Raw genomic sequence first — 55,913 nt, forward strand, 5'->3', positions numbered from 1 at the left:
GCTGTCTAAAGTCCGGCCAGCGACCTATCTGGGCGGCGGGGCCGTGGAGCGGCTGGCCGGAACGGTCAAGGGGCTTGAGGTTGATGTCGTCATTGTCGATGCCTCGCTCTCTCCGGTGCAGCAGCGTAATCTCGAAAAAGAGCTGGAATGCAAGGTCATCGACCGCACGGCTCTGATCCTTGAGATCTTTGGCGCTAGGGCCCGAACCCATGAAGGCCGTCTCCAGGTTGAGCTGGCGGCTCTGACCTTCCAGCGCAGTCGGCTGGTCCGGTCCTGGACGCACCTTGAGCGCCAGCGCGGTGGCTTTGGTTTCGTTGGCGGGCCAGGCGAAAGTCAGCTGGAAATCGACAGACGCCTGATCCTAGAGCGCATTTCCCGGATACGGAATGAGCTGGAGGACGTGAAGCGAACGCGCGAACTGCATCGTGAGTCCCGGCGTAAGGTGCCGTACCCGATTGTCGCGCTGGTCGGCTATACCAACGCCGGAAAATCGACACTTTTCAATCGGCTGACCGAATCAGAGGTGTTTGCGAAGGATCTGCTTTTCGCCACTCTGGACCCGACCATGCGACGGGTGGAGCTGCCATCGGGACGAACGGTGATCCTTTCCGATACGGTCGGTTTCATTTCAGACCTGCCAACTCATTTGGTAGCTGCTTTCCGGGCCACGCTTGAGGAAGTCCGCGAGGCGGATATTCTCCTGCATGTCCGAGATTTCTCTCACCCTGACAGTGATGCTCAGCGGGATGATGTTTTGTCCGTCTTGCGGGATCTGGGGCTTGAAGAGCAGAAACTCGAAGACCAGACGATAGAGGTTCTGAACAAGATCGACCTGATGGAAGATCCGGGCAGTCTCGACCTTTCTGCTGGAAAAAGCCGACGGATCGCGGTTTCCGCGCTGACCGGAGCCGGCTGCGAAAACGTTCTCGTCCAGCTTGATGAGATGATCGGCGCGGGTGACATCACCCGGACCTTTGAGCTCGATGTTACAGATGGGGCGGCACTTGCTTGGCTGTACCAGCATGGCCGTGTCATCGAGCGGGAAGACCGGGAAACAGATATCGAGGTGAAGGTGCGTCTGGCCCCAGTGGACGCGGAACGTTTTGATGCGAGATTCAATGTCTAAACCGGATATGCTCTAAAGTGCGTAAACTCACTTTAAGGAAGAGGTTTTTCCGGGTAATTCTGTAGACCCGCCCCGCATCATCCGATGCGCAATATCAAAGGATCGTATGATCAGTTTTCCAGATCCCGCCGCTGTCATCAGCATCATGCGTGAAACGGCCGATGCCGTTATCCTTCCCCGCTTTCGGTCTCTTGGAAGCGGAGAAATTCAGGAAAAGACCGGACCTGACGATCTGGTCACCATAGCCGATATTGAATCCGAGCGGCGCATGACGCCGTTACTTCGGGATCTACTGCCAGGCTCGAGCGTGGTCGGTGAGGAAGCCGTATCGGCCGATGTCTCGGTTCTCGATAATCTCACGGCGGACGCTCCAGCCTGGATTATCGATCCTGTAGATGGGACGCGGAACTTCACCAAGGGCAATCATAAATTCTGCGTCATGGTCGGGCTCGTGCGAAAACGTCAGCCTGTCATGGGCTTCATTCTTGATCCTCTTGGAGAGCGCTGTGCCTTTGCCGTGCGGGGTGAGGGAGCCTGGATGTGTGGCTATGACGGGCGGGAGGAGCGTCTTTCGGTTCTTGCCCCGGCTGCCAGCGTTGAGATGCGTGGCGCCCTGAATTTCCGATTTCTGCCGACACCTTTGAAGGAAGAAATGAAGGAACGGGCGAAAACTGAAGTAGGCGAACATTTTCGCTTCGGTTGTGCCGGTCATGAATACCTGAGCCTGCTGACCGGTGAGGCCCATTTCGCCATGTACCCGAAGAACATGCCTTGGGATCACGTTGCGGGCTCACTGCTTCATCAGGAAGCGGGCGGTTTTCACGCCCGCTTCAACAAGCGTCCCTACTATCCGGATCAGCTCGACGGCGGCCTGCTGATGGCCCCGGACGAAGCATCCTGGGACGAACTCAGGGAAAAGCTCTGGCCGTAACCGGTGACGCGGCTCAGGCCGCGCGCTTGTACGAGAGCCCGAGGCCTTCTTCCAGACCCAGCATCAGGTTCATGTTCTGAACCGCCGCGCCTGATGCGCCCTTACCCAGATTGTCGAGCGTCGCCGCCAACACGCATTGTCCGTTCTTTTCGTTCGCGAAAACGTAGAAACGGATCGTGTTGGTATCGTTCTGCTCTTCCGGGTCGAGGCGCGGAAGAGAGGCGGACTCTTCCAGAGGGGCCACTTCGGTGAAGAGATGGCCGCTATAGTGATCGCTGAGGCATTCGTGAATACGCGCCGCGCCGACGCCGCCCTTGAGGGCCCAGAGATGCAAGGGGACATAGACCGCCATGCCCTTGTAATACCGTCCGACACTGGGCTGAAAGACCGGAGCATGCTCAAGCATGGAATATTGCTGCATCTCCGGCAGGTGCTTGTGCTGCAGGTTGAGACCGTAGGCGAACACGTTCGCGGAGAGGTGATCCGCGGCTGCAGTGTCTTCCATGGACTGGATCAGTGCTTTGCCGCCGCCGGAATAACCGGAGATGGCATTGACCGTGACCGGATAGTCCGCCGGTAATAGAGCATTCTCCACCAACGGCCGGATCAGACCGATGGCGCCGGTCGGATAACAGCCGGGATTGCTGACAAAGCGTGCATGGCGCACTGCCTCTTCCTGGCCGGCGCTGAGTTCAGGAAAACCGTAGACCCAGTCATTATCCACCCTGTGAGCGGTAGAGGCGTCAATCACCTTGGCATCCGGGTTCTCAATCAGGGATACGGCCTCAAGCGCTGCCGCGTCCGGCAGGCAGAGGATGGAGAGATCCGCTTCATTCAGCGCGCGGCGACGGGCTTCGGTGTCCTTGCGTTCTTCCGCGCCGAGGCTGATCAGGGAGACGTCGTCCCGTCCTGTCAGCCGTTCGCGGATCTGCAGGCCCGTGGTCCCGGCTTCACCGTCGATGAAAATGCTTACCGCCATAGCGGATCTCCTCAATGCGCGAACCCGTCGCCGCGCTTACTTCCGCACAATATTGAATGGCGAGAAGGCTTGGCAAGCCGCCATCATCTCAATGCGATTAATATTCACGTTTGCCGGGCGCGTTGCGGCCTGGAAAATCGCTTCAGCGATGTCGTCGGCTTTCAAGGGTTCGTCCGCCGTCACTTGATGCTGGTCAGGTCTTGTCGAATTGTTTCGCGCGTTGCCAGAGCGCTTCAAGTTCATCCAGCTCTGACTTCTCCATGGAGCGTCCGGTTTCATCCTGAAGCATCGTCTCCACGGCGCGGAACCGGGTCTCGAATTTCCGGTTGCAGCGTCGGAGCGCGCTCTCCGGATCGACATCAAGCTTGCGGGCGAGGTTGACGCAAACAAACAGCAGATCGCCGATCTCATCCTCTATCCGGTCGGGATCGCGTTCTTTCGGATCGTCCTTCAACTCGGCCTGGATTTCCGCGACTTCTTCTTCCAGCTTGTCGAAGACCTGATCCACCTCTGGCCAATCGAAGCCGACGCGGCCGGCACGCTTCTGTAATTTAACGGCACGCATCAGGGCGGGGAAGGCTGAGGACACTCCGTCGAGGGCGCTTTCCCTGACGTCGTTTTCAGCTGCCTTGCGCGCCCGCTCCTCGGCCTTCTGAGCCTCCCAGTTCCTGGTCTGGGTTTCAGTGTCCGTTACATTGTCCGAGCCGAAAACATGCGGGTGCCGACGGATCATCTTTTCGGTAATGCCGTGGGCAACGCTGTCGAAATCGAAATGCCCGGATTCTTGTCCGATTTGTGTGTAGTACATGACCTGAAGCAGCAGATCGCCGAGCTCTTCCTCAAGATGCGGCATATCGCCTTCGGTGATCGCGTCGGCTACTTCGTAGGCTTCTTCGATCGTATAGGGCGCGATCGTCTCGTATGTCTGCTCGATGTCCCAGGGACATCCGCCATCCGGATCACGCAGGCTCGCCATAACCAATCGGAGCCGCTCAATCGGCGGCAGATTTGCCGACGGGATCTGTTTCATCGCTGATTTTTTGGTCTGTGTTGTCATGATGGCGCCACAGTACAGATTGGTATGGTGGCCCCGGAGGGACTCGAACCCTCACGTCCTAAGACTCGCGATTTTAAGTCGCGTGCGTCTACCAGTTCCGCCACGGGGCCGGTCGGTTACCAGATGCGGGATACCTACATTAAGGTGAACGCCGCGCCAAGCCGTTCCTGACGCGGCGGTATGGATGTAAGGCCGATTACTCGGCGGCCTTGGCGGCGCGGCCTGCATAGACGGGCAGGCGCCATTCGGGATGACTTTCGATCTTGCCTTCGCAGACATCGAAATAGGTCTGTTGCAGGCCCTTGGTGATCGGGCCGATAGCACCGTTGCCGACGGGCAGACGGTCGATCGAGAGAACCGGCGTTACTTCCCAGGCGGTGCCGCAGAAGAAGGCCTCGTCGGCGGCGGCGAGCTCGCTGCGGTCGATGTCTCGTTCGACCGTTTCGTAGCCGGCCTCGCGGGCGAGTTGCAGCGCGGTTTCCCGGGTTATGCTTTCCAATACGTCGCTTGAAGTATGCGGGGTGATGACCTGATTGCCGCGCACCATGAAGAAGCACATGCCGGGGCCTTCAGAGACTTTGCCGCGGCTGTTCAGGAAGAGGGCGGTGTCGTAGCCGTCGACCGTCGCCTGCACCGTGGCCAGCCGGCCGTTATTATAGTTGGCGTTGCACTTTACCCGCATCGGCATCGCGTTGTCCGGCACACGCATCCAGGAGCTAACCTGCACGTTCACGCCATTCAGTACGTTGGCAGAGCGTGGGCGCTCCAGCGCGGTGATGGCGAGGCCGACCGGGCCGCAGGCACCGGGGCCGCCCATGCCGGCGACATAGCAGGAGGTCATGATGTGCAGGTTAGTGCCCTTGAACCCGTTCGCATGGATTAGCTCGAGCGTCTTCTCGGTCACCAGCTTTGCCGGGATGGCATCCTCGAACCGCATGAAGCGCTGGGAGAAGTCCAGCCGGTCCATATGCTCGGCCATACGGAACAGGTAGAAATCCTCGTCCTCCGCATTCCAGTAGGCGCGCAGGCCCTCGAAGACAGTGGTGCCGAATTTGAAAGCGGCCGAGGCGACATGCACGGTCGCATTTTCCCAAGCCACGATTTCGCCATCGATGACGGCATATTTCGGCGTCGACATAGCCGGTTCCTTTCATCTTACCTTGAGGTGGGAAGCCGGTCTGCCAAGAGGCGCCGCACGCCTATTGGTAGTCTGCTCCCATGAATTGTTCTGGTGACAATCCGGCGTTTGTCGTGACATTCGCCCGATGTCATATTTCGAGCCTAGAGCGTAGCCGGGCAGGCCACAAGCGCCCACAGCTCCTTCGGTAAAAAGGGAATAGGCGAATGTCGGGTGCCAGCGAAAGCCAGGATTACAACATGCGGCTTGCCTATGTTGCGCTGCTTTGCGGCGGCATTATCGGCGCGCTTTCCTTCGGTATCCGGTCTGGTTTCGGTGTCTTCCTTCCGCCGATCACGGCGGAACTCGGAGTCGGCCGTGAGGTCTTTGCCTTTTCGCTGGCCATTCAAAATCTGATCTGGGGTGCGACCCAGCCTTTCGCGGGCGCTATCGCGGATCGCTATGGGCCGTTTCGGGCTATCTGCGGCGGCGCGCTGGTCTATGCCGCCGGTACCATTATGGTCGCCTTTTCCGCAACGCCGTCGATGCTGCATTTGAGTGCCGGCATGCTGGTCGGCGCAGGCCTCGCCGGCACCTCCTTTGGTATTATTCTGGGAGCGGTCGGTCAGCTCTTCCCGCCGGAGCGGCGATCCTGGGCCCTTGGTGTAACGGGTGCGTCCGGGTCTCTCGGTCAGTTCCTGCTGGTTCCGGTTGCGGGTAGTCTCGTCGCCAGCTTCGGCTGGCAGGACGCGGCACTGTTCATGGGACTCGGATCGCTGGTGATGGTGCCGTTGGCTATTGCCTTCTGGCCGGTGAAGGGAACCAAGGCGAATCCGCTTCCTTCGGGCCAGAGCCTCGGTCAGGCGCTGCGCGAGGCATTTGGCTATAAAAGCTTCTGGCTGCTGACGAGCGGTTTCTTTGTCTGCGGTTTCCAGGTCGCTTTTATTGCCGTTCACCTCCCGGCCTATGTGACCGATCTCGGAATGCCTGTCACGATCGGAGCCAGTGCGCTGGCGCTGGTCGGGCTGTTCAATGTTATAGGGTCCTACAGTGCAGGCGTGCTGGGCGGCAAGTTCTCGAAGAAGTACCTGTTGAACATGCTTTATCTCGGCCGGGCCGTGGTGATTGTGTTCTTGCTGCTGATGCCGCCGAGCGAGTTGATGATCTATGTCTTCGCGTCGGCCATGGGCCTGCTCTGGCTCAGCACCGTACCTCTGACGTCTGGGCTGGTAGGGCAGATTTTCGGGATGCGCTACATGAGCATGTTGTTCGGCATCGTCTTCTTCAGCCACCAGATCGGCTCATTTCTTGGAGTCTGGCTGGGCGGAATCGTATTCGACACGACCGGGTCCTACGATTTGATCTGGTATATCTCTATTGGTCTTGCGCTGTTCGCCGGCTTTATCCACTGGCCGATCCGTGAAGAAGCAATTGAGCGGGCTCCGGCGCCTGCGGAGTGAGGCTCCGGTCCTAATAATCCTGCAGCAGCTGTTCGCCTTCGAGGCGGAGCCGGTTCGCGATTTCGGGACCTAGCAACAGTTCAGTGACCCGGACCTGAGTGAACAGCTGGCGCTCTGCTTCTTCCGGGGAGAGGGCGGCAGAGTCCCGTTTTTTGAGCGCCACGAGTAGTTTCTTCGATTGTTCGGCAACGCTTTCCTCAAGTTCGGCAAGACGTCGGTTAACGTCCCGGTCGAGGCCCAGTTCGATTGCAAACCGGCTGGCGATCCGAAGTGAGATGATCCGGTCTTCAATGCCTTTCTGAGCGGCGCGCTGATCTCTGGCGCTGCCGTTGCCGCCGAGGCTATCCATGTTGGTGGCGGTAAGATTGTCTTGCGCTTCCAGCATTTCGCGACGGACGAGATCTGCCATCTCGGATTTTGTCCGAGCGAGCTGCCGGCTTTGCATGCGGGACCCGGTATTGCCGATAGCACTGGCGGCACCGACAACCTCTTTCACAGAGGCTTCGGCCTGAAGAGCCATATTCCTGCAGCTGGTCGACGAGTGAATCTTTTCCCCGAGGGTCCTGATTTTCTCTTCTGTCTGGCTGACGATCGCCTCGTTCGCGATATTGGTCACGGACGAGACATCCGCCAGCGTGCCTGCTTCCTCCACACGCTGCATGATCTCGACAATCATGGCCGGGTTTCGCAATCGGGCGAGAAGCACGAATACAACGAATTCGGCATTGGCCGGCCTCTGCCGGTGCACATTGTCCAGCGCAGTACGGATACTCTCGAGATTGGCGTTGGTGACATGGCTCATGCCGGTTGCCGGCAGAGCCTTGCGCAGTTGCATGACCGGAACGGCGACTTCCAGAACGCCCACGATCTCCAAGAGCGCGGAATAGAGGAACGGATCGCCAAGCTTTGCGATCAGTGCCTGTTTGGCTGTCTTGTTCTTTTCCGCCTCAACGACAACGCGGCGCAGCTGTCCTGACGCGTAGCGCCAGAAACCGGTGCCGAGTTCCATCATGGCCTTGTCACTATCCGCCTCGATCGCATTGAGATCTTGTTGGTAACGCTGAATGCGAGATGGTTCGGAGTTTTCCTGCAGAAGCTTATAGCAGGGGACGATGGCGGTGCGCGGTATCCGGCCGACCGGTTTGCGAGGCTCGCCCGTGGTGTAGAGCAGATCCGCAAAGGGTTCGGCAAAGAACCGGACCAGCGTGGCCTGTCGCTGTGGCTTCAGAATGGCAAGCCTGGGGCGCAACTGGTCCAGGATTTTGCCCACGGCCGGAGCTTTGGCCGGATCCTGGGCGCGGCGCTCCAGTTTGGCCACCAGTTCGGTCAAATCCTCTTCCGGAATCTTGAAGAGCTGGCCCTCGAGGTTGCCGAGGGGAATGTCGTTGGAATTAGTACTCATGCGCGGCTAACCAAGGCTCCGGGCGAGGACCTGTTCCTGCCGCAGCATACTTTCGAGACCGATATCGCTTTGGCTCCTCTGTTCGTTCCGCGCGGCGAGCAGACTCAGCCGTTTGGCGAATTCCATCCAGTGCGAACGGCGATCCGGCGCGACCTCATCGCGAGGCATAAGCGGTAATCCGGACAGTATCGTAGCGACGGTTTCGAGACGTTGATCGTGATCCCCATGCAACGCATTTTCCCACATTGCGAAGATGACAGGCCAGCCATCTTCCAACCAGGGAATGCGAACGCTCAATGCTTCCAGAGCGCCCTTTGCCTTATCCCAATCCTTAAGCGTGGACCGGGGATCATGCGCATATTCATCGGCTTCCTGGAACGCGTCATTCCAATTGCGGAGCGTTTCGGTGAGAACGTCAGGAATAAGAGTGGCCGGGTGATCGTCGCCAATTTCTCCGGTGCGCGTCCAATCTGCAAAAGATGTGAGGAAGTGCGACGCTTCGTCCAGTATCCGGCGATATCTGCCGCGCGGCCGGTGCCCTAGGACACCGAGCGCTTCAAGCAGATCACCCCATTCTGTCAGCACACGAGAGAGTGTCTGAGGGTCGATATTCTCCTTGCGGGCAATCCGGCCGAGCATGTTCTGAACCTGCTGTTGGCCGGAGGAGCTGGCGAGTTCTGCCAGGCCGATGTCCAGGGTATCCTCAAGGAAGGATTCCACCAGATGCTGTGTAAGGGCGAGGCTGATCCGGATCTGGTCTTCCGTGATCTTGCTGCTCGACTCAATAGCCGCCTCGGCAGCGTCCTCTCCAGCCAGCCCGGTCGCTGTGGCGTGAAGAACAGCTTCGCGCACCGTGTCGGGCGTGACGATCTCGATTCCGTTGATATATTGGTGCAGAACTCTATCAAAAACCGTCAGTTTGAAGGTTTCGGGGACAGCACTCCAGCCGATAACATAAACGCCGCGCCCGCCGGACAGGCCTGAAATCACCAACTCCAGCCGTCCGCGTTCGTCATTGCGAACCCGTGCCATCGCGACGCTGGGAGTCGTGAACGGAACGGCAACGCCACGCTCTTTGAAACTGGTGGGCCAGAAATGGGTCGCTGTTGTCGAGCCGTTCGTCATGCCTGTTTGTGGTTCCGTGCTCAGCCCCACCAATCGCACCCAAGATTGTGCGAATGTTACTTGTGGCCGATACTGTGAGGATTTTCAATGGAATTTCTTTGTTTTTTGAATAAAACCAAGACTCTATAAGTCATTAGCTCCTTGAGACTTGCTACTCACCGTAGAATCAATATTCGTCAGCATATCGTTCAGTTGCTCAAACCTGAGGGTGCCCCGGGTGCTTTGCGATAGACAGCGCTCGAAGATATTCCGCGTGTGCATCAATGCTGTACAGCAATAACCAAGTAGCCAGTATCGGTAGTGCGACGTAATCAGAAAATTACGAAATGCAATTGGATCTCCATCACTGATAAATTTTGTGTAGCATGTATCGAAATCTTTAAATATTTGATTAATATTAGCGAGCACGTTCAGTGTTTTTTTCAGGACCTGTTGCTTGAACATTTCCTGTTGTGGAAGAAAGGCGCGGTGTTCCCGGTGATCAATCGGAGTGGATTTTTCCGATTTTAGCCAACGGATTACTTCGGCAATCTTGGGTTTGTTGATTTCAAACTGATACTGGTAAAATGAAACTCCCTTCCAGGCGCTGAAGACATTCGCGACCTCCTTGCTGTCTATCTTGAAAGCCTGGATGAAAAGAGCGGCTTCCGGAATGGTCGGGTCCCAGATCGCGTCAATGAAACGCTGCGTCTTGGTCGTTTCGTTCGCATCGGCGCCGAGCGCCTTGTTGACGATAGGGCGTACCTTGTCGCGGATGACGGACTTGATGTTGTCTTCTTCCCCATCTCCCATCAACAGATAGGCCGGATTGCACACCACCTTGTGGCGCTCGAATGCGGTTTTCAGCAGGAACGGGTCCAGGGATGGAAGGTCATCGATCATTTGCAGAAAAGAGAAGTCCCGCTTCATCTCATCCGTCATGCCATTCTGGGCAATGCCGACATACCGTTGCAGGAGTTCCTCGGCATCTTTCTGCCGGAGATAGACCGCATACCCGCCTTCATGGGGCAGCTCTTCGTCATTCGGGATGTAGAGCGCTGTTTCGACCGGCCGGTCGTCCGACAGTGAGGCGGCCTTGTTCGAAAAATTGGTCGACGCGGCATCCGATACCTCGACCTTGAAGTTCGGATACTTGAAAATAATGATGCGGTTGAGACTGGGGATCTTGAAAAACGGATCTCCGGCTTCCCGTTTCCGGGTCAATTCATGGATGTTCCAGGTGACGCTGGGCGGGCCATAAATAATTTGATCCAGAATTGGCGATAGCTTGCGCTTTTTCTGCGGCTTTTCGTTTTTCTGTTCCTGCAACAGCATCTCGTACCCCTGAGAAATCCGGGATTCTTCCGCGACTTCATTTGCCCGTTTCGATTGTGCCGGAACGCGCATTCCGAATCCAGCGCGGGTGGTTGACTGATGAGCTGAGTTTGCCTCGTGAGCCGCCTAGCTACTGGGGCCACCCAGAATACGGAACCGCTTGATATAGGCTTGTTTTGCGGCCGTTGGCGAGATCGGTTCAATCACAACATCGAGCCCGGTTTTCGGTTTTCCGAAAATCTTATTCGCTTCCGGTAGAGAAAATCCGGCGAGCTGTGTTGCTTCAAGGTATGCCGCGATTTTATCGGCGCGTTTGATATTCTTGACGATGTCGGCGGGCAGGGCCGCTGGCAGGCCGAAGCGGAGATGGACCGCTTCTTCGAGCCGTTTTTCGACGCTTTTGTAATCGGGCCCGATGATTGCCTTGAACGGCGTGATCATATCGCCGATCACATATTCGGCGGCATCGTGCAGCAGGGCCGCGAGGCGCCATTTCAGAGCGAGATCCGGATAGAGCCTGTGCACGAGATTTTCCACCAGGACGGAATGCTCGGCAACGGAATAGGGCCAACGGCCATCGGTTTGTCCGTTCCAGCGCGCGACCCGGGAGAGGCCGTGGGCGATGTCCTCTATTTCAATATCCAGAGGGGACGGGTCGAGAAGGTCGAGCCTGCGTCCGCTGAGCATGCGCTGCCATGCCCGTGCCGGCGGCTTAGATTTAATGGATTTCACGAAGAACGCCCCTTTCCCGCTGATCGGTCTCGAGACCGGCGGCGTCTCAGATAGACGAGAAGCCCCAACCCGATCAAGGGCGGGGTGGTGCAGGCAAGCACCCGGTTGGCGGTCATGATGCTGCGGGACTGAAAATGCTCAAGCTCCATGATCAGAAGGCAGCGATCCTGTGCGTCCTGCTCTCGGTAACTGGCTTTGCATGTCTGCGTTCGAAGCAAATACGTTCGGTCCACCGGTGCCAGATCCCGATCCCAACGGTTCAGGAAGAAAATAGCGAGTGGGACAATCCAGATCAGGGAAGCCAGGGCCCAGATGAGTGAAAATCGGCTGAATATTGAGGGTATGTGCGGCATTTTCAAAATTCAGATAAATTAAAAACTATGAAAATCAAGATTTTGAAGGATTTTGTTCAGCTTTTGCTTTCTGTTCTGGTATTGTTGCTACCGAAAGAAAGTAGCACAATAAAAATGGAGATTTTACTGTGCATTTTAAGCCTTTTGCTAAAATCGCCTGTGTTGCTGTCGTTATGGTCACATGCGTCTCCGTTTTATCGGATGCAGCGCGTGCCTATGATCCCAGGGCGATGACCGGACCGGGTTTTCTCGCTCTGGCATCGGGCCGCATGATTTCCGGTTGGCTGAGCAACGGGAACCGTGCCTTTTACCTCAAGGTGGAGAAGGGCAAGGTCTACTCGATGCAGGTGCCTGCCCAGAACGGCTTCCCCGAAGTGCATGAGACCGGGACGGTCCGGCCGACCAAGGAGCATTATTGTCTGACACCCTATGGCGGTGCCAAAGAGCGGTGCCTGCGGGTCCGCTTGCTGGAAGACAATGAGTTCGAAAGCACCGACGATTCAGGGAACCGGATCGCCCGCTGGTGGTTGGCACAACAGTAATCCCGTTTCGGACGAGAGGGCGCGCTTGACCTCTCGTCCCGTCAGTTCCAGTTTGCAGATACTCATCAGTCTTTCCGCCTGGAACTTTAAATGACCGCCGAAACGCATGCTGCGCCGCCGGAAGGCGGGTCACTCGCCGATTTCAAGGTAATCGGCCTGATTGGCGTTGCGCATTTTTTCAGTCATCTCTTTATTCTTCTTCTGCCGCCGCTGTTTCTGACGCTCCGCGAGGAGTTCAGCGTCAGCTTTCTTGAGCTTGGGCTGATCATGACCGTGTTCAGCGGCGCCACGGCGAGCACGCAGCTTCCGTTCGGCTATCTGGTGGATAAGTTCGGAGCCCGCTGGATTCTGATCGGCGGCCTCGCGGCTGAATCTCTTGCCTTTATGATGATCGGGTTCGGGGACGGTTTCTGGGGCTTGCTTGCAATGATGGCGATCGCTGGCGTTGCCAACGGTGTCTATCACCCGGCTGATTACGCGATCCTGTCGGCCTCTGTTTCAGGGCCGCGCATGGGTCGGGCCTTCAGCCTGCATACCTTTGCCGGTTTCGCCGGTTTCGCTGTCGCACCGCCGCTGATCATCTTTTTGAGTGATGTCGCCGGTTGGCGTATGGCCCTTGTCGGCGTTGGCCTTGCCGGTCTTGCAACTGCCGCTGTTCTGTTGGTGTTCGCCGGCAGTTTGCACAACAAGCAGAAACCAGCGGCAGAGCAGGCTAAACCGGCCGATTCTTCCAGCCGGTCGCTGCTGTTCTCGTTCCCGATTCTGATGTGTCTCGGTTTCTACATCATGACGGCGCTTGGCTCTGGCGGACTCAACAACTTCCTGGTTTCCGCGCTCAACCTGTTACACGGCACGGCCCTTCCGGTCGCAACCGGGGCGCTGACAGGCTATCTCGTCGGTACCACTGTCGGGATCCTCTTCGGCGGGTATCTGGCGGACAAGACTTCCAATCACAATGTGATCGCGGCCTTCTGCTTCCTGGCGACGGCGGTGATGATTTCCATTGTCGCGCTTGTCGACATGGCCGAGCCGCTGCTGCTGGCATCGCTAACCCTGCAGGGCATTCTGCACGGCATGATCATGCCATCGCGCGACATGATCGTGCGCTCGGTCACGCCCGACGGGCAGTACGGCAAGGTTTTCGGCTTCGTCACCACCGGTTTCAGCATCGGCGGGATCATTGCGCCGATGATCTTCGGTTTCATTCTCGACAATGATCAGCCGGCACTTGTGTTCTATGCCATCGCCGGGTTCATGTTCCTGTCGATGTTCACCGTGTTCACGTCGGCTCGCTGGCGGGGACTTCGCTCGGCGTAGCCTGACGGATCCGGGTTTCCCTCAACCAGATATAGAGACCGGCGCCGATAATCAGGGCGGCGCCGACGCTGGTCCAGACATCGGGCAGGCTGTCGAATACGACCCAGCCCAGCAGCGTGGCCCAGAGCATCTGGATATATTGGAACGGTGCCAGCAGGGACGCGGCGGCGCAGCGGTAGCCATGCACCAGGCAAAACTCGGCCAGAAGGGCGAGAAGGCCGATCAGGACCAGGATCCCCCAGCTTGAGCCGGAGACGGCTGGCCATGTGCCGGCGAAGGGCAACAGCGTGGCGGAGCCGATGACGCCGGTAACGGCTGTCAGAAACAGGGTGGCGAGGGCCGGTGTCTCTTTCCCGGCATGCCGGGTCATCAGAGAGAAGGCCGAGAAACCAAATGCCGTACCGAGAACCATGAGATGTGCGGTGGTCAGCTCTTGCAGGCCGGGCCTCAGAATGATCAGCACGCCGACAAAGCCAGCCGCAACCGCGCTCCAGCGCCGGATGCCGACGCTTTCTTTCAGGATCAGTGCGGAGAGCCCGACGGTCAGCACCGGCGCCATGAAGCTGATAGCGGCGGCTTCTGCGAGCGGCAGGCTGGCGATGGCGCCAAAGAACAGGATGGTCGAGATAAACAGGAAACATCCGCGAATAGCCAGAAAGCTCAGTTTCGAGCCGCCGAGGAAGGTTCGGAAGCCGAAAAACGGGACAAGAACCAGCAGGAATGCCAGATGCGCGGCATAGCGGATGAAAGTGATGTGCTCGATCGCGAAAGTCTCGGCGCTCTGTTTCACCAGCGCATCCATGCAGGAAAACACGGTGAACCCGGCAATGATCAGGCAGATGCCGAGGGCAGGGCGGTGATGTTGAGCGCCTGACATGGTCTTTTCCGTCTTCTGTACGTTGGGAGTTTAGTGTTGTGCCGGGTGCTTGGGTTTGATCTGCCGTTCGCGGATCCAGACATAGAGACCGGCGGTCACGATCAGGGCTGCACCTGCAAAGGTCCAGACCTCAGGCACGTCGCCGAAAATGAAGTACCCGTATACCGTCGCCCAGATAATGACGGTGTAGTGGAACGGCGCCAGCAGTGAGGCGCTTGCGTACCGGAAGCCGAAGATCAGGATCTGGTGAGAGACGCCGCCTATGATGCCGATCACGATCAAAAAAGCCCACTCGCGGAGTGTCGGCGTTTCCCAATAAAAAGCAACCAGAATGCCGGTTCCGATAAAGCCGACCAGCGCAGTGTGGAACTGCATGGCGACAGGGTCTTCGGTACGATTGAGCGACCGCGTCATAAGGCCGAAAATGCTGAACATCGTCGCCATGGCAAGGACCAGGAAATAAGCCCAGTGGATTTCGTTAAACCCTGGCCGCAGTACGATCAGAACGCCGACAAAACCGATCCCGACGGCGGCCCAGCGCCGGATGCCGACCTTCTCCCTTAGGACAAAGGCGGATAGCGCGACGGTGATCAGCGGTGCCACGAAAGCGATGGCATTCGCGTCCGTCAGCGGTATCAGCGATATCGCTGTAAAGAAGCACATCGTGCAGCCGAGCAGCAGAAGCCCGCGGATGGTGACCTTGACCGGGCTTTTAACGTGGAATGTGCGGCGGACGCCGAGCAGCGGGAGCACCAGAACCATGCCGGCGAAATGGAAGAAATACCGGCCCCAGATGACCATTTCGACCCGGATTGTCTCGGAGGTGTATTTCGCCATCGCTTCCATCGTCGCAAACATGGATACCGCGACGACGATCAGCCCGATGGCGCGGGCCGGATTGCTGAGCCCGTCATTCTCGACGGCTGCGGGACTGTTTTCAGTTTTCATTGAGAGGACCCGCATGGAGAGACGCCGACCGCGCACTCGATGCTTATCCCGTCCAGTGAGGCCGTGCAATCATTCCCGGTGCGTGCCCGGCTGGGGTATACGCGAGACTTAGCGCGCGATCCTGACGGCCTGACAGAACTGGCGTTTGGCTTTCATGGCGCTACAGGCCTTCAGTGCGTCCGCCCGAGTCTTGAAAGCGGCGCCGACCAGCCGGACGAACGTGCCACGTCCGTCACCTGCATCGAATTCAACAGTCTTGAAACTGAGATCCTTCAGTTCGTTCGGATACCGCTTTTCAAGGGCGGACCAGCCGCGCCGGGCGCCTTGCATGGTCCTGTAGGATTCCAGATGGATACCGTATTTGCCGTCCGGGCTTGCTGTTGCCAGGGAGGTTTTCTGGTCGCCTTGATCGTCCGTTTTAGAGGCGGATTTCATTTCCGCCTCTGCCTTCGGAGGCATCATCTTGCCTTCGGACATGGTTTCCAGCTTGCCGACCACGGCCTCGAGCCGGGAGATCAGCATCAGCAGCCTGGCGTCTTCCGCCCCCTCATGCATCTTCCCGGGCTCTTTGGGCGCCCCCATCATTGCGTCCGGCTTCGCCATTTCTGCGTGGGTGCTGGAGGCAGGGGCGACCATATCGGTCAATTTGGCGGGCTGGTCGACGGTCACGGGCATTTCCGCCGTCCGGTTGTCGGCCAGGGAGACAGACATCAACTCCTTGCGTGAGCGTGAGTTCGCGAAGGTCCGCTCCCTCAGCACGTAATTTTGCGCCACCGGGGCGTAAAAGAGGCTGGTGTCGACGTTCTTGCGCTTGCAGTCGATCCGGTAGGTGGTGAAAGTTCCGGCCGGAACAGTGACGTCTTCCTGACCGGCAACGACGCAACGTACTTCATCGTCCCACCCGGTCGGCACTTTTTCGCTGCTGCCACGAATGCCGTAGGCGACGATATTGCCTTCCTGCAGCGGGAAGAGGGTGCCCGGATTACCGATGATATTTTGCCGACCGCGCCCCAGTTCGGGGTGAGAGGACCAGGACAGTTGCGGTGTGATGAGCTCGTTCGTCGTGGTCCAGATCAAACCGGAATCGTTGGTCCAGGTCACCCGGTCCGGCGTGACGCCGACCACTTGTTCCTGCACCACGTTTCCGTCGTCATTGAACACGTAGGTATCGCCGGGCTGGTACAGCGGCTGCGGAGCCGGCGGCAACTGCGCGAGCGGAGCCTTGGCGGGAAGAGTGTCGCTGTCACTGAATTCCGGCACCTCGAACGAGCAGGCAGACAGCGCCCCGACCAGAATTACAGGAACAAAGCGTCGGAACAGATGCCGCATCGCAATAAAATCGCCGCCGAAAAGGGGGAGTTAACCCCGGGTCAATAACTGGAAAAATATCCAATATCTTGGCGTTAGTGTCAACTGAACCCCAATATGATGTTGCTGTTTTCGGGTTGAGGAGAGCGTACTGACGGGGCGTTGACAGACCGTGTCTTCATCCGCAATCTTGACATCCCTCCCGGCAGGCTCCCCGCATCTCCTCAGGGTTCGAGCTGGCCAGCACCGAAAGGAATTGCGACATGGCGACGGCGAAAGCTGATCTGGTATTGCGTGGCGGCAAGGTGTTTCTCGGCCTGGGTGCCGGGTTCACCGAATCGGTCGCGATCTGGGGCGGTCGCGTCATCGCACATGGCAGCGATAGTGAGCTTGAAGGACTGATCGGTGCCGACACGCGCGTGATCGAATTGAACGGCCGTTTGGCTGCGCCGGGGCTGAACGATGCGCACCAGCATCTGATGATGGTCGGGCTCGGGCTCTCGGAGGTTGATTGCAAGACCGACACGAAGCTCCAGGCGATGCTGGCCAAGATCAAGGCGCGCGCCGACAAGGCCAAGCCGGGTGAGTGGATCTTCGGTCGTGGGTACGACCATTTCGAGCTCGATGCCAAGCGTCACCCGTTTCGCGAAGAGCTGGACATCGTTGCACCGAACAACCCGGTCTACGTCAAGCGCACCTGCGGCCATATGGGCGTCGCCAACAGCGCGGCGCTGAAGCTCGCAGGGATTGACGAGAGCACAGCGCAGCCGGATGGCGGCCATATCGAGAGCCAGAACGGCAAGCTCACAGGACTGCTGCAGGAACGGGCACAGGAAAAGATCACGGCCGTTCTCAGCGATTACAGTATCGATGCCCTAGCGGAGGGCGTCCGCATGGGCCAACAACACAACCTTTCGCTTGGCTTCACCAGTGTTACCGATCCGGGGGTCGGCCTGCGCCAGGGCTATGACGAGTGGCTGGCCTATCAGCAGCTCAAGCGCGAAGGCGGGTTTGGTCTGCGCATGCATCTGATGATGCTGGCGGGCGCCAGCGGCTGGCCGGACCGGGCCATCGATCTCGGCCTGATGACGGGTGACGGCGACGAGTGGCTCCGTGTCGGCCCGATGAAGCTTTTCACCGACGGCAGCGCTGGCGGCAAGACGGCGGCGATGTTCGATCCCTATCTCGGCGAACCTGAAAATCGCGGCATCATGATCTATGAAGATCAGCAGCTCTTCGACTATGTCCGCGACTATCATGACCGCGGCTACCAGGTCGCGACCCACGCCATAGGCGATCGCGCCATCGAGCAGATTCTGACCGCCTATGAATTGGCAATCGGAAACGATGTCGAGGCTCAGGGCAACCGCCGCCACCGGATTGAGCACTGCGGCTTCCTCAATGCCGACCAGCTTGCCCGCATGCAGCACATCGGCGTTTTGCCAGCCCCGCAATCTATCTTCATGTATGAGTTTGGCGATCTCTATGTGAACGTGCTGGGCGAGGAGTTGTCAGCCAAGGCCTATCCGTTCCGCTCTTTCCTCGATGCCGGTCTTCATCCGTCGGCCAGCTCCGACGCACCGGTGTCCAGTACCAATCCGTTCCAGAACATCTATTCGATGATTACCCGCAAGACCAAGCGCGGCACCCTTCTGGGCGGCAACGAGACGCTCACACTTGAAGAGGCACTGCATTGCTACAGCTATTGCGGCGCCTACGGGTCCTTCGAGGAAGAGATCAAGGGCACTTTGAAGCAGGGCCAGCTCGGCGATATCACGGTGTTCGACCGGGATCTGTTTGCCATCGAGCCCGAGGAAATTCTGGAAGCGTCGACGGATCTCGCCATCGTCGGCGGGGAAATCATGTTTGACCGGCAGGCCGAAGCCGCCTGACACGAAAGACGGGGCCGGGAAGGCCCGCGAAGGGGAACAGGGATATGTCGAAAACGACGCTCATTAAAAACGCCTCCTGGGTAATCGGCTGGGAAAAGGGCAAGAACGGCAGCGATGCCGGGCATCGCTTCTTCCGAAATGCCGACGTCGCCTTCAAGGACGGCATTCTGATCCATGTCGGTCCGGGTTATTCAGGCACGGCGGACGAGACCATCGACGGCAGCCGCATGATGGTGATGCCGGGCTTTATCAGCATCCATAATCACCCGACCTCCGAGCCTGGTAACAAGGGCCTGAACGAAGAGCTGGGTAGCCCTAAACTGGGGCAGAGCGGGCTTTACGAATATATGCCGGTCTTCCGGATCATGCCTGAAGCGGCGCCCTATACCAGTCGCTATGCTATTCACGAGATGCTGAAAAGTGGCGTGACCACCTATGCAGATCTGTCCGGCGCCCGGGAGAACTGGGTCGACGAGGTTGCCGAAACCGGCATTCGCGGCGTGCTTTGCCCGATGTATCGCTCTGCCGCATGGTCCACGAAAAACGGCCATTCGGTCGTCTATGACTGGGACCCTGAAGCTGGAGAGCGCGGCATGGAGCGCGCCATCGAGATTGTCGAGGAAGCGGATCGTCATCCGTCGGGCCGGATGTCCGGCATGATGGGGCCGTCCCAGATCGATACCTGCACGCCGGAGCTGATCCAGGCCTCCCATGCGGAAGCCAAGAAGCGCGGTATCAAGATGCAGATCCACGCGGCCCAGAGCGTGGTCGAGTTTAACGAGATGACCCAGCGCCACGGCCTGACGCCGCTTGAGTGGCTGGACAGCATCGGCGTGCTCGATGAAGACACCATCATCGGCCACTGCATCTTCCTGAACGATCACCCCTGGCTGCACTGGCCGCAGGCGGATGATTTCAATCTGCTGGTGAAATCCGGCACATCTGTCGCCCATTGCCCGACGGTCTTCTGGCGACGCGGTATCGCCATGAACAATGTCGGCCGCTATGTGAAGGCGGGTATTCCTCTTGGGCTTGGCACCGACACCTTCCCGCATAATTTCATCCACGAGATGGAAGTCGCGATGATCGTCGGCCGGATCATGTCCGGGGACTTTACCAACGCTTCGACGGAAGAGATCTTCGACGCTGGGACCATCGGCGCCGCCAAGACGCTTGGCCGCACCGATATCGGTCGGCTCGAAGTCGGTTGCAAGGCGGACATGGTGCTGGTGGATCTCGACCATGCCTACATGCAGCCGGTCCGCGACCCTCTGCGCAGCCTGCTCTATTCCGCTGGTGACCGGGCGGTGAAGCATGTCTATGTCGACGGCACTCAGGTGGTGCGTGACGGCGAGGTAATCACCATCGACGTTGCCGAGGCGGCGGCCAAGATGACCGAATACCAGCAGGTCACCATGTCCAGCGTGCGCCAGCGGGACTGGGCACAGCGCCCGGTCGAGGAGCTGTCGCCGCTGAGTTATCCGGAAGCGGCGAATTGAGGAACGGGCCTATGAGTGAATTTGATCTGGTTATTCGCGGCGGCACGGTCGTCAATGCCTCAGATACGGTGAAGGCCGATGTAGGTGTTCGGGACGGGCGGATCGTTGCCCTGGGCGAAACACTGGGCGCGGGCACGAAGGAGCTGGATGCATCCGGTAAGCTCGTCATGCCCGGAGGCGTCGACAGCCATTGCCATATCGACCAGCCCTCCAGCACCGGCGGCCGGAATGCGGAGACCTTCGAGACCGCGACCCGGTCGGCGGCCTGTGGCGGCACCACCTCCGTGGTTTGTTTTGCTCCGCAGCAGAAGGGCGTCGGTCTGGCCGAGGGCGTTGCCGCCTATCACGAGCGCGCCAAGTCAGCTTGCATCGATTACAGCTTCCATATCGTTATCAACGATCCGAACGATGAGGTTGTCGGCAAGGACCTGCCGAAGCTGATCGGGGAGGGACACCGGTCGATCAAGCTGTTCATGACCTATGCCAGCAACAGGGTCGATGACGGGCAGATCCTGCGCATTCTGGAAGTGGCGCGGCGGAACGAGGCGCTGGTCTGCGTGCATGCCGAGAACCATGACGCCATCATGTTCATGACCCAGAAGCTGCTGGCGGCAGGGCATAATGGGACGAAGTATCACGCCTGGTGCAAGCCGCCGCTGGTCGAGCGCGAGGCGACCTACCGGATGATCGCTCTGGCCGAACTGATGGATCAGCCGATCCAGATCTTCCACGTCACCTGCGGTGAGGCAGCGGAGGAAATTCGCCGGGCCCAGCAGCGCGGCCTGAAAATCTTCGCCGAAACCTGCCCGCAATATTTCGTCCTGACTGAGGAGGATCTCGACCGGGACGCGCGGGAAGGGGCGAAATATCTCTGCTCCCCGGCACCGCGCACCAAGGCGGAGCAGGAAGCGCTCTGGGATTACGTGAAGTCCGGCACGCTCGGCAATGTCACCTCGGACCACGCGCCCTATAATATCGGCGATCCGGACGGTAAGTTCTGGGCTGGAGACAATGCGCCTTTCAGCTCCATCGCCAATGGCGTGCCGGGCCTGGAAACGCGGATGCCGATCCTGTTCCACGAAGGCGTGGTGAAAGGCCGGATCGACCTGCAGGAATTCGTCGCCATTACCTCGACCAACGCCGCCAAACTGTTCGGCCTGCACCCGCAGAAAGGCACGGTCTCGATTGGTGCCGACGCGGATATCGTGGTCTGGGACGCGGAGAAGAAAACCACCATCAGCCAGGACATCCTGCATCACGCCACGGACTACACGCCCTACGAAGGTATGCAAGTCACCGGTTGGCCAGCGGCCACGGTCGCACGCGGGTCCGTTGTCTGGAAAGACGGCGAGGATTTCTGCGAGCCGGGCTTCGGCAAGTTCCTCGCACGCGCGCCCTACGACTACATCAAGCCACGCGGCATCTTCCCGACACCGTTCAATCCCGTGGCGGATTGAAATTTGATATAGTCCGAATAAAACCCAAGGAACTTGAACAGGAGAATCCCCGTGTCCCGCATCGTTACCATTGGCGCCGCCCAGCTCGGCCCGATCGCGCCGGATGAATCCCGCGCCAGTGCCGTCAACCGGATGATCGAGCTGCTGAAGCAGGCGGGCGACCGCGGCTGTAATTTTGTCGTCTTTCCCGAACTTGCCCTGACCACCTTCTTCCCGCGCTACTACGAGGAAGACATCTCGAAAATGGATCACCATTACGAGCGGGAAATGCCGAGTGCGGAAACGCGGCCGTTGTTCGAGGCGGCGGCGGAGCGGGGGATCGGGTTTTATCTCGGCTATGCGGAGCTGACGCCGGATGGGCATCGTTACAACACGGCGATCCTGGTGGACGAAACCGGCAAGATCACGGGCAAGTACCGAAAAGTCCATCTGCCGGGGCACTCCGAATACGATCCGAACCGGCCGTGGCAGCATCTGGAAAAACGGTATTTCGAGCCGGGCGATCTCGGTTTCGGGGTCTGGCGTCAGCATGGCGGCATCATTGGCATGGCGATCTGCAACGATCGGCGTTGGCCGGAAACCTACCGGGTAATGAGCCTGAAGGGCGCTGAGGTTATCGTGCTTGGCTACAATACGCCGGACGTGAACACGTCGGCCTTTGAGCCGAACCATCTCCGCATGTTCCACAATCATCTGACCATGCAGGCCAATGCCTATATGAACTCCGCCTTCGTGGTCGGCGTGGCGAAAGCCGGGATGGAAGATGGCTGCATGCTGATCGGCGGGTCCTGCATCATCCAGCCCTCGGGCGAGATCGTTAGCCAGGTCTCCTCCGTCGACGATGAGCTGATCACCTATTCGGCGGATCTGGACCTCGCCAAGATGGGCAAGGAGACGGTGTTCAATTACGCCAAGCACCGGCGGATCGAGCATTACGGCAATATCACCGCGCAGACCGGTGTGGAGCTGCCGCCGGAGCTTTCCGAGGCGGCCGAATAGGTCTCACGACCTCGTCAGCGCGGGTGAGGCGGACTTGGCGCTATAGTGAGAACGCTATAGACCGAAAGTCCGCCCGCCGATGCGGGGGAGAAACAAGCGCCGGAGTTGTCATGCCGCGGTTTGTCCGCCCCTTCCTTATGGTCCTGCTTCTGGTCTGTACACTCTTGCCGGAAGCGCGCGCCGACGCCGTGAAGCGGATCCGGGTCGAGGGCGAGCTGATCGATACCTGGTGCTATGTCACAGAGATCATGTATGCCCGAGGCTCGGCGCATTTCCAGTGCGCCGTCTGGTGTGCGGTCGGCGGAATCCCGGTCAGCATCCGTGCCGATGACGGCACGCTTTATGTCGTGCTCCGGGTCGAGGATGACAGCCAGAACGTCTCCAACCCGGCGATGATCCGGATCCAGAGCCATCAGGTCACCGTCGATGGCGATCTGATCGAGCGGGACGGAGTGAAATACCTGCTGGTCACCCAGGTTGCCGACGACAAGGGCATCGTCGATCTGACGCACGAGAAATACGGTATCCAGCCATGGGGAATGTGAGAATGGGGCGGTTTCGCTCTCTTGCTGTTGCCGCCGCGCTTTGTCTGTCGGCCGCTTCTCCATCCTTCGCAGCTCAGAAATGGGGCATCGATGGCGAGATGGTCGCGCAGTTCGAGGCAAAAGTGGTCGATCTGCTCTGTGAGCTGCGTGGCGATTGTCCTGAGGCCTGCGGCGGCGGCAAGCGCCAGCTCGGATTGGTGCGGGACGACGGCACGTTGTTGCTGGCGGTGAAAAGTAACACCCTGTTCGCCGGGGCCACGCTGGATCTTCTGCCTTATTGCGGGCAGCGGGTTGAGGTCGATGGTCTGATCATCTCCCATCCCGCCATGGTGATTTACATGCTGCAACGCCTGCGCAAGCCGGGCGCCACGGACTGGGTGCGGGCCACGGCCTTCGCGGAGGACTGGAAGCAGCGTAACAAGACTGAGGATGCGAAACGCTGGTTCCGACGGGACGGCATGGCCAATGATGTGATTGGCACCTTCGGCAAGGTCGGCCGCCCCGATATCGTCCCCCCGCCGCCCGTGCAATAACCGATGATCTTCGTTCGGTTTTTCTCGGCCGGTTTTCTGTTGCTCGCTGCTTTGCTTTCAAGCCTGCCGGCGGGGGCTGGATCCTTGCGCTTGCCGACCTTGTTCGGTGGCGCGTTCCATCTTATCGACGAGCAAGGACAGCAGGTTACGCCGGATGTCTATGCGGGCAAGTTCATGCTGGTCTATTTCGGCTACAGTTATTGCCCGGACATTTGCCCGACCGACCTGACGATCATGGCAGCAGCACTGGATTCATTGGGGGAGGGCGCGGCCCGGATACAGCCACTGCTGATCTCGGTCGACCCGCGCCGAGACACACCGGAGGCGCTCCGAGAGTTCACCGATGCTTTTCACCCCAACCTGATCGGGCTGACCGGGACGGAAGCGCAAGTGGTGGCGGCGGCGAAGGCTTACAGGGTGCACCGCCGGAAATTCCAGCTCGACGGCATGTCCGGCGACGACTATCTCGTCGACCATTCAACGCTGACCTATCTGATGGGCACGGACGGGCGCTTCCTCAGCATGTTTCCGCGCGGCACCACGTCTGAGCGGATGGCGGAAGTGCTGAGGAAGTATCTTTCGAACTAAGTTCGGTCCGTCTTAATCCGGGCGGTTCATCTCGAAGACTTCACCGACGGCACAATAATCCATGTAACCGAGGCGGCCGACCGGCTGGTACTTGGTCACGTCGATGCGGCCATCGGCGACATATTTCTCGTCGATATGAATACCGACAACTTCGCCGAGAATCATTCGATTGACCACGGTGTCGCTGACGGACGGTAGCTCGATTGTTTTCAGGTACTTGCACTCGAGATGCACCGGCGCGTCCTTGACCCGGAGCGGTTTGATGAACTGCGACGGTATTCCTTCGAGGCCGGCATGCTGCATCTCGTCGGTGCCGTGCGGGAAATGGATGGCGGTCTGGTTCATCTGCTGCGCCTGAGCCTTGCCGACGATGTTGCAGACAAACTCGCCGGTTTTTGCTGCGTTCAGGGCACTGTCCTTCGGCGAGCCGTCCGGGCGGGAGCCGCTGGAGAAGATCACGCAGGGCGGGGCCCAGGAAACAGCATTGAAGAAGCTGTAGGGAGCAAGGTTCGTGACGCCGTTCTCGTCAATGGTCGAGATCCAGCCGATCGGCCGCGGCGAGATGGTCGCCTTGAACGGATCGAAGGTGAAACCGTGGTTCTTGTGATCGCCGGGCTCGAAAAACATGTACATGTTCCCTGTTCTTAACTTTTTTCGTTCCAGCGGAATGCCACAAAGCCCCCGGCCGTGCAACGCTGGGCGGTCGCACGGGTGCCATTCCCTAGGGTCGCGGATCATGCTACCGCAAGGTCTGGAGAGGAGCACCGATGACCTCATCGCCGGAAGATGACAAAGCCCTGCTGGAAAACCTTCGTGCCGAGTTCGGCAAGAAGGAGACCATGGAGCGATTGTTTCATACGGTCATTCCGCATCTGGAAGAGGGCAAGCGGACGCTGGTCTATATCCTGGCGCAGGTCGACCGGATCGGCCATGCGGCCATGGAGCCGTTCTTCCTGAAGACTCTTTTCGGCCCGCACTATGACCGGATCGTTCTGATTACGGGGCAAGGTGAGGGACCTGGCTATAATCCTTTCATCCTGCAGTGCCCCGGGCCGGAGTTCGTGCATGTGCCGACATCCGATGCGATCCTGCCTCTGCTGGGGTTCCTCGACGGCGGGGTGCATGACCTGAAGCTTTTTCATCTCTGCCTTGCCTCGCCGCAACGTGTCATCCGTGACTTCGGGCGCCATGCGACGACGGGCGGAGAGATCCGCTATTTCGAATTGCCTGACACAATCCGCGAGACCGGTGAGGCGTTCCTCGATGAGGCAGGCATGCCGGAGGGCACGCCTTTCGTTGTCCTGCATGCCCGCGACATGAGCTATCTGCCGGAAAAGGCGCACCACGCTTTCCGCTGCGCTGATATTCGGACCTACGAAGGTGCGGTCCGGCGGTTTGTCGAAGCAGGCTACTGGGTTTTCCGATTGGGGGACCGTGGCGGTGTTCCGCTGGAGGGGTATCCGGAACAGGTCGTCGATCTGCCCCGCCATCCCGGCTACAGTCAGGCGTTGGACGTGTTCCTGTCCGCCCGTTGTGCCTTTGCGTTCAATCAGGCCTCCGGGCCGGAAGCACTGGTCCGGGCCTTCGGCCGGCCCGCCGCGACCGCGAACCTGGTCTATGAGTTGTTACGGCTGCCGATGAAGGACGATCTGTTGCTGTTCAAGCATTATCTATCGGCCAGTACTGGCGAGCCGTTGTCATACTCGGAGATTCTCGAGCTCGGACTTCCCGCTATCGGCAAGGGAGAGGATTTCGAGGCGAAAGGCGTCGTGATCCGCGAGAACAGCTCCGAAGAACTCTCGGAACTTGCAGAGATCATGATCAGACGGGATCTTTCGGGGGAGGCGCCAGAGTTGGCCGCCGATCGGCTGGTCCTGTTCCGCACCCTTGGCCGGAATTACGAGCAGAAGTTGATCGCCGATCCGGCCATGCAGACCGACAATCTGGACTTCTACGCCTATGCGCATGAATTCGGGCGGCCTGCGCCATCCGTACTGCAGCGCAAAGGATTTCTGGACCGTTCCTGAGCGCTGGTCTATCACCGTCGCGCCCCGCCACCCACGGAACCGCCTGCATGCTCTATCAATTGTTCACGATTATCGTGCCCGTCTTTATTTGCGCCGGCATCGGTTATCTCTGGGCGCGCCTGAAGCTGCAGTTCGATAACGAGACCATCACGTCGCTTGTGACTCTGGTCGGAACGCCCTGCCTGGTTTTCGGCACGCTGGTCGGCCTTGATCTGTCGATGGAGCCCCTGTTCCGTCTCGGGGCCGGGAGCGCTCTGGTGACCGCTGTCACGGTTGCTGTCGTGGTACCGGTCCTGTTCCTGGCAAAGAAATCCGTGCGGGCCTTCCTGCCGGCCCTGATGTTCCCGAATGTTGGCAATATCGGCCTGCCGCTTTGCCTGTTTGCCTTCGGGCAGGAGGGGCTCGCGCTGGCAATTTCCTATTTCGCCGTGCAGGCCGTGTTGATGTTCACCGTCGGCGTTGGGGTCGCGTCCGGCCAGTTCGGTCTCTCCTCGCTAACCCGTAATCCGATCATCTACTCGGTCGCCGCCGCGCTCGTTTGCATCCTTGCGGATATTGATGTGCCAAAATGGATCATCAGCACGGCGGACCTTGCCGGGGGCATGTGCATTCCGCTGCTCTTGATCGCGCTGGGCGTCTCGCTTGCGAAGCTCCGGGTTTCGAACTTGCTGGAAAGCTTTGGGATAGCGGCGCTGCGCTTGATTGTCGGTTTTGGCTCGGGCGTTCTCGGCGTCTGGGTATTGGGAACCACGGCGATGGAAACAGGGGTGCTGATCCTGATGTCGAGCATGCCCGTCGCGGTTTTCCCCTATCTCTTCGCCGTTCGCTACAACCGGGAGCCGGAAACCATTGCCGGCTGCGTCATCGTCTCCACGATCATCGGTTTCGTGACCATGCCGGGGCTGCTCTATCTGGTCTTCCAACTTTCCGGCACCGCCGGTTGATAGTGGTTATTTTTAACCGCCTCAGAAATTCTAAAAGGATTACGGCCAATAGGATGGTGATCGGATATTTCCGATTTTTCAACTTTGCGGCGAAAGGATCTGACGGATTGCGATACCGTCTTCCATGTTGTCGAGGGCCTGGTTGACTTCCGAGAGTGGCAGGCGGTGCGTGATCAGTTCCTCTACCGGGAGCAACCCGCGCTGGTGCATAGCGATGAAGCGCGGAATATCCGTACGCGGGTTGCAGCTTCCGACATAGGAGCCTTTGACTGTCTTGGCTCCGGTGACGAGCGCAGCGACGTCGAGCTGGAACGGTGTCTTAGGGTCGACCAGTCCGACCGAAACAACGGTGCCGCCCCGCCGCGCACTGTCATAGGCAATTTCAAACGCGCCGAGTTTGCCTGCGGTCTCGAAAGCGATATCAACGCCTCCACTGGTGAGGGACAATACTTCTTCGGCGGCGCTGCGGTCGGCGGAACAGATCGTTTCGCTGGCACCAAGCCGGGTCGCATGGGTGAGCTTTGCCGGATCGGGATCAACGGCGATAATCCGTGACGCGCCTGCTGCACGGGCACCGAGCAGGGCGCTGAGGCCGACACCGCCGGCTCCGGCAATGACGACAGTATATCCGGCCTTGATCGCGCCGGTATTGAGAACCGTTCCCGCTCCGCACATTACAGCGCATCCGAACAGTGCGGCGATGTCCAGCGGCAGATCGTGCGGAACCGGGACCACGGATTTCTCCGAAACAAGCGCGTATTCGGCAAAGGCTGACAGGCCCATGTGATGATGCACGGGCGCCCCGTCGACCGATAGGCGCGGGCCGCCGGAGAGCAACTCGCCCTTGCGATTGGCGGCGAGGCCGGGACCGCAAAGATGAGCCTCACCATCAAGGCACGCCGGGCAGGCGCCGCATTGCGGCTGGTAGACCAGCACGACCGGATCGCCTGGGAAAACTGATGCGACTCCGGGGCCGACAGCTTCCACCGTGCCGCTTGCCTCATGCCCGGGGACTATTGGCATTGGCCAGGCGCGGACACCATTGATCACGGAGAGATCAGATCGGCACAGGCTGGCGGCTGCGATCTTCACGAGCACCTCGCCTGCGCCCGGTTCTGGGACGCTTACAGTCTCGAGCTTGAGCGGTTTGTGCTCGGAATAGGGGCGTGCGGGGGCCGGCGCACGCAACAGGGCCGCTTTGAAGCTGATCGACATGGAGTTTCCCGTTGATTGCGGTCAGGCGAATTCGAGCGCGAGATATGAGTTCATCACGCTTTCCATGGTTTTCTTTTCCAGATCCCTGACGATGAAAACGAGGCGGGAACGGCGATCCTCGCTCGGCCATTTCTCGATCTTTGCCGGAGGGTGGAACATGTGCTGGACGGCATGCACGACGACCGGCTGGTCGTCATCGAGTTCCTTCAGGTTTAGCAGGCCCTTGATGCGCAGGATGTTGGCGCCATGGGTCTGGGCCATCATATCCAGCGCGCCGGCGATCCGGTTCCATTCCAGAGGCTCGTCGAAATAGAGCACGAAGGAATGAATGTGATCGTCATGCCGGCTGACATCGTGGTGGTGCCCGTGGTCGTGATTATGGCCATGATCTCCGTCATGGGTATGTTCATGATCATGTCCGTGATCGTGATGATGCACATGGCCCTCGGTCGCCCGGTAGGCTTCCTCGCGCAGCCACTGGCCGACATCCGCGCTTTTGGTCTTGGGGTTATAGAGTCCGGCATCGAACAGGACTGACGGAGCGACGTCTCCCTGGACGGCCTTGATGACGGGGGCCGCGGGATTGAGCTCGTAGAGCCGTTTTTCAACGGCGGTAACCGTCTCGGCATCCGTGACGTCTGTCTTGGTCAGGACGATACGGTCGGCGACGGCTGCCTGCTTTATGCTTTCGAACTGCTTGTCGAACTGCTCCATCGCGTGATGAGCGTCGACCACTGTGATCACGCCGTCGAGCCGGAAGCGGGTTACAAGGAACGGATCGGCCATCATGGTGTGCAGGATGGGGGCCGGGTCGGCGAGCCCGGTCGTCTCGACCACGATGCGATCGAAATCAGGGATATTGCCCTTTGCCCGGTCCTTGAACAGACGCTTCAGCGTGTCGACAAGATCGCCGCGCACGGTGCAGCAGAGGCAGCCGCTGTTCAGCAGCACCACATCCTCGTTCGACTCCATGACCAGCGCATCGTCAAGCCCGACCTCGCCGAACTCGTTCACGATGACGGCGATCCGGTCCATCTCCGGGTGATGCATCAGCTTCGACAGCAGGGTGGTTTTGCCGCTGCCGAGAAATCCGGTGAGGATGGAGACCGGAAGCCGGTCCGGCTCGCTTGTCGTGCTTGTCATTTTAATACTCGTGGGTCGGTGTCAGTGTGGGCGGATCAGTGATGATGGCCGCAATCGGGGCCGTGTTCATGGTCATGGGTGTGATCGTGGTCGTGACGATAGGGCACCACGGCGGCTTCGTCCAAGCGTCCGAACAGGGCGCGGAAACTCGGGCTGCGCTCGACTTCGGCCGGATGGCCGGTGCAGCAGACATGGCCGTTGAGGCAAAGCACCCGGTCCGTGCCGCGCATGACCAGATGCAGGTCGTGCGAGACCATGATCACGGCAGCACCGGTTTCCTCCCGGATTGCCCCGATCAGGCGGAACAGCTCCGACTGGGCGGCGACATCCATGCCCTGGGTCGGTTCGTCCAGAACCAGGAAGTCCGGTTGCTTCATGATGGCTCGGGCGAGCAGCACGCGTTGGGTCTCGCCGCCGGAGAGACCGGTGAGCTGCTGGTCGAGGAGGTGGGTGATGCCGGTCCGCTCCGCTATCTCGGTAACCCGGCCGCGTGCGGATTTCATGCCGAGCGAGAGAAAGCGCCGGGGTGTCAGCGGCATGGAATTATCGAGCGCGAGCTTCTGCGGCACGTAGCCGACGCTGGTGCCAAGGGTAAGTTTTGCTGTGCCGCTGTCGGGTATGAGTAGTCCGAGAATAACCCTGAGCAGGGTGGTCTTGCCGCCGCCGTTCGGGCCAATCACGCTCATGATCTCGCCACGGCCGAGGCTGAAGCTGATTTTGTCCAGAACAGTGCGCCCGCTTCTAAGAACGGTGAGATCGGATACTTCCAAGAGCGCCGGGGCGGCTTTCAACATATCAGGCCGCCTGGGACTTGCAGGACGGGCAGAGGCCTTCGATCTCGACAGTGCTGCTTCGGGCTTCAAACCCGTGCTTGCTGGCCAGGGTCTTGAGAAGATCGCTGAGTTCACCATCCTCGATCTCAAGAGCCGATCCGCATTCCCGGCAGATCAGAAAGCCGCAATCGTGGCTCCCCTCCGGGTGGCTGCAGCCGATATAGGCGTTCTGGGATTCAACCTTGTGCACAAGCCCTTGTTCCATCAGGAAATCGAGCGCCCGGTAGACGGTCGGCGGAGCCACCTTGGCACCCGGCTTGCCGTCTTTCTCCGCATCCCGCTGCATTTCCGACAGGATGTCATAGGCGCCGACTGGCGCATGACGTTGCCAAACAAGCTCCAGCACCCGCCGACGGGCCGGGGTGATCCGGACACCGCGTTCGGCGCAGAGCCGCTCAGCGGCGCCGAGGGCGTCGTTCATGCACCGGCCATGATCATGGTCCGGTTTTGGAAAGCTGTCGCGGGCATGTGCCAAGGTCTGGGATCCGTCGCTCTCGAAGCTGCTTCACTGCAATAGTATAATGTTTCATATGCACGATCCAAGGCCCGGCAGTGATCCGGACTTTTATTTTGGTCGTAAACTCATGTGCGTACCAGATGCCGCTGGGCGGCTATCAAGGCCGGGTAAGGGCTCGTTTCATGAGAAACTCTATCTTTCGACGATATCGCGTTTTCACAGCGCTCCTGATTGCTTCATGGGCCGCTTTCTCCTTCGTGCAGGAGGGGCGGGCTAATGCCCCATCCGGATGGGCGGAAGACGGTTTGATCAAGTTCCGGGTCTTCAGGAACGATTCCCCCCTGGGCGTGGTTATGCTGCGCTTTGACGTTAGGAATAATAGGTATACCGTTGATACACAGACGTTATTTGATTACAGCGTTGGCCCTTTCTCACTCTATTATTACGCTCTTCGGGCGCGAGACGAATGGAACGGAGCACAACTCCTGACGGCTCGCGGCGTGGTCAATGACGATGGAGAGATTTTTAGGGTCGATGGGAAAACAGAGCCTGACGGGTTCCGGTTTTCCGGCGGCGAGGGAGAGCATCTGGCGCCGCTCGATGTGTCCGTCCCGTCGACTTACTGGAACAGGGCGCTGGTTCGGGCCAGCAAACTGATCGACCTGCAATATGGCCGGCTGCGCAAAATCACAATGACGAAAGTCGGGCCGGAAACCATTGAATCCCAAGGCAAACGGATCGAGGCCGTCCGTTACGAGATGCGCGGCGAGCTGGACCTCGACATCTGGTATGACATGCGCGGCGAATGGGCCAAGATGAGTTTCACTGTTGATGATTCCAATCTTGAATATGTCCGTATTGTTCCGCGCCCAGGCGACGAGAGTCGCTTTCTGGAGCTCGACAGCGTCAAGGATCTCGGGTCCGAAGAAGTCCGGAACGTTCTGAAAGACCTCGAGTAAGCTGATCGAAGGAAGCGTTATGACAGCAAAATGCGTCTGGATCACCGGTGCGAGCTCCGGCATTGGACTTGCTCTCGCCGAGCGGATGATGCGCGACGGCTGGATCGTTGCGGGCTCTGCCCGGTCCGAAGCCGCGCTGAACGATCTGGCCGAAAAACACGAGGGCCGTTTCTTTGCGTACCCGCTGGATGTGACGCATGAATCTGCGGCGGTCGATACTGTCGCCCGTATCCGGGAGGAGAGGGGCGGGTTGGATATGGCGGTGTTTGCCGCTGGAACACACATTCCCGTCGAGATCGAGGACTTCCGGCGCGAGACCTTCAAGAGCTTGATCGATATAAACCTGATGGGTGTGGTGAACTGTCTTGCCGCCATTGTCCCTGGCTTTATCGCGGCCCGGGCTGGTCATGTTGCCGTGGTCTCTTCCGTTGCGGGATATGGCGGACTTCCGACAGCCTCGGCCTATGGAGCAACCAAGGCAGCGTTGATCAACATGACCGAAGCGCTTAAGCCGGATTTCGACAGGAACGGCGTGAAGCTGCAGCTCGTATGCCCGGGATTTGTCCGCACCCCGCTGACCGACAAGAACCCGTTTCCGATGCCGTTTCTGATGGAGCCGGAGGATGCCGCCGAGGCTTTCTATCGCGGCCTTCAATCTGACAGGTTCGAAATCAGTTTTCCCCGAGTCTTCGCCATCATGCTGCGTTGTCTGAACGCATTGCCCTACAGTCTGTATTTCCGCTTTCTGAAGAGAGGAACCGGCAAGTGACGGCAATGGATAGCAAAACGACGTTGGCCGCCTATGCGGCATGTTTCGAGGCGCTGACCCCTGACCGCCTGGAAACCCTGTCTGTTCTGCTGTCGGATGAAGTCCGTTTCCGGGACCCCTTCAGCGATGTGCAGGGGAGGCAGGCGGTGCTTGGTATTTTCCGTCACATGTTTGAGGCGATGGAAGAGCCTGTCTTCAAAGTGCTCGATCAGGCCGTGGGAAAGCAGGCCTGCTACCTCAAATGGCGGTTCTCCGGGCGGATCAAGGGGGCGGGACGTCGGGAAATCGAAATCACCGGCATGAGCGAGGTGACATTCGACGAAAAAGGCCTTGTCGCCTCGCATATCGACCATTGGGATGCGGCGTCCCAGGTCTTCGGGCTGTTTCCTGTGCTTGGTCCGCTCCTGCGCTGGCTAGGCCGCGGTTTTACGCCCGCCAAGTGAGGCCGCCGACGGGCTGCCCTTCTGGAAGAACAGCGTGACTGTGCCGATGTTGATCCCGAATTTCGACACATCGGCCCTGTTGATCAGTACGCCGTCCGGCTGCAAAAACATCCAGTCATCGAAACGGACCTTTATCCGGCTGTCGCCAACCTTGAGCATCAGGTCGTATGACCAGTTCAGTGCCTTGCCCCGGGCAATGCCCTTGGCAACGCCGACAACATCGTCAGCCCGTCCTTCGTAAAGGCCGTCTCCGGTTTTGGTGATGCGCCAGATCCGCTGCTCCGTCTCGCCGTCCGAATATACGAAATCCTCGGTCAGAGTCAGCGTGGTGCCATCCCAGTCGCCCTGCAGATCAACGGTAAATTCCCGTTTCAGATTGCCGAACCGATCCTCGAACATGCCCCAGGCGCGGCTCTGGCCTGCGAAATATGTTTCCGGACGGAAGTCGGGCCGGGTTCCCGAGAAATCATCGATCTTCATGGAACTGCACGCTCCGAGGCTCAAAAGCACTGCTACAAGTAGGTACGGCAGGACACGGGTCATGGATCATCTCCTGAAGATGTTTATCGAGTGTTTTCGGCGATCTTGCGTTGCAGCTCGGCCTGCTGCTCCGCGGTGATGGGAAAGTTGCGCATGACGGCAACGGCCGTGAGTTTCAGGACGACCGGTGCCGGGCCGTAGAGCAGCGCGAGTGTCAGCAGGGCATCGGCATCGTTTCCGCCGCTGGCATCGAAGCCAGCCGCATCCAGTATCGGGAAGGCGATGCCGACCGCGAGGGCCAGGGCGAGTTTCGTCGCCATCCCCCAGAGCGCGAAATAGAGCCCGGCACGGCTGCTGCCGCCTGCGGCAGTATCCACGTCCACCACGTCGGCTTGCATGGAGGGAGGCAGTACCAGATCGGCTCCGAGGCAGGCGCCCGTTCCAATACAGATGGCCAGGAAGGCGAGATAATCCCCGGGGCCGAGTAAAGGCACGAGTGCGAAGATCGCGCTGTTCGCCAGCATTGCCGCGATCCAGGTACGGTGTTTTCCGGCTCGATGACTGATGGCGAGCCAGATTGGGACGCTGAGGATGCCGGCGAGGAAGTAAATGAGCAGCAGCCCGTCCGTTTCCTGCGGCAGGCCGAGGCCCTTGTCCACGAAGAGCACGAAGAGAGTTGCCGCTAGCCCGTTTGCCAGACCGTTCAGCAAATAGGCCAGGATCAGCTTGAGGAAGGGCTTGTTGCGGAACAGAAGCGCTGCCCCGGCGCGCCAGTCGGGTGTGAGATGATGGAGCGCGGCGCGCTTCGGGCGCTCCGGCATGATTGCTGCCGCAAGTACGATTGCCACCGGCAGGGCCACGACCAGAAAGAGCGCGAGGACAGTCAGCACTGTGCCGGTATCCTCGCCACCACCGGCGGCGGAGACGATCGCAGGCATGCCAGCTGCCAGCAATGTGCCGAGAACCAGCATGCCTTCGCGGAAGGCGGTGATGCGGGAGCGTTCGTGATACGCGCCGGTCAGCTCCGCGCCCCATGCCGCATAGGGTAGTTGCACCATCGTCCAGCCAAGATAGAGAACGACGCTCCAGCCGAAGAGATGGAGCGTACCGGCACCTTCGGGCGGGACGAACAGCATGTAGATGGCAACGCAGGTAACCGGAGTGCCGGCAAAGAGCCAGGGTTTTCGTCGACCAAACCGGGTTTCGATCCTGTCGCTCAGCATGCCGATCAACGGATCGGAGAAGGCGTCCCACAGCCGGGCCAACAGCAGGGCGAAACCGACAGCTTCGAGGCTTAGACCCCGGTTCTGCGCGTAGAAGGCGGGCAGGAAGATGAAGAGCGGTACCCCGAGCCCGGCCAACGGCAGACCCGGCAATCCGTAGGCAAGAAGCTGGCCCCGTGAATAGCGCGCGGGAGTGCCGTCGACCGGCGCTGTGACTGCCATTCTCTTAAGCGTGTTTCAGCGCGATTTGCCGGACATCGATGAGGCCGGCACGAAAGCCACCTTCGCAATAGCAGAGATAATATTCCCACATCCGCCGGAACCGCTCGTCGAAGCCGAGTGGGGCGATCTCCGGCCAGCGGGCGAGGAAGCGTTCCCTCCAGATCGCCAGTGTACGGGCGTAGTCGATACCGAACCCGTCATTGGCGACGCATTCCAGACCGGAGGCGTCGAAATGATCCGTCAGGCGCACTTCCGACGGCAGCATTCCTCCTGGAAAGATGTATTTCTGGATGAAGTCCGGGTTCCGGCGATAGGATTCGAAATCCCTGTCGTTGATGGTGATAATCTGCATTGCGGCACGGCCGGTATCGGTCAGCCGCGCTTTCACCTGATCGAAAAAGACCGGCCAGTATTGTTCGCCGACCGCCTCGAACATCTCGATTGAGGCGATATGGTCGAACCGTCCGTCGACATCCCGGTAATCGCAAAGCTGGATCGAAACCTTGTCGGCAATACCCTCGCGTTTCGCCCGTTCAATCGCGTAGTCGTGCTGTTCTTGGGAAAGCGTGAGGCCAACGACGCGGGCGCCATATTCGCGTGCCGCGACGGAGGCGAAGCCTCCCCATCCGCAGCCGATTTCCAAAACGGTCTGGCCCGGCTCAAGTTGCAGCATGTCGGCGATGCGCTGGTATTTCCGGCGCTGCGCCGGCTCAAGTTCTTCCACACCCGGCTCGAAGACGGCAGAAGAGTAGGTCATGCTCGGGTCGAGCCATTTTCCGTAGAAAGCGTTCCCGATGTCGTAATGGTGGGCGATGTTGCGTCGGCTTCCGCGTTTGGTATTTCGGTTGGCGAAATGCCCGAGAGTTTTCATGAAGCGGCCGAAACTTGTGCCGTCGAGCGCCCTGGACAATGCATTGCGATTAGCGGCGCCGAACGCGAGCAGGGCCGTCAGGTCCGGGGTATCCCACGCGCCATCCATGTAGTCTTCGCCGAAACGGAGATCTCCTCCGAGCAGGAGCCGCCGGCACACGGCATCGCTCCATATCTGCAGGTGCGCTTTCGGGCCGGGCTCCGCCCCCTTTATGATATGGAGCTGGCCATTGGGTGTCTGCAAATGCAGCTCTCCCATACGGACCGCTTTCAGCATCACAAGCACAGCCCGTGTCCAGGGCATGAATGTGTCCGGTTTGGCCGGGAAGGTCCCGCCAACAAATTTCGATGTCTCGCAAATCTCGCGATCAGTCATTTCAACGCGCCCCAGTTATGATCACTCGACTTACGCAGCATGTTGCCCAGTGGATGATTTATCGATGACGGATACCGGCTCGCCCGGAGCTTCCGGCCTCTTGTGGAAGACCGCTCCCTTGATCCACAGCTTCAGGGCTTCCCAATGGATGCCGGCGACGACCTTTGCCGTGAGAAGCGGATAGAGCAGGGCCATCCTGAGCAACGCCCTGTCCGTCATCGCTTCCCGCGTTCCGGTATGGGTGGCGACCAGTGTCTCTCCCTCCGGCGTGTCCTGACGGATCAGGATTGAGAGTTTTTCGTCTGGCGCCTTCAGGCGGAACCGGTAGGTTGCGGTCATGTCCATGAAGGGGGAGACGTAGAAACTCTTGTCGCAGTTTTGCCGGATCATGCCGCCATCTCCCTGGTCCGGACCGACCGGGATCAGGTAGCAGTGCTGCTGGCCGAAAGTATTCTTTACCTCGTAGAGGATCGCCTGCAGATGGCCGTCCTCATGATGACAGAAATAGATGGTGAGTGGATTAAAGACATATCCAAAAATTCTTGGAAAACAATGAATTAAAACCCTTCCTTCAACTGTGTCATATCCTGCCGAGCGAAGCTGTTGCCTGACCCACTCACGTGCCGGCGTACCGTCGCGCGAGGCGTGGTCGCGGTCAAAGAAGGAGAACAGATTGAACCGGTTATGGGAGAACAGGCGGAGCCTGCCGGCGAGCGTCTCGATCTCCTCCAGGTCGAGTAACATGGAGAAAACCCGGTAGGCGAAACGGTGCCGGAACGGGATCAGCCGAGCATGCGTGACCATGCCTCGATAGAGGCAGGAGTTTGCCGGCGTGGCTGTTCCGGTATGCGCGGATACCTCCATCTCAGTCGTCACCTGCTGCCTGAGCTAGTGTATCCGCGCTGTTCTGGTCGAGCCAATGTGTGCTGGCTGCCTCGACTCCGGTTTCCCAGGGAGGCGAAACGCCGAGACCGCGGGCAACGGCAATAGCCGCCTTCAACCCGTCTTCATGGAAGCCGTAACCGCAATAGCTACCGCAGAACCAGGTGTCGCGGACGCCCTGGATCGGCATCATTTCTCTCTGCGCCCAGACCGCGGCGCTGTCGAATACCGGATGGGTGTAGTTGAAACGCGCGAATTCCAGAGCCGGGTCCGGCTCCTCGATCGGGTTCATGGTGACGAACAGCGGGCAATTGTCGTCGATACCCTGCAGACGGTTCATCCAGTATGTCAGGGCGACGGCGCGGTCCATGTTGCGGCGGCCGTCCGAAAGATAGTTCCAGGAGGCCCAGGCCTTGCGGCGCTTAGGCATCAGGCGCGGATCCCGATGCAGCACCGCGACATTGTCCTGATAGTTGAAGCAGCCGAGCAAGGCGCGTTCCGCGTCGCTGGCATCGGAAAGCATGGCCAGCGCCTCGTCGCCATGCGCGCCAATGACGACCTGATCGTAATAGGTCTCGGAGCCGTCCGGTTCCTCGATCATCACGCCGGTCTCAAGACGGCGGATGCGACGAACGGGGTGACCTGTCCGGATCTGCCCGCCGCGCTGCTCGATTTCCGTGGCGAGCCGCTGCACATAGGAGCGGGAGCCGCCATCGACGGTGAACCATTGTGGCCGGTTCGCATGTTTCAGCAGGCCGTGATTGACGAAGAAACGGACAAAGCTGCGAGCCGGGAAAGCCAGCATGGTTTCGACCGGGCAGGACCAGATCGCGGCACCCATCGGCAGCAAGTGATCGTAGAGAAAGCCGTCGCCATAGCCTTCACGTTTGAGAAAATCGCCGAGCGTGAGACCAGGATCGCTGTCTTCCTCGAGCAGGCGCGGGGCGGCGGCGAAGAAGCGCGCAACGTCGGCCAGCATTCTGTAATAGCCAAGCTTTAAGAGATTAGCCGGTTGCGCCACCAGCCCCTTGAGGGAGCCTTCATATTCCAGCGTACCGTTATCGACGGAAACGCTGAATGACATATCGCTGAGCTTCGTCGGCACATTGAGGGCACCGAACAGACTGATCAGGTTCGGATAGGTCGCCTCGTTATAGACAATGAAGCCGGTATCGACCGGGATCTTCCGGCCGTCATAATCGACGGACACGGTATTGCTGTGCCCGCCAAGCCGCTCGTTCGCCTCATAGACAGTGACCTTGTAGCGCGATGACAATAACCATGCCGCGCCAAACCCGGCGATACCGCTTCCGATGACAGCTATGCGCATTCCAATACCCCCGGAAAAATCCTAATCATAATAGTGCCGACTGTGCAGCATTTCGCGTGTGGTTAAGCGCATGCGGCGATATCGGATGAAAGCCCGTCATTCAGCCTTTTGAACGCTGTAAGCGCTCTCATGCGGCCGAATGCAAGATCGACGATAGGGGCGGGGTAATCCGGTGCCGGGTTTCCCGGTGCTTCCCACGGTTTGTGCAGGTAGCGGTCGGGAACCCCTGAAAGTTCCGGGACCCAGCGGCGGGTATATCCACCGTCTTTATCGAATTTTTCACCCTGCAGTACCGGGTTGAAGATCCGGAAATAGGGCGCTGCATCGGCGCCGGACCCGGCGACCCATTGCCATGACGCCGCATTGTTGGCCAGGTCGGCGTCTACCAGCGTATCCCAGAACCACGCCTCGCCTGCACGCCAGTCCACCATCAGGTGCTTCACCAGGAAAGAAGCGCAGATCATCCGCACCCGGTTGTGCATATAGCCGGTATGCCAGAGCTCGCGCATACCGGCATCCACGATAGGAACACCTGTTTGCCCGCGCTGCCATGCCCGCAGTGGCTTTTCCGCCCTGTCCCATGGGAAGTGCTCATATTCCGGGCGCAGACAGGCGTCCGGGAGGTCCGGGTTGTAATAAAGCTGGGCGTGGGAGAACTCGCGCCAGACCAGTTCCTTCAGGAAATGCTCCGCCGATCCCGAGAACGGGTCGCGGCCAGTCGTGATGCAGTGCGCGACGGTACGGTGCCAGACCTGGCGCGGTCCGATTTCTCCAAAATGAAGATGCGGCGAGAGGCGCGAGACGAGCGGTTGTGACGGGAAATCACGGCCCTTTCTGTATCCGTCGAGCGCGTTCTCCAGAAATTGCTCCAGTTGGTCGAGTGCTCCCTCCTCACCCGGCTGCCAGAGTGCGGTGAAGCCGGACGCCCAGTCGGGACCGCGCGGCTGCAAGTCCCAGTCGTCAAGCTGATCGCCTTCTGGGACCTTCGATATGTGCGGGATAGCATGCGGAGCCGCGTGCTCCGGCTCTGGATCGCCGAGTAGACGCATTGCCCGCCAGTAGGGTGAATAGACCTTTGGCGGCGTACCGGTCTTGGTCTTCACCTGCCAGGGTTCGAACAGAAGCGCCGCATTGAAGCTTTCGACCTCGACACGATCGTCCACCAGCGCGCTTTTCAGTGCGGTATCGCGGGGGATGGCGTACGGCTCATAGCAACGGTTCCAGTAAACGGCGCGTGCGTCGGTCTCCGCTGCAAGCGTCCGGATAATTCCGGACGCATTGCCGCGTCGTAACAGAAGCGGGCAGCCGACAGCGGCGAGGGACTGCTGAAGCGCATTGAGGCTGCGATGAAGCCACCAGCGAGACGCACCGCCAGGGGCCCACCTGCCGGGTGTTTCATCATCGAGAATGAAAATCGGAAGGATCGGGGCGCCGGATGCAACCGCCGCCGTCAGGGCCGGATTGTCGCCGAGCCGCAGATCCTGTCGAAACCAGAGAATGATCGGTCGTTCGGTCACGCTTCTACCCTTGAGAACTTGCAAGGGGAGATACGGGGGCGAGCCGGACTCGGATCACTTCCGTTCAGCAAAGCCTATCGGCCGGGAACCGGTAGATACGTTTAGGGCCGAGGAACAGAATATCGAAATGCGGGCCGAGGACCGCGCGAATGGCTTTATCATGGACTGTCAGGCCGCCGGTTAATGCTCCGAAGGCAGGCATGATTAGTCTGTCACTGTCATAGGCAAAACAACGGCCGCTGAGATAGCGCTGCCGGGTCCGCACCCGTGCCGACGGATGGTAGTGACCGCTGATTTCGCCTCTGACAGGCTCTCGGGAGGCTTCGTGGCGGAAAGTGAGGGCGCCGATCGTTTCTTCCATAATCCTCCGGCCAGGGAGGTCCTCGGGCAACTCCGGGTCGTGATTACCCGTGATCCAGAGCCAGTCATATGCCGCGATCAGCTGCTCAAGTGCGGCTCGGTCGGCTTTCCCCATCCGGTCGGGGCCGCCGGTATCGTGAAAACTGTCGCCGAGGCACATCACCGTTTGGGGATTGTATTGACCGCAGATAGCTGCAAGGCGCTTCAGTGTGACTGCCGTATCGTAGGGCGGAAGAGGAATACCTTTTTCGGCGAAGCTCGATCCTTTCTCCAGATGCAGATCAGAGATGATGAGCAGGGAGCGGTCCGGCCAATACAAGGCGCCGGAAAGATCTGCGAGCAGGGAGACCCCGTTGAGGATGAGCGGTTCTGAAGTCATGGCGCTGCTTTGGCCGATCCGCGGAACCGGGTCAACGGTCATCCTGGACGAAAAGACATGCTGACAGTGGGGTTGGGTCATGCATGCTTTATATTTATTCAATCATGCCAGTATCTTGAGTTGTTTTTCAGCTCGGGTGGTACATGTTTCAGTGTGATGAAAACAGTGTGTCCCGACGTAAAATAACTTGCGATTGCGTATATAAGTCCTATGTATCAGCAACGTTTAGAAGTCGCTGTTAAAAGACTGTCTCGCCGCTTCGCCGTCGATCAAGTTCCTTCTCCGATATTTTGAGCGTTACCTTCGGTCCGTCGCATTGGGCTACGGACCGCTTAATTTGTCGTGAAAGGAAAAATCATGACCACTGGTAAAGTTAAATGGTTCAACTCGACCAAAGGCTATGGCTTCATTGAGCCGGAAGACGGTTCCAAGGACGCTTTTCTGCACATTTCCGCTCTTGAGCGCGCGGGCATCTCCGGCGTTGACGAAGGTCAGCGCGTCGAGTTCGATCTGGTCCCGGGCCAGGGCGGCAAGTCTTCTGCCGAAAACGTTAAGCTCATCGACTAAAACACACTGAACATTCCGGACAAGGGCGGCCGTTGATCGCCCTTGTTCACCCTCTCTACTGGTGGCGTTCGATAGAATTCAATCCGCCACCGATTATGATAAATCCAAGGAAAACATGAACTTCGAATCCAACTTTCTTACGAATTACGGCCTTCAGAATTACGTATCTTTTTCCCGATCAAACGGTGCGAACGTCTTTTCGATCAAAGGCACCGAAAATCCGAAAATGATCGGCCACGCCCGTACCATCATCTCTGAAATGTATCGCGGCACTTCAACCATCGTCGTGAACTGACCTAGACCGTCTGTTCAGATAGGCAGGCTTGCCTGCATGTTGCCTCTGGTCGCTTCGGCGATCAGATCGGCTTCGGCCTCTTCCAGCAAGGTGTCCAGAGCGCCGCCGTGAACCTGTTCCTTGCCGATCTCTAACAGGATCGGTACGGCAAGCGGGGATACCCGGTCGAGATGCCGGACATCAATCTTGCTCTGTACCTGAACAAGCAAATCTGCGAGGCGGCGGATGTCCGTCAGGCCGCGCGCTGCGTCCGCCCGTGTGGCGCGGAGCAGAATGTGGTCCGGCTCGTGGCTGCGCAGCACATCGTAGATCAGGTCCGCATTGAACGTGACCTGCCGGCCGGTTTTCTCATGCCCCGGCAGTTTGCGCTCGATCAGGCCTGCGATCACGGCGACGTTGCGGAAAGTGCGTTTCAGCAGGGTTGATTCCGCCATCCACTCCTCAAGGTCGTCGCCCAGCATGTCCTGATCGAAAAGCCCCGCCACATCTTCGGCCCGGGGCTCCTTCAGGCCCCAGATCGCTATTACATAGTCACTGGCAACGAAGCCGAGCGGGTCAAGTCCCGCCCGCTCCATGCGCCGGGTCAGCAGCATGCCCAGGGTCTGGTGCGCATTGCGTCCGGCGAAACAATAGGCCACCAGATAGAATTTCCCGCCGCGCGGAAACACTTCCACCAATAGTCGGTCGCGCTTTGGCATGACCGAGCGCCATTGCTGCATGCGCAACCAGTCTTCGACGGGGGCGGGCAGGGTTGGCCAGTTCCGGTCATCCTCCAGCATGGCCCGCACCCGGTCCGAGAGATGGGTAGTGAAGGGGAGGCGGCCGCCCATATAGGCCGGAATTTCCGGCTCCTCACCCTTGCCGGGGCTGACTTCCACCACGGTTTCCCGCACGCCTTCGAAGGTCAAAAGCTGACCTGCGAACAGGAAGGTGTCGCCGGGCGTCAGGCCCTGGACGAAATATTCCTCGACCTCGCCGAGAAAACGTCCCCGGCGCATCCGGACTTTCAGCGTGATCGCCTCGACGATGGTACCGACATTCATCCGGTAGGAACGGGCAACGCGCTGGTTGACCACGGTCAGCAGTCCGTCGGGTTTCGGCCGCAGGCGCCGGAACCGGTCATAGGTGCGCAAGGCGTATCCGCCATCCGTCACAAAACGCAGGACGGCGTCGAAATCCTCCCGGCCGAGATCTGCATAGGGCGCGGCAGTCCGGACTTCCTCGTAGAGCTGGTCCGGATGGAACGGCCCGGCGCAGGCGGTGCCGAGGATATGCTGCGCCAGAACGTCGAGAGCGCCCTCGCTTGGTAACTCGCCATCGAGGGTCATCTCCTTCACCGCATCGATGGCTGCCTGACACTCCAGTACCTCGAACCGGTTCGCCGGGATCAGGATAGCCCGGCTGGGCTGATCGAGCCGATGATTGGCCCGCCCGATCCGCTGCAGAAGGCGGGAGGAGCCTTTTGGGGCTCCGACCTGGATGACCAGGTCGACCGCCGCCCAATCGATGCCGAGGTCGAGGGAGGAGGTGGCGACCACGGCGCGCAATCCCCCTTGCGACATGATCGCTTCCACCTTGCGCCGCTGCTCCGCCGCAAGGGAGCCGTGATGCAGGGCGATCGGCAGGTTCTGCTCGTTTATCTTCCAGAGCGCCTGGAACAGGATTTCCGCCTGGGCGCGGGTGTTGACGAAGACCAATGTGGTCGCGGCGCCACAGATCTGCTCGTAGATATCCTCGACGGCATAGCTTCCCATATGCCCGGACCAGGGGAAATGGCCGCGACCGATCAAGATCTTGACCTCGGCGGCAACCGCGCCACCTCCGCTGACGCGCGCGACTGTCCCGCTTCCTGTCCGTCCGGTCGGAGACAAATAGGCTTCCAGCGCGTCGGGATAAGCGACCGTCGCGGAGAGGCCGACACGGCGCGCATCCGGTGCAAGCTTTGCCAGGCGGGCAAGGCCGAGCGATAGCAGCTCCCCCCGCTTGTTGGGTGCAAGTGCATGCAGCTCATCGATGACGATTGTGCGCAGCCGCCGGAAGATCTTCGGAGCGTCCGTATAGGAAAGCAGCAGGGCAAGGCTTTCCGGTGTGGTCAGCAGGATATTCGGAGGGCTGCCGCGTTGGCGTTGTTTCTTCGCTTGCGGTGTGTCGCCTGTCCGGGTTTCCGCCGTGACCGGCAGCGCCATTTCCTCGATCGGCAGGGTCAGGTTGCGATGAATGTCGACAGCCAGCGCTTTCAGCGGCGAGATATAGAGCGTGTGCAGGCCGTCAAAAGGTGCTTCAGACAACTCGATCAGACTGGACAAGAACCCGGCGAGGGTCTTCCCGCCACCGGTTGGGGCGATCAGCAAGGCATGTTTACCCGCCTGGGCCGCTTCCAGCATTTCGAGCTGGTGCGGGTGCGGCTGCCAGTTTTTTCCGGAAAACCAGTCGCGGAACGTTTTTGGCAGGCCGGTCATGTCCGGTCGGGGCTGTGCGGTTTTATCCAGCATGTCCCGAAAGTGGTTGCTGATCGGGATTACAGCAAGCGGCTATTGTATTTCCGGGCGAGGGCCGGCCTCGGCCCATGCCGTCGCCTCTGCATGATCCTTGAAGCACTTGAACGTACTGCCCGGAAAGATCTGGCCCAACGCTTTGTTCACAAGCTGTGTGATCCAGTAATTCTCAGTGACGATGGCAACATGCTTTCCTGAGTTTCTGCCCTTCGCATAGGCGTGCCACTCCTGCGCAACTGTGAGCAGGCCGTTCCAGCTCCAGTTGTTTGTTGCGTCATTACGATGCTGATCGACGACCACGTTGAACCAGATGATGTCCGGATTTTCTTTCCAGATCATGGGAACATGCTTTGTGAGATTGTAATCCGTGAAACCTGAGGACAGATCGATAAACAGTAATCGTCTGTCTATATCCACGTGCCAGGACAGGGGCTCCGTCCTGTTTGAGGAGCTGTCGCTCACTCCGGAAGCGGCCATTTTACCGTTACGGCAATTCGATCGCTGGCAGCGGATACTGCGCGGGAGATAGGGAATGTCCGCATGTATTCCTCGATCTGTACAGTTGCGATTGGCCTGTGCGTACGTTGGTACGACAATAAGGCAGCATACGCGAATACCCACGATAAAAAAAAGACTAAATTATCAAGTAGATAAAAATGCATTGCCTGAATGACTCCCGGCAAGGCAGTGGGCCCTGCCGGGATTTGAATGCGGTTTTCAGGCTGCGCCTGGATACCAGGATGGCTGACGTTTCTCCGCGAAGCTTTTCAACCCCTCGGCGGCTTCATCCGATTGCCGTTTCGCAGCATGCTGCGCGACCAATTTCTCGAAATAGGCGTCGGCGAGCGTGATGTTGGCGTGTTCCAGGATGACCTGCTTGGTTTGTGCCATGGCATCCGGTGCGGAGAGCAGCAACTGGTCGATCACCGGGGCGGCGGCTTCGTCCAGTGTCCCGGTAGCACAGACTTCATGCACCAAACCCATTTCAGCCGCTTTTGCCGCCTTGAAACGCTCGCAGGTGAGGGCGTAGCGGCGGACATTGCGCGGACCCATGGCGGCGTTCAGGTGAGGCACGATAATCCCGGCCATCACACCCCACCGAGCCTCGGTAATGGCGAAAATTGCATCCTCGCTGGCAATGACAACATCGCAGGCGGCCACGATACCGACGCCACCACCGAAACAGCCACCATGTACCAGTGCGACGGTCGGCTTGGGAAAGTCGTTAAGGCCGCAGACGGCCGAAGCGGTGCGGCGAGATACTTCGACATTTTCTTCCGGCGAGAGTGTCCCTACGGCATTCAGCCACTTCAGGTCGGCACCGGCCTGGAAATGCTTACCGTTGCCCCGGAGGACGACAACACGAACGGCATCGTCCGCGGCGCAGTCGCCGAAAGCATCGATAAGCCCCTGGATGACATCGCCGTTATAGGCGTTGTTTACCTCCGGCCGGTTGATGGTGACAGTGGCGACGCCACGCGCATCTTTGGAGAGCAGGACAACGGGTTCAGACATGGCTGGCCTCTTCGAATACTGGAAACAGGCTCCGGACGGAGCCCGTGAAGAGTATGCCCTGATTCCCGGGTATCCAACCCCGGGGCTGAACCGGGACAATAAAAAAGCCGGATGAGTCGAGTTTCGATCTCATCCGGCTTTCTATTTCGCAAGTGCGAAGTATCAGGCGGCTTTCTGTGCCGCCGATGCGGTTTCACCGAACATGTCGGTTTCATCGTTGTGGCGCGCCAGTCCGTCGATCATTTCCAATGCGGCTTCAGCCTGCAAAGTGGACCATTTGCGCTGGGTTTCCGAAAAATACACCCGGGGACGTTTGGTGTTTTCATTGATCATGTGCTGCTCCAGTTCGGACGACAGTATTTAGATTCCATACATACAATGTCGTTATTCGAGTACGAAATGAAAATGGTGCAATGCAGCATTGATTTGATGCTGATCCGCGATCAATGAATTGGCTCAGGGTTTATTGATGCTGTAATCGAGGAGTCGTGACGCTGGAGTCTGACCGGCGGGTCGGGTAAGTTTCGGCATCTGGAAAACCCGAGATTCGAGGCTCCCTTGAACAGTTCCGACATCACCTCCCGCATCAAGATGATCCTGGACGCGGAAGCCGCGGCCATCAATGCGATCAAGGTCGATGAAAGCTACGAGAAGGCGCTGGATATTCTCCAGGGCACATCCGGCAAGATCATCACGACCGGCATGGGAAAGGCCGGGTTCATCGCACATAAATTCGCGGCGATCCTGAGCTCGACTGCATCGCCTGCCTTCTTCATTCATCCGAGTGAGGCGGCTCACGGGGATCTCGGTATGGTCGCGCCGGGAGATTGCATCGTCGCCTTCTCGACTAGCGGAAAGACCCGGGAAGTGCTGGAATTCATTGAGCTCAGCCGCCACGTCAATGCGGGCAAGGTCATAGGCATCACGTCGCATCCTGACAGTGGCCTGCGCGATTTGTCGGACGTAATCATCGATATGGGCGTCATTAAAGAGCCTTGTCCTCTCGGGCTGACGCCATCCGCCAGCATGTCCGTCATGTCTGCTGTCAGCGATGCGCTGGCGCTGGTGCTGATGGAGCGCAAGGGCGTTTCCCGGCACGAATATGGACTGCGCCATCACGGCGGTTATCTCGGTAAGCAGGCACGAACGGACAATATCGAGTAGGGATGGCCAAAGCCGCGCGCAGGGCAAGCTGGATCAAGGTCAGGCCGGAAGGTCTGTTTGTCGAGCCGGGCGGTTTTTATGTCGATCCGACCCGCATAGTCGATCGTGCGGTGATCACCCACGGGCATGCAGACCACGCCCGCCGGGGGCACGGCGCCGTTGCGGCGACAGCCGAGACGCTGGACATCATGCGGGTCCGCTATGGCAAGACGCCGTTCAAGATCAGTCAGACGCTTCGCTTCGGCGAGAAGATCAACATCACTGGCGTGACGGTCTGGCTTGCTCCGGCAGGGCATGTGCTCGGCAGCGCCCAGGTCGTGGTGGAATACAAAGGCGAACGGGTCGTCGTCTCCGGTGACTACAAACGCCGCCCGGACAGGACATGCATCGCTTTCGAGCCGGTACCTTGCGATGTTTTCATCACCGAGGCGACGTTTGGCTTACCGGTGTTCCGACACCCCGATGACACACGTGAAATCGCGACATTGATGCATTCCAGGGAGCTTTTCCCGGAGCGCTGCCATGTGATCGGGACCTATTCCCTCGGCAAGGCGCAGCGCCTGATATCCCTGATCAGGGCGGCAGGTTATGACCGGCCGCTTTATCTACACGATAGTCTGCTACCGCTTTGTAAGTTGTATCAGGCGTATGGGGTGGATCTCGGCGAACTCCTGCCGGCGACGGCGGATGAGAAGGGCCTTCCGCGAGCGGGCCTCGAAGGCGAGATCGTGCTGGCTCCGCCACCGTCGATTTCGGATAGCTGGGCTCGTCCTCTGCCGGATCCGGTGATCTGCATGGCGTCGGGTTGGATGCGGGTGAAGCAGCGGGCGAAGTACGGCGGTGTGGAATTGCCGCTGGTGATTTCCGATCATGCAGACTGGGACGAGTTGCTGACCACATTGGACGATGTCGGAGCACCGGAGGTCTGGGTCACGCACGGTCGGGAAGAGGCACTGGTTCATGCCGCCCGGCTGAAAGGCATGGAGGCGCAAGCTCTGCGGCTCATCGGGTATGAGGAAGAGGCCTGATGGAGCAGTTTGCCCACCTCCTCGATCGGTTGCTCTACGCGCCGCAAAAGATCACCAAGCTGAAGCTGATGGCTGACTATTTCATTCATGCGCCGGACCCTGACCGGGGCATAGCGCTTGCGCTCCTGACCGGTGCTCTGGATCTGAAAAACGCCAAACCGGCCCTGATCCGGCAACTGGTCATGCAGCGCGTCGACCCGGATCTATTCCGCTGGTCTCATGATTTTGTCGGTGACCTGGCTGAAACGGTCGCCCTGATCTGGCCTGAACGAGCGACGAATGCGGCGCCGCCCCGGCTTGGCGAACTTCCGGAACAGCTTGCGGGGCTCAAGGCACCCGAGGCGGGTGAGCAGCTGGCAGGCTGGCTGGATACGCTGGATGCGACCGGTCGCTGGGCGTTGCTGAAGCTGGTGACAGGAAGCCTGAAAGTCGGTGTTTCAGCTCGGCTCGCCAAGGCGGCACTTGGGGATGCTTTCGAGACTTCAGTGGACGAAATCGAAGAGATTTGGCACGGGCTGGAGGCGCCCTATGAGCCGCTGTTCGCCTGGCTGGAGGGCCGGGCACCGCGCCCGGATATGAGCAACCGTGCCGTCTTCCGCCCCCTGATGCTGGCCAACTCGCTCGATGACATGGAGCTGGTGAAGCTGCCACTGGCGGACTATGCGGCGGAATGGAAATGGGATGGGCTTAGGGTCCAGCTTGCCGCCCGAGGTAGCGAGCGGCGGCTCTATTCCCGGACCGGTGACGATATTTCTGCTGCCTTTCCTGACATTGTTGACTTCATGACCTTCGAAGGCGTGCTGGATGGCGAATTGTTGGTGGTTCGGGAAGGGGAAGTCGCGCCGTTCGACGATCTGCGGCAGCGGCTCAACCGGAAGCGGACGACGGCAAAGATGCTGCAGCAGCACCCGGCCCATATCCGGCTCTACGATATCCTGTTCGACGGCACCGAAGACTTGCGCGGCCTCGGCTTTGAGGCGCGGCGGGCTCGTCTGGAAGCTTTCTGGGGGCGTGAACAGCCAGAGCGCACGGATCTCTCGGAGTTGATCCCCTTCGACAGCGTGGAAGCGCTTGAGGCGCTCAGGGCCGGGAGCCGGAGCGCGCAGAGCGAGGGTCTGATGCTGAAACATCGCCACAGCGTCTATCAGGCAGGGCGACCGGCAGGGCCATGGTTCAAATGGAAACGGGATGCGCTGACTGCAGATGCGGTCGTCATGTATGTCCAGCGCGGGCAGGGGCGGCGCTCGTCCTTTTATTCCGACTATACCGTCGGTGCCTGGCGGGACGGGGAGGAGGGGGCGGAGCTTGTGCCGGTCGGCAAGGCCTGTTCCGGCTTTACGGATGAGGAGCTGAAGAAGCTTGATAAATGGGTGCGCGACAATACAGCCAACCGGTTCGGGCCTGTTCGGGAGGTGACGCAGTCGCTGGTCGTCGAGGTGGCGTTCGACAGTGTGCACCGGTCATCGCGACACAAGAGCGGCGTTGCCATGCGCTGTCCGCGTTTTCACCGCATTCGCTGGGACAAACCGGCGGAAGAGGCAGATCGTCTGGAAAGCCTTGAGAAGCTGATCGATTGAGGTGGTTTCTCCATCCCGGCTTTCCAAGCCAAGCGTTTTCTTGATAAAGACAGGTAACGTCTTGGAAAATCGCTATGAATGACCGTGCCGCCGACCGCATTCTGTTCCAGCTGAAAACCCGGGGTCCGCAGACCATCGGTGAACTCGGCGCGCATTTCTCGATGACCGGGGAAGCTGCGCGTCAGCATCTGGCGAAACTCGCCGATGCCGGTCTCGTTGAACCCGAGGACCGGCGCCAGGGCCGTGGCCGGCCACGCCGCTATTGGATGCTGACCGAGAGCGGCCACGCTCGGTTTCCGGACAATCATGCCCAGCTCACCGTCGAGCTATTGCAGTCCGTCCGGGAGCTGTTCGGGGACGCTGGGCTTGACCGTTTGATCGACAAGCGCAGGGTTGAAACCCTGAACGCCTACAAGGCCGACATAGGGAAAGCCGATAGCTTCAAGGACCGGCTCGAGCGGCTGACCGCGATGCGGGAGCGGGAAGGCTATATGGCCGATTGGTCAGAGGTGGACGACGGCTCGTTCCTGCTGATCGAGAACCATTGCCCGATATGTGCGGCGGCGGCCGAATGCCAGGGAATTTGCCGGGCTGAACTGGAGCTTTTTCAGGATGTTCTCGGACCGGATTGCATGGTAGAGCGGACCGATCATATTCTTGCCGGCGCACGTCGTTGCGCCTATCGGATCACGCCTAGATGAATCGCATTGAACGGAAAAAGGTTTCCGCGCTGGTCGGCCTGCGCAAGCGAGTTCCCATTGGCATTGGGCACAATATGGGACCGCCTTTGAGCGTGGCCTATAACCGTCTTGTCTGGCGCAAAGCCATCGCCAAGGCTTGGGAGCCGCCGGCGGATCGCCTGATTTTGCAGCGTCGGCTGAAACGGGCGAAGGAACTTGGCATGACCTATCGGGAGTACATGCTGGAGATCCTGGAGCGAGGCAGGCATCTCTAGCGGCCGTCACCGTTCCGCTTAACCAGGCTGAAGTTCTCTTCCACATAGGCCATCAGTTCGGCGACGGACTCATTCGCCGTACGGTCCGCTGTGTCGACCGTTACCTCCGGCGTTACCGGTTCCTCATACGGGGCCGAAACACCGGTGAATTCCTTGATCTCGCCGGCCCGGGCTTTCTTGTAGAGACCTTTCGGATCGCGCCCTTCGCATGTGGCGACATCAGCCGCGACATAAACTTCGTGGAACAGGTCCGGTGCGATGGAGCGGGCCCGGTCGCGGTCAGCGCGGTAGGGTGAGATAAAGGCCGTAATGACCAGCACGCCAGCGCTGGCGAAGAGCTTGGCGACTTCGCCGACGCGGCGGATGTTTTCCACCCGGTCTTCCGGTGCGAAGCCGAGATCGGAGGACAGGCCGAAACGGACATTGTCCCCGTCCAGCACATAGACCTGATACCCCTTGGCGAAAAGCTGCTGTTCCAGCTCGATGGCGATGGTCGATTTACCGGCGCCCGACAGGCCGGTCAGCCAGAGAACGCCACCCTCGTGCCCGTTGGCATGGGCGCGCAGTTCCGGGGTCACCCGGTGCTCGACCGCCGTAATGTTGGTCGACCGGACATCGGTGCGGCTGCGTTGGTCGGGATAGCCTTCCATGAAAATGGTGCCGCCGCCGACCGTGTCGTACTCGTCCACCAGGACGAAGCGGCCGGTTTTGGGGTTGTCGGAGAACTCGTCGAGAGCCAGCATGGCGCGGGCGCGGAGTGTTACTTCGCCGATTGCGTTGCGCTCCAGGGTGTCGCCCGAGTGGGTCGTCAGATTCTCGACATCGATCACTGTCTCGATCGACTGCACCTCGACGGTCTGCTCATTGTTGGCGAGCTTCAGTTTGTAGCGCTTGCCGACTTCCAGAGGTTTGCGGCCCAGCCAGAAAATCCGGGCCCGAAAAACATTGGTCTCGACCGGCGCATTTGCCTCGTGGCTGATCATCTGGCCGCGCTCGATGAAAAGCTGCTCGCTCAACGTGATGCCGACGGACTGGCCAGCGGAGGCGCTGAGGGCCGGCGCATTGGTATTCCAACTCTCGATGCTCTTGACCGTCACTTTCTTGTTGGACGGGGAGATCAGGATCGTATCGCCGGTGCGAATGCGGCCGCTCTCTATCCGGCCGGCAATGATCCGGCGTTCGTCGAACTTGTAGACGTCCTGTACCGGGAGGCGCAGCGGTCGCTCCGTCGGCAGAACCGGGGGCGTGAAAGCGTCCAGTACCTGGACGAGAGAAGGGCCTTGGTACCAAGGCATCCGGTCCGGCGCGCTGATAAGCCCCTGTCCCTCGCGGGCGGAGACCGGAATGATGGCGGAGGCTTCGAGGCCGAGTTCCGACAGGTAGTTGCGGATTTCGGTCGTCAGTTCCTGGAAGCGCTCCTCGCGATAATCTGCCAGGTCCATCTTGTTGATAACGACAGCAACCTGCCGAACGCCCAGCAGGTGCAGGATATAGCCGTGTCGCCGGGATTGCTCCTGCATGCCGTCCTTGGCATCGATCACCAGCACTGCGGCATCGGACAAAGCCGCGCCGGACACCATGTTCTTCAGGAATTCCTTGTGGCCCGGCGCATCGATGATGACGTAGTTGCGCTTCTCCGTGTTGAAGAAGATCTGCGTCGTGTCGATGGTAATGCCCTGGTCACGCTCCGCCTGTAGTGCGTCGAGGACGAAGGCCCATTCGACCGGCATTCCGCGCCGTTCGGACATGGCGATGACGGCTTCGGCCTTGCCGTCCGGCAGTGAGTTGGTCTCGTGCAGCAGGCGGCCGATCAGGGTCGACTTGCCGTGATCGACATGGCCGACGACGACGAGCTTGAGGGGAGGGATTTCAGAGGAAACGTGCATTTTGAAACTCTTGACCGATCAAGTGCGGCAATGGGACTTACATATAGCCTGCGGTACGGAGCCGTTCGAAGGCGTCTTCCGCCTCGTGGTCCATGGCGCGGCCGCTGCGTTCGGCGATGGTGGTTCCTTCAAGCTCGGCGATGATCTCTTCGATCGTGCCGGCCTCGCTCTCGATGGGATTGGTGATGTCCTGATCGCCGAGGGAGCGGTATCGCTTGCCGTTCTTCGAGAAATACAGGTCGACGATCGGAATGCCCTCGCGCTGGATATAGCGCCAGATATCGAGTTCGGTCCAATGCAGGATCGGGTGAATCCGGATGTGGGTGCCAGGCGCGAAATCGGTCTTGAACTGGTCCCAGAATTCCGGTGGCTGGTCGCGGAAATCCCATTCGGCATTCTCGCCGCGGGGGCTGAAGACGCGTTCCTTGGCGCGGGTGGCTTCCTCGTCCCGACGGATGCCGGCGACCACGGCCTGCATGTCCTGCTCGGCGATCAGGCGCTTCAGCGCCTCGGTCTTGCGGGCGGCGGAGCGGGTGGCCGGCGGGAGCGTCGGATCAATCTCTTCGATCGGCGGGCAGTCCCGGACGATCAGGTTCACGCCCCATTCGGCGGAATACTTTTTCTGGAAGTCATACATCTCCGGAAATTTCTTTCCGGTGTCGCAGAACATCAACGGGAACGGTACATGACCCAGGAACGCCTTGCGGGCGAGCCAAACCATGACGTTCGAATCCTTTCCGAGGGACCAGAGCATGCCCATGCGGTCGAACTTGTTAAAGGCTTCGCGCAGAATGTAGACACTCTGCGCTTCCAGCGCGTCGAGATGATCCATCGGGCCGGGTGTTCCGTTCAAAATCCAAGTTGAGCGCGGTTACTAAGCGTCATATGGCATCTTGTCAAAAGCACAAAAGGGGACCGGGAACGATTTGCACATATCGGTCGCCCTTATGTGTCGCTCAGGGAAAGCCTAGTCTCTTTACTCCTGTTCAGTGGGAATATTTTTCCGTTCAGGATTCCCCGCCGGAGAAGTATACAGCATCCGCGAGTGAAGAACGGTCCGGAGCGAGATCTGCGGCAGAGAGACCCTCGGCCGCGACCTGATCGGGCAGGGCCTTGCCCTGCGCCAGGGCAGCAGATGTCATTCCCATGGCGGCTGATGTCTGAATGCCGTAACCGCCTTGCCCTGCGAGCCAGAAAAAGCCTTGCAAGCCTGGCTCAAAGCCCACGACGGGAGATTTGTCTCCGACAAAGGAGCGCAGTCCGGCCCAGCGGCTATGGAAACGTCCGACCTTCAGGGTGGTGGCATTCTCGATCCGGTCGACAGCGATGGCGAGGTCGAGATCCTCGGGCTGGGCGTCTGTCGGCATGGAGGGGGTCTCGTCGGCGGGCGATCCGAGGAAGCGTCCGCCTTCCGGCTTGATGTACCAGTCCTCGTTCACGTTCACGACCGCAGGCAGAATATCGGGATTGATTCCTTCCGGCGGATCGAAGGTGAAGGCAGTGCGCCGCTTCGGTATGAGCCCGATCGGCTTGGCGCCGGCCATCTTGCCAACCTCGTCGGCCCAGGCGCCGGCGGCATTGATGACGACAGGGGCAGTGAAGGTTCCAGCCCGCGTCTCGACGGTCCAGCCGTCTGCGGTTCGAGACAGCCCCTGGATTTCGGCGTCTGTCACGATCTCTCCGCCGCTCGCGCGCATGCCGCGGATGAAGCCCCAGTGCAGGGCGTGGACATCCATGTCCATATCGCTGGGATCATAGAGACCACGCACGACTTTCGCCGGGTCTATAGCGGGGAACAGTTCGAGCAGGCGGGCACCTTCGACGATCTCCGTACCGTCCGCGTTCGCCGCGAGCTCCTCGTGCATGGCGCCGAGCGCATCGAGCTGGTCCGCCTCGGCCAAAACCAGGGAGCCGCGCGGTGTCAGAATCGGATCTGCGGCGAACCCTTCCGGCGGGTTCAGAAAGAACGGCTTACCGGCACGGTTCAATGCCCGGATCGCGGCATTGCCATAGCTCTCGATGTAAAGGGCAGCAGAGCGACCGGTCGTGTGATAGCCAGGCTGGCTTTCCCGCTCCAGCAGCAGGACGGATCCATGCAGCGCAAGATAGTACGCGCAGGATGCGCCCGCCATGCCGGCGCCAATGATGATGTAATCCGCGTGGCGGTTCGTGCTGGAAGTCATGTCGTGATCCTATTCGAGAGGGACCCAGAGCCTACGCCGTGACTTTCCCCAATCTCAAGGCTTGTCCTACTTGTGCTGACGGGCTTCGGCACAAGTTCCGTCGCGGCCATTGACTTGCCCCGCCTCTCCGCAGTCCGATCTAGCCTGGGATATCTAGACCGAGGGGATCGGGTAATGGCTGAGGCAGGGTTCGACATTGTTCTGGAAGGCGGGGATATAGTCGACGGAACCGGAGCGCCGAGACGGCGCGCGGATGTTGGTATTCGGGACGAGCAGATTGCCGCCATCGGCGACCTGTCCGAATCAGAAGCCGGCCGCCGGATCGATGTCAGCAACCGCATCGTCGCGCCGGGCTTCATTGACGTTCATACCCATGACGACCGCATGCTGCTGTGCGAGCCCGACTTCGATATGAAGGTCAGCCAGGGCGTGACCACCGTAGTCGTCGGCAATTGCGGTATCAGTCTGGCGCCGTTGGTGACCGATGTGCCGCCGCCGCCACTTGATCTCATCGGGGACGCCGACTGGTACAAATTCGCTACTTTCGATTCCTTCCTGCGCGCCGTCGAGCAGGCGCCCGCTTCGGTGAACGCGGCCTTTCTGGTCGGCCATTCGACGCTTCGGGTTGGCACCATGGATCGTCTTGATCGCGGGGCGACCGGCGAAGAGATCAAATCCATGCGCGGGTTGCTGGAAGAAGGGTTGGAATCCGGTGCCGTCGGATTCTCCACAGGGCTTTTTTATGCGCCGTCCCATAAGGCGCCGACCGAAGAAGTGATCGAGCTGTCCCGCAGCCTGAAGGCCTTTGGTGCCCGTTACGTGACGCATATGCGGAACGAATCGGACGGGGTCATGGAGTCTCTGGACGAGACCTTCACCATCGGCCGCGAGGCGGGTGTGCCGGTGATCGTCTCGCATCACAAGGTGCAGGGAAAACACAATTTCGGCCGTAGCTGCGAAACCCTGGCCTGCATCGAGAAGCACATGCATCACCAGGATATCGGCCTCGATGTCTATCCATATGCGGCATCTTCGACCGTGTTGAAGGCCGATGCCATCGCCCTTGCCGAGAAGGTGAAAATCACCTGGTCGAAGGCACGCCCGGATCTGGCCGGGCGCATGCTGGATGATATTGCCAAGGAATTCGGTTGCAACCTGTTCGAGGCGGCCGAGATGCTGCAGCCGGCCGGCGCGATATATTTCAGCATGAGCGAGGAGGATGTGCAGCGCATCCTCAAGTTCGAACACGCGATGATCGGCTCCGACGGGTTGCCGCATGACGAGTTCCCGCATCCCCGGCTCTGGGGCACGTTCCCGCGAGTGCTGGGCCATTACTGCCGCGATCTTGAGCTGTTCTCGTTGGAAGAGGCGGTGCGCCGTATGACCGGGCTCTCCGCCGATAAATTCGGCCTGAAGGGGCGGGGACGGATCGCTGAAGGCAACTTCGCCGATATCTGTGTGTTCGATGAGAAGACGGTGATCGACCGGGCCGATTTCGACAATCCGACCGCGCCGTCCGGCGGCATCGAGAGCGTCTTCGTGAACGGCCGCATGGTCTGGGGGGCGGGTGCTCATACAGGCGCTCGTCCAGGCAAGGCCCTGCGCCGCGGCATGGGGCCACTTGCCGCTTAAAGCGCCGTAGAGCGCATCCAGGAGGAAACAAAAATGAGCGATACGCCGAAAACACTTCTCCAGATGGCCGGCGTGCCCAACACGCC

The 55,913-nt window shown here is 59.5% G+C and carries 57 protein-coding genes and 1 tRNA gene (2 of these 58 running past the window's edge); 26 read left to right on the top strand and 32 right to left on the bottom strand.

The window, feature by feature from the left end; genetic code table 11:
- Both hflX and IG629_RS03605 read left to right on the top strand, forming a co-directional pair.
- Positions 1-1,126: the 3' portion of a GTPase HflX gene (hflX, locus tag IG629_RS03600; RefSeq protein ID WP_193170624.1), read on the top strand. It extends 86 nt beyond the left edge of the window; 1,126 of the gene's 1,212 nt are visible here — the last part of the coding sequence; its start codon lies beyond the left edge, outside the window; the stop codon is at positions 1,124-1,126.
- Between the two features lie 106 nt (positions 1,127-1,232).
- On the top strand, positions 1,233-2,057 hold the full coding sequence (locus IG629_RS03605; RefSeq protein ID WP_193170625.1) for an inositol monophosphatase family protein: 825 nt from the start codon (positions 1,233-1,235) through the stop codon (positions 2,055-2,057).
- 13 nt (positions 2,058-2,070) lie between these two features.
- On the opposite strand, the gene argC is transcribed toward IG629_RS03605, so the two are convergent.
- From argC to IG629_RS03625, 5 genes are all read right to left on the bottom strand, one after another.
- Positions 2,071-3,036 carry an N-acetyl-gamma-glutamyl-phosphate reductase gene (gene argC, locus IG629_RS03610; protein WP_193170626.1) on the bottom strand — a complete coding sequence of 322 codons (966 nt, stop codon included), beginning with the start codon at positions 3,034-3,036 and terminating at the stop codon, positions 2,071-2,073.
- Between the two features lie 36 nt (positions 3,037-3,072).
- On the bottom strand, positions 3,073-3,201 hold the full coding sequence (locus tag IG629_RS22845; protein WP_264299812.1) for a hypothetical protein: 129 nt from the start codon (positions 3,199-3,201) through the stop codon (positions 3,073-3,075).
- A gap of 28 nt (positions 3,202-3,229) precedes the next feature.
- Positions 3,230-4,093 (bottom strand): nucleoside triphosphate pyrophosphohydrolase, encoded by an 864-nt coding sequence (gene mazG, locus IG629_RS03615; protein WP_226886420.1) that lies wholly within the window; start codon positions 4,091-4,093, stop codon positions 3,230-3,232.
- A gap of 25 nt (positions 4,094-4,118) precedes the next feature.
- Positions 4,119-4,203, bottom strand: a tRNA-Leu gene (locus tag IG629_RS03620).
- Positions 4,204-4,289: 86 nt separating this feature from the next.
- A complete protein-coding gene (locus IG629_RS03625) occupies positions 4,290-5,231 on the bottom strand; it encodes a branched-chain amino acid transaminase (protein ID WP_193170627.1) in 942 nt (313 codons plus the stop codon).
- A 206-nt stretch (positions 5,232-5,437) separates the two neighbouring features.
- Here IG629_RS03625 and IG629_RS03630 point away from each other — a divergent pair, with 206 nt between their 5' ends.
- The gene (locus IG629_RS03630) at positions 5,438-6,670 is read left to right on the top strand and encodes an MFS transporter (RefSeq protein WP_226886421.1); all 1,233 of its coding nucleotides are present in this window, start codon (positions 5,438-5,440) and stop codon (positions 6,668-6,670) included.
- A gap of 10 nt (positions 6,671-6,680) precedes the next feature.
- On the opposite strand, the gene IG629_RS03635 is transcribed toward IG629_RS03630, so the two are convergent.
- The 5 genes from IG629_RS03635 to IG629_RS03655 all read right to left on the bottom strand — a co-directional run bounded on the left by IG629_RS03635 (position 6,681) and on the right by IG629_RS03655 (position 11,777).
- Positions 6,681-8,072 (bottom strand): hypothetical protein, encoded by a 1,392-nt coding sequence (locus IG629_RS03635; protein WP_193170628.1) that lies wholly within the window; start codon positions 8,070-8,072, stop codon positions 6,681-6,683.
- A 6-nt stretch (positions 8,073-8,078) separates the two neighbouring features.
- Positions 8,079-9,197, bottom strand: a complete 1,119-nt coding sequence (locus IG629_RS03640) for a hypothetical protein (protein ID WP_193170629.1) — start codon at positions 9,195-9,197, stop codon at positions 8,079-8,081.
- A 123-nt stretch (positions 9,198-9,320) separates the two neighbouring features.
- Positions 9,321-10,583: a hypothetical protein gene (locus IG629_RS03645; RefSeq protein ID WP_193170630.1), complete on the bottom strand. Its 1,263-nt coding sequence runs from the start codon at positions 10,581-10,583 to the stop codon at positions 9,321-9,323.
- Between the two features lie 54 nt (positions 10,584-10,637).
- Positions 10,638-11,243, bottom strand: a complete 606-nt coding sequence (locus IG629_RS03650; RefSeq protein ID WP_319025002.1) for an HD family hydrolase — start codon at positions 11,241-11,243, stop codon at positions 10,638-10,640.
- Positions 11,244-11,630: 387 nt separating this feature from the next.
- Positions 11,631-11,777: a hypothetical protein gene (locus IG629_RS03655; protein ID WP_193170631.1), complete on the bottom strand. Its 147-nt coding sequence runs from the start codon at positions 11,775-11,777 to the stop codon at positions 11,631-11,633.
- Between the two features lie 49 nt (positions 11,778-11,826).
- Here IG629_RS03655 and IG629_RS03660 point away from each other — a divergent pair, with 49 nt between their 5' ends.
- Both IG629_RS03660 and IG629_RS03665 read left to right on the top strand, forming a co-directional pair.
- Complete coding sequence (locus tag IG629_RS03660) at positions 11,827-12,138, top strand: hypothetical protein (RefSeq protein ID WP_193170632.1); 312 nt, start codon at positions 11,827-11,829, stop codon at positions 12,136-12,138.
- A 90-nt stretch (positions 12,139-12,228) separates the two neighbouring features.
- Entirely contained in the window at positions 12,229-13,455 is a 1,227-nt protein-coding gene (locus IG629_RS03665; protein ID WP_193170633.1) for an MFS transporter, read from the top strand.
- Here IG629_RS03665 and IG629_RS03670 read toward each other — a convergent pair.
- The 3 genes from IG629_RS03670 to IG629_RS03680 all read right to left on the bottom strand — a co-directional run bounded on the left by IG629_RS03670 (position 13,418) and on the right by IG629_RS03680 (position 16,609).
- Positions 13,418-14,332: a DMT family transporter gene (locus tag IG629_RS03670; protein WP_193170634.1), complete on the bottom strand. Its 915-nt coding sequence runs from the start codon at positions 14,330-14,332 to the stop codon at positions 13,418-13,420. The genes IG629_RS03665 and IG629_RS03670 overlap by 38 nt on opposite strands.
- Before the next feature lie 30 nt (positions 14,333-14,362).
- Entirely contained in the window at positions 14,363-15,280 is a 918-nt protein-coding gene (locus tag IG629_RS03675; protein WP_193170635.1) for a DMT family transporter, read from the bottom strand.
- Between the two features lie 108 nt (positions 15,281-15,388).
- On the bottom strand, positions 15,389-16,609 hold the full coding sequence (locus IG629_RS03680) for an SPOR domain-containing protein (protein ID WP_193170636.1): 1,221 nt from the start codon (positions 16,607-16,609) through the stop codon (positions 15,389-15,391).
- A 242-nt stretch (positions 16,610-16,851) separates the two neighbouring features.
- On the opposite strand from IG629_RS03680, the gene IG629_RS03685 reads away from it, so the two are divergent.
- The 7 genes from IG629_RS03685 to IG629_RS03715 all read left to right on the top strand — a co-directional run bounded on the left by IG629_RS03685 (position 16,852) and on the right by IG629_RS03715 (position 24,101).
- The gene (locus IG629_RS03685) at positions 16,852-18,480 is read left to right on the top strand and encodes an amidohydrolase (protein ID WP_193170637.1); all 1,629 of its coding nucleotides are present in this window, start codon (positions 16,852-16,854) and stop codon (positions 18,478-18,480) included.
- 44 nt (positions 18,481-18,524) lie between these two features.
- Entirely contained in the window at positions 18,525-19,979 is a 1,455-nt protein-coding gene (locus tag IG629_RS03690) for an amidohydrolase family protein (protein ID WP_193170638.1), read from the top strand.
- An 11-nt stretch (positions 19,980-19,990) separates the two neighbouring features.
- A complete protein-coding gene (gene hydA, locus IG629_RS03695; protein WP_193170639.1) occupies positions 19,991-21,436 on the top strand; it encodes a dihydropyrimidinase in 1,446 nt (481 codons plus the stop codon).
- 51 nt (positions 21,437-21,487) lie between these two features.
- On the top strand, positions 21,488-22,435 hold the full coding sequence (locus tag IG629_RS03700) for an N-carbamoyl-D-amino-acid hydrolase (protein ID WP_193170640.1): 948 nt from the start codon (positions 21,488-21,490) through the stop codon (positions 22,433-22,435).
- Between the two features lie 110 nt (positions 22,436-22,545).
- Complete coding sequence (locus IG629_RS03705; RefSeq protein WP_193170641.1) at positions 22,546-22,980, top strand: hypothetical protein; 435 nt, start codon at positions 22,546-22,548, stop codon at positions 22,978-22,980.
- Between the two features lie 2 nt (positions 22,981-22,982).
- A complete protein-coding gene (locus tag IG629_RS03710) occupies positions 22,983-23,513 on the top strand; it encodes a hypothetical protein (protein ID WP_193170642.1) in 531 nt (176 codons plus the stop codon).
- A 90-nt stretch (positions 23,514-23,603) separates the two neighbouring features.
- Entirely contained in the window at positions 23,604-24,101 is a 498-nt protein-coding gene (locus tag IG629_RS03715; RefSeq protein WP_226886422.1) for an SCO family protein, read from the top strand.
- A gap of 12 nt (positions 24,102-24,113) precedes the next feature.
- Here the strand turns inward: IG629_RS03715 and IG629_RS03720 are convergent, their stop codons facing one another.
- A complete protein-coding gene (locus IG629_RS03720) occupies positions 24,114-24,728 on the bottom strand; it encodes a flavin reductase family protein (RefSeq protein WP_028464924.1) in 615 nt (204 codons plus the stop codon).
- A 140-nt stretch (positions 24,729-24,868) separates the two neighbouring features.
- On the opposite strand from IG629_RS03720, the gene IG629_RS03725 reads away from it, so the two are divergent.
- Both IG629_RS03725 and IG629_RS03730 read left to right on the top strand, forming a co-directional pair.
- A complete protein-coding gene (locus IG629_RS03725) occupies positions 24,869-26,128 on the top strand; it encodes a TIGR04372 family glycosyltransferase (RefSeq protein WP_193170644.1) in 1,260 nt (419 codons plus the stop codon).
- Between the two features lie 47 nt (positions 26,129-26,175).
- Positions 26,176-27,072, top strand: coding sequence for an AEC family transporter (locus IG629_RS03730; RefSeq protein ID WP_193170645.1), 897 nt, complete (start codon positions 26,176-26,178; stop codon positions 27,070-27,072).
- 78 nt (positions 27,073-27,150) lie between these two features.
- Here IG629_RS03730 and IG629_RS03735 read toward each other — a convergent pair whose 3' ends face one another.
- From IG629_RS03735 to IG629_RS03750, 4 genes are read right to left on the bottom strand one after another with little or no spacing between them, the layout of a single operon-like run.
- Positions 27,151-28,287 (bottom strand): alcohol dehydrogenase catalytic domain-containing protein, encoded by a 1,137-nt coding sequence (locus IG629_RS03735; RefSeq protein ID WP_226886423.1) that lies wholly within the window; start codon positions 28,285-28,287, stop codon positions 27,151-27,153.
- A gap of 21 nt (positions 28,288-28,308) precedes the next feature.
- Positions 28,309-29,430 (bottom strand): CobW family GTP-binding protein, encoded by a 1,122-nt coding sequence (locus tag IG629_RS03740; RefSeq protein WP_193170646.1) that lies wholly within the window; start codon positions 29,428-29,430, stop codon positions 28,309-28,311.
- A gap of 35 nt (positions 29,431-29,465) precedes the next feature.
- Positions 29,466-30,224 carry a metal ABC transporter ATP-binding protein gene (locus IG629_RS03745; RefSeq protein ID WP_226886424.1) on the bottom strand — a complete coding sequence of 253 codons (759 nt, stop codon included), beginning with the start codon at positions 30,222-30,224 and terminating at the stop codon, positions 29,466-29,468.
- 1 nt (position 30,225) lies between these two features.
- The gene (locus IG629_RS03750) at positions 30,226-30,738 is read right to left on the bottom strand and encodes a Fur family transcriptional regulator (RefSeq protein WP_319025003.1); all 513 of its coding nucleotides are present in this window, start codon (positions 30,736-30,738) and stop codon (positions 30,226-30,228) included.
- Between the two features lie 164 nt (positions 30,739-30,902).
- On the opposite strand from IG629_RS03750, the gene IG629_RS22555 reads away from it, so the two are divergent.
- Genes IG629_RS22555 through IG629_RS03765 form a run of 3 tightly spaced genes read left to right on the top strand, consistent with a single transcriptional unit; the run spans position 30,903 to position 32,891 of the window.
- Complete coding sequence (locus IG629_RS22555) at positions 30,903-31,679, top strand: DUF6134 family protein (RefSeq protein WP_226886425.1); 777 nt, start codon at positions 30,903-30,905, stop codon at positions 31,677-31,679.
- Between the two features lie 19 nt (positions 31,680-31,698).
- Positions 31,699-32,448 carry an SDR family NAD(P)-dependent oxidoreductase gene (locus tag IG629_RS03760; RefSeq protein ID WP_193170648.1) on the top strand — a complete coding sequence of 250 codons (750 nt, stop codon included), beginning with the start codon at positions 31,699-31,701 and terminating at the stop codon, positions 32,446-32,448.
- Between the two features lie 5 nt (positions 32,449-32,453).
- A complete protein-coding gene (locus IG629_RS03765; protein ID WP_193170649.1) occupies positions 32,454-32,891 on the top strand; it encodes a nuclear transport factor 2 family protein in 438 nt (145 codons plus the stop codon).
- Here IG629_RS03765 and IG629_RS03770 read toward each other — a convergent pair.
- The 7 genes from IG629_RS03770 to pdeM form a co-directional block, all read right to left on the bottom strand.
- Entirely contained in the window at positions 32,862-33,434 is a 573-nt protein-coding gene (locus IG629_RS03770; RefSeq protein ID WP_193170650.1) for a DUF3833 domain-containing protein, read from the bottom strand. The two genes, IG629_RS03765 and IG629_RS03770, sit on opposite strands and share 30 nt — an antisense overlap.
- Positions 33,435-33,454: 20 nt before the next feature.
- Positions 33,455-34,816 carry an MFS transporter gene (locus tag IG629_RS03775; protein WP_193170651.1) on the bottom strand — a complete coding sequence of 454 codons (1,362 nt, stop codon included), beginning with the start codon at positions 34,814-34,816 and terminating at the stop codon, positions 33,455-33,457.
- A gap of 4 nt (positions 34,817-34,820) precedes the next feature.
- Positions 34,821-36,062, bottom strand: a complete 1,242-nt coding sequence (locus tag IG629_RS03780) for an SAM-dependent methyltransferase (protein ID WP_193170652.1) — start codon at positions 36,060-36,062, stop codon at positions 34,821-34,823.
- 30 nt (positions 36,063-36,092) lie between these two features.
- Complete coding sequence (locus IG629_RS03785; protein WP_193170653.1) at positions 36,093-36,926, bottom strand: DUF1365 domain-containing protein; 834 nt, start codon at positions 36,924-36,926, stop codon at positions 36,093-36,095.
- Between the two features lies 1 nt (position 36,927).
- Positions 36,928-38,274 (bottom strand): NAD(P)/FAD-dependent oxidoreductase, encoded by a 1,347-nt coding sequence (locus IG629_RS03790; protein WP_193170654.1) that lies wholly within the window; start codon positions 38,272-38,274, stop codon positions 36,928-36,930.
- Between the two features lie 62 nt (positions 38,275-38,336).
- Positions 38,337-39,791 (bottom strand): cryptochrome/photolyase family protein, encoded by a 1,455-nt coding sequence (locus IG629_RS03795; RefSeq protein WP_193170655.1) that lies wholly within the window; start codon positions 39,789-39,791, stop codon positions 38,337-38,339.
- A gap of 64 nt (positions 39,792-39,855) precedes the next feature.
- Positions 39,856-40,530 (bottom strand): ligase-associated DNA damage response endonuclease PdeM, encoded by a 675-nt coding sequence (gene pdeM / locus IG629_RS03800; RefSeq protein WP_193170656.1) that lies wholly within the window; start codon positions 40,528-40,530, stop codon positions 39,856-39,858.
- Between the two features lie 357 nt (positions 40,531-40,887).
- Here pdeM and IG629_RS03805 point away from each other — a divergent pair, with 357 nt between their 5' ends.
- Together IG629_RS03805 and IG629_RS03810 are read left to right on the top strand one after the other, a co-directional pair.
- Complete coding sequence (locus IG629_RS03805; protein WP_193170657.1) at positions 40,888-41,097, top strand: cold-shock protein; 210 nt, start codon at positions 40,888-40,890, stop codon at positions 41,095-41,097.
- Positions 41,098-41,212: 115 nt separating this feature from the next.
- The gene (locus tag IG629_RS03810) at positions 41,213-41,392 is read left to right on the top strand and encodes a hypothetical protein (RefSeq protein ID WP_193170658.1); all 180 of its coding nucleotides are present in this window, start codon (positions 41,213-41,215) and stop codon (positions 41,390-41,392) included.
- Between the two features lie 14 nt (positions 41,393-41,406).
- Here IG629_RS03810 and IG629_RS03815 read toward each other — a convergent pair whose 3' ends face one another.
- The 4 genes from IG629_RS03815 to IG629_RS03830 form a co-directional block, all read right to left on the bottom strand.
- Positions 41,407-43,884, bottom strand: coding sequence for a ligase-associated DNA damage response DEXH box helicase (locus IG629_RS03815; RefSeq protein WP_404923313.1), 2,478 nt, complete (start codon positions 43,882-43,884; stop codon positions 41,407-41,409).
- Positions 43,885-43,923: 39 nt separating this feature from the next.
- Positions 43,924-44,304 carry a hypothetical protein gene (locus IG629_RS03820; protein ID WP_193170659.1) on the bottom strand — a complete coding sequence of 127 codons (381 nt, stop codon included), beginning with the start codon at positions 44,302-44,304 and terminating at the stop codon, positions 43,924-43,926.
- A 300-nt stretch (positions 44,305-44,604) separates the two neighbouring features.
- Positions 44,605-45,402, bottom strand: coding sequence for an enoyl-CoA hydratase-related protein (locus IG629_RS03825; RefSeq protein WP_193170660.1), 798 nt, complete (start codon positions 45,400-45,402; stop codon positions 44,605-44,607).
- Positions 45,403-45,564: 162 nt separating this feature from the next.
- Entirely contained in the window at positions 45,565-45,735 is a 171-nt protein-coding gene (locus IG629_RS03830; RefSeq protein ID WP_193170661.1) for a hypothetical protein, read from the bottom strand.
- Between the two features lie 225 nt (positions 45,736-45,960).
- On the opposite strand from IG629_RS03830, the gene IG629_RS03835 reads away from it, so the two are divergent.
- The 5 genes from IG629_RS03835 to IG629_RS03855 all read left to right on the top strand — a co-directional run bounded on the left by IG629_RS03835 (position 45,961) and on the right by IG629_RS03855 (position 50,126).
- Entirely contained in the window at positions 45,961-46,566 is a 606-nt protein-coding gene (locus IG629_RS03835; RefSeq protein WP_226886426.1) for an SIS domain-containing protein, read from the top strand.
- A 2-nt stretch (positions 46,567-46,568) separates the two neighbouring features.
- Positions 46,569-47,594: a ligase-associated DNA damage response exonuclease gene (locus IG629_RS03840; RefSeq protein WP_193170662.1), complete on the top strand. Its 1,026-nt coding sequence runs from the start codon at positions 46,569-46,571 to the stop codon at positions 47,592-47,594.
- Complete coding sequence (locus tag IG629_RS03845; protein WP_193170663.1) at positions 47,594-49,171, top strand: cisplatin damage response ATP-dependent DNA ligase; 1,578 nt, start codon at positions 47,594-47,596, stop codon at positions 49,169-49,171. The genes IG629_RS03840 and IG629_RS03845 overlap by 1 nt, the downstream gene beginning before the upstream one ends.
- Positions 49,172-49,245: 74 nt before the next feature.
- Positions 49,246-49,872 (top strand): helix-turn-helix transcriptional regulator, encoded by a 627-nt coding sequence (locus tag IG629_RS03850; protein ID WP_193170664.1) that lies wholly within the window; start codon positions 49,246-49,248, stop codon positions 49,870-49,872.
- A complete protein-coding gene (locus IG629_RS03855; protein ID WP_051284469.1) occupies positions 49,869-50,126 on the top strand; it encodes a hypothetical protein in 258 nt (85 codons plus the stop codon). Before IG629_RS03850 ends, IG629_RS03855 begins: the two co-directional genes overlap by 4 nt.
- Here IG629_RS03855 and cysC read toward each other — a convergent pair.
- From cysC to IG629_RS03870, 3 genes are all read right to left on the bottom strand, one after another.
- A complete protein-coding gene (gene cysC, locus IG629_RS03860; RefSeq protein WP_193170665.1) occupies positions 50,123-52,012 on the bottom strand; it encodes an adenylyl-sulfate kinase in 1,890 nt (629 codons plus the stop codon). The two genes, IG629_RS03855 and cysC, sit on opposite strands and share 4 nt — an antisense overlap.
- Before the next feature lie 37 nt (positions 52,013-52,049).
- Positions 52,050-52,844 carry a sulfate adenylyltransferase subunit CysD gene (gene cysD, locus IG629_RS03865; RefSeq protein WP_193170666.1) on the bottom strand — a complete coding sequence of 265 codons (795 nt, stop codon included), beginning with the start codon at positions 52,842-52,844 and terminating at the stop codon, positions 52,050-52,052.
- Positions 52,845-53,019: 175 nt separating this feature from the next.
- Entirely contained in the window at positions 53,020-54,195 is a 1,176-nt protein-coding gene (locus tag IG629_RS03870; RefSeq protein WP_193170667.1) for an NAD(P)/FAD-dependent oxidoreductase, read from the bottom strand.
- A gap of 174 nt (positions 54,196-54,369) precedes the next feature.
- Between IG629_RS03870 and IG629_RS03875 the strand changes: the two genes are divergently transcribed.
- Both IG629_RS03875 and IG629_RS03880 read left to right on the top strand, forming a co-directional pair.
- The gene (locus tag IG629_RS03875; protein ID WP_193170668.1) at positions 54,370-55,827 is read left to right on the top strand and encodes an N-acyl-D-amino-acid deacylase family protein; all 1,458 of its coding nucleotides are present in this window, start codon (positions 54,370-54,372) and stop codon (positions 55,825-55,827) included.
- Between the two features lie 33 nt (positions 55,828-55,860).
- Positions 55,861-55,913, top strand: the beginning of a protein-coding gene (locus IG629_RS03880) for a cysteine hydrolase family protein (RefSeq protein WP_193170669.1). It continues 544 nt past the right edge of the window; the window shows 53 of its 597 coding nt (coding positions 1-53); it begins with the start codon at positions 55,861-55,863; its stop codon lies off the right edge, out of view.

Source organism: Nisaea nitritireducens (assembly GCF_014904795.1).
GTDB classification, from domain to species: Bacteria; Pseudomonadota; Alphaproteobacteria; order Thalassobaculales; family Thalassobaculaceae; genus Nisaea; species Nisaea nitritireducens.

Bases quoted from the DNA above. Each gene is read 5' to 3' on its own strand.
- IG629_RS03605 (WP_193170625.1), top strand. From the start codon at position 1,233: ATGATCAGTTTTCCAGATCCCGCCGCTGTCATCAGCATCATGCGTGAA.
- argC (WP_193170626.1), bottom strand. From the start codon at position 3,036: ATGGCGGTAAGCATTTTCATCGACGGTGAAGCCGGGACCACGGGCCTG.
- mazG (WP_226886420.1), bottom strand. From the start codon at position 4,093: ATGACAACACAGACCAAAAAATCAGCGATGAAACAGATCCCGTCGGCA.
- IG629_RS03625 (WP_193170627.1), bottom strand. From the start codon at position 5,231: ATGTCGACGCCGAAATATGCCGTCATCGATGGCGAAATCGTGGCTTGG.
- IG629_RS03630 (WP_226886421.1), top strand. From the start codon at position 5,438: ATGTCGGGTGCCAGCGAAAGCCAGGATTACAACATGCGGCTTGCCTAT.
- IG629_RS03635 (WP_193170628.1), bottom strand. From the start codon at position 8,072: ATGAGTACTAATTCCAACGACATTCCCCTCGGCAACCTCGAGGGCCAG.
- IG629_RS03640 (WP_193170629.1), bottom strand. From the start codon at position 9,197: ATGACGAACGGCTCGACAACAGCGACCCATTTCTGGCCCACCAGTTTC.
- IG629_RS03645 (WP_193170630.1), bottom strand. From the start codon at position 10,583: ATGCGCGTTCCGGCACAATCGAAACGGGCAAATGAAGTCGCGGAAGAA.
- IG629_RS03660 (WP_193170632.1), top strand. From the start codon at position 11,827: ATGACCGGACCGGGTTTTCTCGCTCTGGCATCGGGCCGCATGATTTCC.
- IG629_RS03665 (WP_193170633.1), top strand. From the start codon at position 12,229: ATGACCGCCGAAACGCATGCTGCGCCGCCGGAAGGCGGGTCACTCGCC.
- IG629_RS03670 (WP_193170634.1), bottom strand. From the start codon at position 14,332: ATGTCAGGCGCTCAACATCACCGCCCTGCCCTCGGCATCTGCCTGATC.
- IG629_RS03675 (WP_193170635.1), bottom strand. From the start codon at position 15,280: ATGAAAACTGAAAACAGTCCCGCAGCCGTCGAGAATGACGGGCTCAGC.
- IG629_RS03680 (WP_193170636.1), bottom strand. From the start codon at position 16,609: ATGCGGCATCTGTTCCGACGCTTTGTTCCTGTAATTCTGGTCGGGGCG.
- IG629_RS03685 (WP_193170637.1), top strand. From the start codon at position 16,852: ATGGCGACGGCGAAAGCTGATCTGGTATTGCGTGGCGGCAAGGTGTTT.
- IG629_RS03690 (WP_193170638.1), top strand. From the start codon at position 18,525: ATGTCGAAAACGACGCTCATTAAAAACGCCTCCTGGGTAATCGGCTGG.
- hydA (WP_193170639.1), top strand. From the start codon at position 19,991: ATGAGTGAATTTGATCTGGTTATTCGCGGCGGCACGGTCGTCAATGCC.
- IG629_RS03705 (WP_193170641.1), top strand. From the start codon at position 22,546: ATGCCGCGGTTTGTCCGCCCCTTCCTTATGGTCCTGCTTCTGGTCTGT.
- IG629_RS03710 (WP_193170642.1), top strand. From the start codon at position 22,983: ATGGGGCGGTTTCGCTCTCTTGCTGTTGCCGCCGCGCTTTGTCTGTCG.
- IG629_RS03720 (WP_028464924.1), bottom strand. From the start codon at position 24,728: ATGTTTTTCGAGCCCGGCGATCACAAGAACCACGGTTTCACCTTCGAT.
- IG629_RS03725 (WP_193170644.1), top strand. From the start codon at position 24,869: ATGACCTCATCGCCGGAAGATGACAAAGCCCTGCTGGAAAACCTTCGT.
- IG629_RS03730 (WP_193170645.1), top strand. From the start codon at position 26,176: ATGCTCTATCAATTGTTCACGATTATCGTGCCCGTCTTTATTTGCGCC.
- IG629_RS03735 (WP_226886423.1), bottom strand. From the start codon at position 28,287: ATGTCGATCAGCTTCAAAGCGGCCCTGTTGCGTGCGCCGGCCCCCGCA.
- IG629_RS03740 (WP_193170646.1), bottom strand. From the start codon at position 29,430: ATGACAAGCACGACAAGCGAGCCGGACCGGCTTCCGGTCTCCATCCTC.
- IG629_RS03745 (WP_226886424.1), bottom strand. From the start codon at position 30,224: ATGTTGAAAGCCGCCCCGGCGCTCTTGGAAGTATCCGATCTCACCGTT.
- IG629_RS22555 (WP_226886425.1), top strand. From the start codon at position 30,903: ATGAGAAACTCTATCTTTCGACGATATCGCGTTTTCACAGCGCTCCTG.
- IG629_RS03760 (WP_193170648.1), top strand. From the start codon at position 31,699: ATGACAGCAAAATGCGTCTGGATCACCGGTGCGAGCTCCGGCATTGGA.
- IG629_RS03765 (WP_193170649.1), top strand. From the start codon at position 32,454: ATGGATAGCAAAACGACGTTGGCCGCCTATGCGGCATGTTTCGAGGCG.
- IG629_RS03770 (WP_193170650.1), bottom strand. From the start codon at position 33,434: ATGACCCGTGTCCTGCCGTACCTACTTGTAGCAGTGCTTTTGAGCCTC.
- IG629_RS03775 (WP_193170651.1), bottom strand. From the start codon at position 34,816: ATGGCAGTCACAGCGCCGGTCGACGGCACTCCCGCGCGCTATTCACGG.
- IG629_RS03780 (WP_193170652.1), bottom strand. From the start codon at position 36,062: ATGACTGATCGCGAGATTTGCGAGACATCGAAATTTGTTGGCGGGACC.
- IG629_RS03785 (WP_193170653.1), bottom strand. From the start codon at position 36,926: ATGGAGGTATCCGCGCATACCGGAACAGCCACGCCGGCAAACTCCTGC.
- IG629_RS03790 (WP_193170654.1), bottom strand. From the start codon at position 38,274: ATGCGCATAGCTGTCATCGGAAGCGGTATCGCCGGGTTTGGCGCGGCA.
- pdeM (WP_193170656.1), bottom strand. From the start codon at position 40,530: ATGACTTCAGAACCGCTCATCCTCAACGGGGTCTCCCTGCTCGCAGAT.
- IG629_RS03805 (WP_193170657.1), top strand. From the start codon at position 40,888: ATGACCACTGGTAAAGTTAAATGGTTCAACTCGACCAAAGGCTATGGC.
- IG629_RS03810 (WP_193170658.1), top strand. From the start codon at position 41,213: ATGAACTTCGAATCCAACTTTCTTACGAATTACGGCCTTCAGAATTAC.
- IG629_RS03815 (WP_404923313.1), bottom strand. From the start codon at position 43,884: ATGCTGGATAAAACCGCACAGCCCCGACCGGACATGACCGGCCTGCCA.
- IG629_RS03825 (WP_193170660.1), bottom strand. From the start codon at position 45,402: ATGTCTGAACCCGTTGTCCTGCTCTCCAAAGATGCGCGTGGCGTCGCC.
- IG629_RS03830 (WP_193170661.1), bottom strand. From the start codon at position 45,735: ATGATCAATGAAAACACCAAACGTCCCCGGGTGTATTTTTCGGAAACC.
- IG629_RS03840 (WP_193170662.1), top strand. From the start codon at position 46,569: ATGGCCAAAGCCGCGCGCAGGGCAAGCTGGATCAAGGTCAGGCCGGAA.
- IG629_RS03845 (WP_193170663.1), top strand. From the start codon at position 47,594: ATGGAGCAGTTTGCCCACCTCCTCGATCGGTTGCTCTACGCGCCGCAA.
- IG629_RS03850 (WP_193170664.1), top strand. From the start codon at position 49,246: ATGAATGACCGTGCCGCCGACCGCATTCTGTTCCAGCTGAAAACCCGG.
- IG629_RS03855 (WP_051284469.1), top strand. From the start codon at position 49,869: ATGAATCGCATTGAACGGAAAAAGGTTTCCGCGCTGGTCGGCCTGCGC.
- cysC (WP_193170665.1), bottom strand. From the start codon at position 52,012: ATGCACGTTTCCTCTGAAATCCCTCCCCTCAAGCTCGTCGTCGTCGGC.
- cysD (WP_193170666.1), bottom strand. From the start codon at position 52,844: ATGGATCATCTCGACGCGCTGGAAGCGCAGAGTGTCTACATTCTGCGC.
- IG629_RS03870 (WP_193170667.1), bottom strand. From the start codon at position 54,195: ATGACTTCCAGCACGAACCGCCACGCGGATTACATCATCATTGGCGCC.
- IG629_RS03875 (WP_193170668.1), top strand. From the start codon at position 54,370: ATGGCTGAGGCAGGGTTCGACATTGTTCTGGAAGGCGGGGATATAGTC.